This is a genomic window from Actinopolymorpha sp. B9G3 (genome assembly GCF_040120725.1).
Classification (GTDB): domain Bacteria; phylum Actinomycetota; class Actinomycetes; order Propionibacteriales; family Actinopolymorphaceae; genus Thermasporomyces.
Genome location: NZ_JBEEAB010000028.1, coordinates 1 through 55199, shown reverse-complemented (window position 1 = coordinate 55199; position 55199 = coordinate 1). Strand labels below are relative to the sequence as shown.

Genomic DNA, 55199 nt, shown 5'->3' with positions numbered 1-55199 from the left:
GACGCCGTGTCGTACGTCATCTCGCTCGTCTCCGTCCTCACGATCAAGCGCCCCCTCCAGGACGAACGAACCGGCCACCACGAGCGGCTGCTGCCCGCCATCTGGACCGGACTGCGGTTCGTGGTCAGGGAGCCGTTCCTGCGGGCGACGCTCTGCTCCGCCCCGCTCGTGAACGCGGCGTTCACCGGGGTGATGTTCGTTCTCGTGGTCGTCCTGCAACAGCGGGGAACCCCTGCCGCCGGGATCGGGGCGGTCCAGTCCGCGATCCTCGTCGGCGGCCTGCTCGGTGCCCTGATCGCACCGTGGCTCCAGCCGCGGGTGAAAACACCGGTACTGATCATCGCCTTCCTCTGGATCATCGTGGGCCTCGTCGCGGCCGCCGCCGCGATGCCGGGCACCTATGCGGTCGCTCTCCCGCTGGCCTGCGGGCTCCTGCTGGCGCCGTCGCTCAACGCCGCGCTGTTCGGCTACCAGATTGCGATTACCCCGGACGCGATGCAGGGCCGGGTTGACAGCGTGCTCGGCGTACTGGCGCAGGCCCTCAACCCACTCGCTCCATTAGCGGGAGGCGTCCTCGTCACGCAGGCGGGCGGGCGGTGGGCGTTCGTGGTGTTCGCCGGCGTCCTCGCCGTCGCGGCCATCATCGCCAGCGTCAGCAAGGGCATCCGCCACATGCGACCGCTCGACGAGATCCGCTCGCCAGCCGGCCAGGGCGCCAGGTGACCACGGCCGGGAAAGGACCGCGCGGTGGGCGCCTTATCGCGGCGCGGGCGAGTGGGCCCTTCGGCTACGCTCGTCGAACGATGGGTAGGCAAACCACTGACCTCTGGGCCGCACCCGTGGCCGCCGCCGCGGTGGACGCGGATCTTCGCGTACCCGGGTCCAAGTCGATCACCAACCGTGCCCTGGTCCTCGCCGCGCTGGCGGGCGGGCCGTCGGTCGTACGCCGTCCCCTGCGGGCCCGCGACAGCATCCTGATGGCCGGCGCACTGCGGGCCCTCGGAACCGGCGTGGACGACACCGGTGCCGACGACTGGTCGGTCACACCCCGCCCGCTGCATGGTCCCGCGAGCGTCGACTGTGGCCTGGCCGGCAACGTCATGCGGTTCGTACCTCCCGTGGCGGTTCTCGCCGATGGTGACGTCGACTTCGACGGCGACCCCTACGCCCGCGAACGCCCGATGGGCCCGATCCTGCAGGCCCTCCGCACGCTCGGCGGCACGATCGAGGACGGCGGCCGCAACGCCCTGCCGTTCACCGTGCGGGGACGCGGCCGGCTGCCGGGCGGCGCCGTGGAGATCGACGCGTCGTCCTCGAGCCAGTTCGTGTCGGCCCTGCTGCTCGCCGCGGCCCGCTACGACGACGGCGTGAGCCTGCACCACGTCGGCAAGCCGGTGCCGTCGATGCCCCACATCGAGATGACCGTCGCGATGCTCCGCGAACGCGGCGTCGAGGTCGACGACACTGAAGCCAACACCTGGCGCGTCTCGCCCGGGCCGATCAAGGCGATCGACGTCGAGATCGAACCCGACCTGTCCAACGCCGCGCCGTTCCTGGCGGCCGCACTGGTCACCGGCGGGCGCGTTCGCATCCTCGGTTGGCCGGACTCCACCACCCAGCCCGGCGACCAGCTGCGCGAGATCTTCACCCTGATGGGGGCGCACGTACGCCTCGACAGCGAAGGACTGACGCTGCGCGGACCCGAGACGATCGAGGGCATCGACGTTGACCTGCACGAGGCGGGCGAGCTGACGCCGGTCGTCGCCGCCGTCGCGGCACTCGCGTCCGGGCCGTCGTACCTCCGCGGCATCTCCCACATCCGCGGGCACGAGACCGACCGCCTCGCCGCACTCGCCACCGAGCTGCAGTCCCTCGGCTGTGACGCCCGCGAGACCGAAGACGGCGACGGGCTGACGATCACGCCGCGCCCGCTCATCGGTGCTCCGTTCCACACCTACGACGACCACCGGATGGCGCAGGCGGCCGCGGTGCTCGGCCTTGTCGTGCCGGGCGTCCAGGTCGAGAACGTCGCCACCACGCGCAAGACCCTGCCCGACTTCGTGGGGATGTGGACCGCCATGCTCAGCCGGGAGGCGGCTGCGTGAGTTCGGGGCGCCGGTTCGAGGTCGACGACCACGAGAGCTACGGCCGGCCGGCGCGCCGATCCCGCCCGCGCACCAAACAGCGCCCCCGTTACGACGACGCCACCACCGGCGTGGTCGTCACCATCGACCGTGGCCGCTACACCTGCCGGGTCACCCCGCCCGAGGATGCTGCCGACGCACGTGCCAAAGGCCGGCAGCCTGGCACGAGTCGGACCGTCACCGCCATGCGGGCGCGGCCGCTCGGACGCAAGAGCGTCGTCGTCGGCGACCGCGTACGCCTGGTCGGTGATGTCTCCGGCCAGCCCGGCACGCTCGCGCGGATCGTGGAGGTCGAGAAGCGGGCGACCGTGCTCCGGCGTACGGCCGACGACGACGATCCGGTCGAGCGGGTCATCGTCGCCGGCGCCGACCAGTTGGTGATCGTGACGGCGCTGGCCGATCCTCCGCCGCGGCCCCGGCTCATCGACAGGTGCCTGGTCGCGGCGTACGACGCGGGCCTCGATCCGCTGCTCTGCCTGACCAAGGCCGACCTCGCGTCCCCGGACGAGCTGCTCGAGACCTACCGCCCGCTGGGCGTCGCGTCGGTCGTCACCCGGCATGACGAGGAACTGGCCCCGCTGGTGCATGACCGGCTGGCCGACCGGGTGAGTGTGCTCGTCGGGCACTCGGGCGTCGGCAAGTCGACGCTGGTCAACGCCCTCGTGCCCGAGGCGCGTCGGGCCACCGCCGAGGTCAGCGATGTGACGGGCAGGGGTCGGCACACGTCGACCCAGGCGGTGATGCTGGCGCTGCCGTTCGGCGGGTGGATCGTGGACACGCCCGGCATCCGGTCGTTCGGGCTTGCCCACGTCGACCCGCGCAGGCTGATCAAGGCGTTCACCGATCTCGACGAGGTGACCGAGGGGTGCCCGCGCGGTTGCACCCACGCGCGGACCGAGCCCGAATGCGCGCTCGACGAGGCGGTCGGCGACGGCCGGCTCGATCCGGCCCGGGTGGAGTCGTACCGCCGGCTGCTCGACTCACGCGAGCTCCACGCGGGAGACTGATCGACTGGAGCCTGTCCTGTCATGCATTGGACTCAGGAGAGGAACCGTCCGGTGCGGCGGGAACGGCCCTCCAGCCGGGATTCATGATCTCCGAACAGCCACGGGCGGGGGCCGGTGTTGATGTCCGTCGGGTAGCCCAGGTCGAAGTCCACTACCGAATCCAGCCGGTCCAGTACGTCGGGCGGAAGGGTGACATCCAGGGCGCCCAGGTTGTCCTCGAGTTGGCTGGCATTACGCGCGCCGATGATCGGGTGCATCGCGGGAGAACGGGTGAGGAGCCAGCCGATCGCGACCTGGGACGCCGTCACTCCCAGTTCCCCGGCGACCTCCAGTACGGCATGGGCGGCATGGTGGTCGCGCGCAGTGAGGTCGGCGGGGTCAACCCTGGTGCCGGTCGGGGCCTCACCGGGACCGGTGAACTTGCCTGACAACACACCGCCGGCAAGGGCGCCGTACGTCGCGACACTCATTCCATAGGCGTCGGCCATGGGTAGCAGTTCCCGCTCGATGTCACGCTTCAGCAGGCTGTACGGCACCTGCACGCCTGCGAACGAGGTCCAGCCGCGCCACTCGGCCAGGGTGTTCGCCCGGGAGACAAGCCACGCCGGGAGGTTGGACGCGCCCACGTAGAGGACCTTCCCTGCGCGGATGGCGTCGTCCAGCGCTCGCATCGTCTCCTCGATCGGCGTGTGCTGGTCCCAGGTGTGCACCCAGAACAGATCGACGTAGTCGGTCCGCAGCCGACGCAGGCTTGCCTCCAGGGACAGCGTGAGGTTCTTGCGATTGCTCCCGCCCGCGTTCGGGTCCGCTGCGTCCCGCGACAGCGTGTACTTGGTGGCCAGCACGAACCGATCCCGGCGGTGCTGAAGGAGATCGCCAAGAACCTTCTCGCTGTCGCCATAGGCGGAGGCGGTGTCCAGCACGTTGCCGCCCGCGTCGGCGTACACGTCGATCATCGTGCGGGCTTCGTCCGGGTCCGCAAAGGTCATCGCGCCCAGGAACAGCTCCGAGACGCGCAGCCCGGTCGGGCCCAGCAACCGGTAGCGCATCACGCCACGTCCCTCGCGGAAAGGTCGAACGGGCCGGTGTCGATGCCGCGCGTGAGGATCCGCCGCGGATGGATGCGGATCCATGCCGGGTCGAACGGCATGCCGGCCCCGATGCAGCGGCCGATCTCCTCGCCCCCGAAGGTGTGCGTTTCCGCACGGCCCCGGATCTCGATGCCGCGCGGCGTCCAGGGTTCGACAGAGGCAAGATCGTCCACAGCGAACGCAACATCAGAGTGACGCTGGGCGTCGCGGAACTTCTTGCTCCCCGCCATGGTGGTGCCGGCGTGGCCACCGACCACGATGGTCTCGGTAGCCGGATCGAAGAAGACTCCCACCGGCACAATGTGCGGCCGGCCGCCGGGACCTACCGTGGCCAGGCGGCCGAGCGGTTGGCTGTTCAGATACTCGATCTCGTTCGCGGTAAAGGTCATGAACCCAGACTCTGCGCCAGAGGAGCTCCGCGGAAGGCCGGGCAAAGGCTAGCTCTCGCAGGGCTACGATCAGCCGGCCACGCCGGCCGTACACTCGGCCTGTGAGCGACGACAGGGAGCTGGGGACGTTCCTACGCAACTGCCGGGAGGCCATCACCCCCAGCCAGGCGGGACTACCGACCGGCCCGCGCCGCCGCACGCCCGGACTGCGGCGAGCTGAGCTGGCCGCCGTCTCCGGGGTCAGCGTCGACTACCTGGCGCGGCTGGAACAGGGCCGCGACCGGCACCCGTCACCACAGATCCTCGCCGCGCTCGCCGACGCTCTCCGACTGTCGTCCAACGAGCGGGTGCAGCTTCGGAACCTGGCCAAGGAGGCCTCCGGCGCCGACCGTTTGTGCCCGGGGCGGCTGCCTCCTGAACGAGACGTACGTCCCACGATGTGGGCATTGCTGGACCGGATGGAAGGCACACCGGCAGTGCTGCTCAACCGACTGGGCGAGACGCTCGCCCATACCTCTGCCTACGAGCGCCTTGCGGGGCCGATCGGCCTCCTGGACGGCCACCTACCGAGCCGGATCCGGTTCCTGTTCACCGACGACCGGGCCCGGACCGCATACCCCGACTGGGACCGCGTCGCCGACGAGCAGGTCGCCGCGCTCAAGGCCGGATCCTCCCGCGATGACCCGCACCTAGGACACCTCGTCGACGAACTCACCGTCGTGGCCGGTGGCCCGTTCATCGAACGGTGGCAGGCCCCGCCCACCGTCCCCCACCGCACCGGTGTCGACCGGCTCATCCACCCTGAGGTGGGTGAACTCCGGCTGGCCTACGAGACCCTCGACACCGACGGCCAGCACCTGATCACCTACCTCCCCGCCGATGACGCCACCTCCGCCGCACTGGATGCACTGGACCGCCTCAACCGGCACCTGCCCAAGGTTCTGCACGCGGTGCGCGGCTAGGCCCGCCGCCCGAATGGCGCCGGTCAAGCGAGCGGCGCATCCGCGTCCGGTACGCCGGTCACGCCGCCCGCAGGAGCGGAGCTCCAGGTCGCCCTGGCACCCGCGTCTCCGGTACGCACCACCTGCACACCGGTGCCGACCGCCACCACGACGAGCAGCGCCGCCACCACCAGCTGAACCGGCCTCGCCGCACCCGCGCGTTCCCGCCCGCCGAGCAGGGGGGTCGGACCGCCGAGCATGAACGCGGCCGCCGCGGACACGACGAAGAACGCCAGCAGAAACCACACGAGCAGACTGCCCCGAGCGGCGTGTTCCGCCACGAACTCGGGCTCGTTCAGTCGGTCGAAGAATGCCTCTCCGCTCTCCTTGGCCACGAACCCGGCCGCGAGGCAGCCGGCCGATCCGGCCAACAGCGGCCACCGCAGCAGCCACCGCCACCGAGGCACCACGGCGTAGGCGAGCGCCGTCAGCACGACCAGTGGTACGAGGACCACGACCGCGTGGATCACGAGCACATGCACCGGAAGTCCGCTCACCTGATCGAACACCTGGCACCTCCTGGGACATCCTCACCGGTCAGAACGGGTTCCGCCAGGGCCGTGACACCGGGCCCCATAGTCTTCACGTCCGTACAGACTGCTCGGTTCGACACTGCGGGTCGAGAAACCGTAAACCATGCCGGGTCCATTAGCGTTGGCCTATGGCCTCCACCTATACCGACGACCTGCGGCTTGCGCACCTGTTGGCCGATGACGCCGACTCGCTCACCATGAGCCGGTTCCGCGCCCAGGATCTGCAGGTGACGGCCAAGGCCGACAATTCCCCTGTCACCGACGCCGACACCGCGGTCGAGGAGTCGGTCCGCCGGACCCTCGGCCGGGCGCGCCCCCGGGACAGTATCGAGGGCGAGGAACTCGGCAAGACCGGATGGGGGCCGCGACGATGGATCATCGACCCGATCGACGGCACGAAGAACTACCTCCGCGGCGTGCCCGTCTGGGCCACCCTGATCGCCCTCGCCGTCGAGGACGAAGTGGTCATCGGCGTCGTGTCGGCCCCCGCCCTCGGTCGTCGCTGGTGGGCGACGAGGGGTGAGGGCGCGTACGCCGGGAAGAGCCTCCGGTCGGCGCAGGACTGCCAGGTGTCCAAGGTCGCGACCCTCGCCGACGCGTTTCTGTCCTACTCCAGCATCGAGGGGTGGGAGAAGACTGGGCGTGGTCCGGGGTTCGCCCGCCTGCTGCGCGCCTGCGGGCGCACCCGAGGGTTCGGGGACTTCTGGTCGTACATGCTGCTCGCCGAAGGCGTGGTCGACGTCGCCACCGAGCCGGAGCTGAACCTCCACGACATGGCGGCGGTGTCCATCCTCGTGGAGGAGGCCGGCGGTCGGTTCACCGATCTCGACGGCGCGCCGGGGCCCTACGGCGACAACGCCCTCGCGACCAACGGCATCCTGCACGACGAGGCGCTCGCCCTCGTCGACGACTCGGGCGACTGACGCGGCAGCCAGGTCTACCGATGGACCGCGGACCTACGGTTCAGGCGTTCGCGGGCGCTGTCCAGGTGGAAGAGGCGGGCGCGGCGTCGTCGGCCCGCTGGAGTGTCCAGACCGACCGGTCGACCAGGGTGAGAACGACGACTCCGGCGTAGATCATCGCACCGACGACGATGACGTCCCGTGCTCCGTATGCCTCCGCGAGGGGACCCGCCAGCAGTTGGCCGACCGGAAGCGCCACGAGCGAACCGAGCATGTCGTACGACGCCACCCGGGACAGCTTCTCGTGCGGGATGTGGTGCTGCAGGGCCGTCTCCCACCCGATGCCGAACAGCTCCATTCCGAAGCCGGCGACGAAGATGACGAGCATCAGCAGCCAGAGCGACGGGAAGAGCCCGAGGACGAGGTAGACAGGCACGAGGGTGAGCATCCCGGCCATACCGAGCCGCATCGGGTGCCGCGGCCGGTACCGCAGCAGGACAAGGCCGCCGATCACGAGGCCGACCGCCTGTGCCGAGTTGACGAGCCCCCAGCCGACGCGGCCGAACGTCTCGTCCGCGATCACCGGGCCGAGGGCCTGGAGCGCGCCAGCCTGAATCGCGTTCAGTACGCCGAACGCGACGACGATCACCCAGACCCAGCGGCGGGCCACGAACTCGCGCCAGCCGACCCGCAGGTCGTGCAGCACCGTGCTCCTCTCGAGGCGGTCGGTCGCCGGCAGCCGGAGCCGGGTCAGGAGCGCGGCGGCGACACCGAAGCTCAGCGCGTCGACGGCCAGCCCCCAACCGGGCCCCACGAACCCGACGATCGCGCCGCCGGCCGACGCCCCTCCGATCACCGTGGCGTTGCGGACCAGTCCGCCGAGTGCGTTCGCCTGCTGCAGCTCCTCCCGCGGTACGAGGTGCGGCATGAGGCCCTGCATGGCGGGCATCGTGAAGGCGACGGCCGCGCCGTTGACCGCCTCGATCGCGGCCAGGTGCCAGAGCTCAGCCGTACCGCTCAGCAGGAGCCCGGCGGCGAGGCCCTGCGTCGCGAAGCAGAGGGCATTGGCGAGGACCAGGACGACGTGCCGGCGGAACCGGTCGGCGATGACGCCTCCGTACAACATGAGGACGACCATCGGGATGGTCCGGGCCGCCAGCACCATGCCGAGCGCGGCCGCCGATCCGGTGAGGTCGAGCACGGCGAACGCGAGCGCGATCGGCGCGATCGCGTTGCCAAGCAGGGAGGCGAAGCGGGCGCCGAGGTAGTAGCGGTACGGCACGCGCCGCAGCGGTGCCAACGCGTTGTCGCCGAGCGCCCGGCCAAGTGTCCTGGCGAGCACCTGGCCACGGACGCGACCGGATGGGCGGCTGTCCTGCCGCCTACCCATTGCCGGGCTCCCCCGGCTCGCGCGACGACGCGTCCGATGACGTGCCCGATGGCGCCTCCGATGGCGCGTCCGATGGCGCGTCCGATCGCATCGGGAACATCGCGACCGTGGCACTGACGTGGACGGTGCCCTCGGTACGCGGCGGATGTGCCCGCCGATGCAGGAGCTGGGACGCTTCCATGGCCAGGTCCGTGGCTCGCCTCCAGTCCTCCGGGTCGACCCACAACTCGGCATCGATGAGGGACTGCGGCAACGGGGGCGTCGTCGCGCAGAGCCGGGCTCGCCGGATGAGCTCCTCCGCTATGGCCTGGTAGACGAGTGCCTGGCCCTCGGGGTCGCGGTCCCTCGACTCCGTTTTCGGGTAGCCGGGGACATAGGCGTACCGCTTGGCGACACCACCCCGGATGGTCTCCTCGCCTGCCTCCGCGAGATAGCCGGCGGCCGCGAGGGTGCGGACGTGGTAGGACGCGTTGGCCTGGCTGATGTCGAGCTCACGCGCGATCTCCGCTGCCGACAGAGCGACGCCGGTGAGCAGGGAGAGGATTCGCAGCCGGACCGGATGTGCGAGAGCTCTGAGCGAGCCGACCTCCAAAGACATGTTGGGGAGTATGGCCAAGGTGTCGCCGACCGTCAAGCACTTCTTTGGAGGTCGTCGCTGGGAGTGAAAATCTGTACGACATGCCCGAAGGCGTTCCGCTGCATGGCCCCGGAGAGTTAGCCTGCGCTCACGGGTACCCAGCCGGTGCTGGGCGGCACCGGCAGGCGAAGGGAGGCCGGTGATGCGGATCCGCGAGATTCTTCGGGGCAAGGGCGCACATGTGGTGACGATCGCGCCTGAGACCTCGGTCCGAGATCTTCTCCATGTCCTGGCCGAGCACAACATCGGCGCCGTCGTCGTCAGCCGGGACGGCGCCACGATCCAGGGCATCGCGTCCGAACGCGACATCGTGCGCCACCTCACCCCCGGCACCGAGGTACTCGACCGTCCGGTGTCCTCGATCATGACCCGCGAAGTGCACACCTGCGAGCCAGGCGACACGGTCGATGAACTGATGCGCCTGATGACGCAGGAGCGGATCCGGCACGTCCCGGTGCTGGCCGGTGGGAGCCTCGCCGGACTCGTGAGCATCGGCGACATCGTGAAGACCCGAATCGGCGAGTTGGAGTTCGAGCGCGAACAGCTCGCCGACTACATCCGGCGTTCCTGAGAACCCGCGAACCCTCCCGGCTTCGCTCACCCCGGCGCCCGCGCCGTCGGTAGACGATGCACGCTGTTTCCCCACGATGCACGGCGAATTCGCCGTGCCTCGGGGGAAATGAAGCGCCTCGTAGGTGCTGTCCCACTCGGTTGTGGACGGGGAGATGCGCATTGTCCCTGCCGGTGCTAGCGTGCTGGCGCGGCATGACGCGTACGCCGTTCGCCGTTTGCTTCCGCGCCCACGCTGCGGTGGCACTCGTCGGCCAAGGTCTCCTGGGGCCCGCGCAAGCTTCCGCCTGGTTGTCATCTGGTACCGGCGGTGCGTGGGGCTGCTGGGGAGAGATGTCGACATGCCGAAGAAGCAAACAACCAGGGCCCGGAACGCCCGCGCTGCGGCACGCGAGGGCGAGAAGTTCACCACTGCGTTGCGCCGGCTGTCATCGGCGCCGGAGATGCGTACAGGCGATGGCCGCCTGGAGGTTGAGTTCAGCGGCGAGATCTTTCAGTGGCGCGGTCCGGCGCCGTACTACTTCGTTGCGGTGCCTGAGGAGCAGAGCCTCCAGCTGAAAGTGGCGACGTCCGGCACCAGCTATCACCGGGGAATGCTCCGGGTACAGGCGCGGATCGGCGAGGTCGAGTGGGCGACATCGATGTGGCACAAGGACGGACGTTACGTCCTCCCGATAAGGGACTCGGTGCGCAAGCCTAAAGGGCTCGCCGACGGGGACACCGTCACGATCCACCTCACCGTGGCCGTCCCAGCGCTGGAGGCGAGGCAGGATCCCGCTCGGGCGCGTCCTGCTCGAGCCAATCGCAAGGCACCTCAGGCAGCCGGGCGACGCCAACCAGGTAGCGGAGACGATCAACAGGTGGGGCGCAGCGGAGCAGGCGCCAAGAGTCGCAAGAGGCCACAGGTCACCGACGATCAACTCCGGATCGTCCCCGCGAACGAGGCGACCTGGGAAGACTTGCAAGCCATCTTCGGCACCCGCGGTGCTCCGGCCAGAGACTGGTGCCAGCGGTACAAGATGCGGCCTAAGGAGGGTTGGGCCACGGTTGGTGCCGACGGACTCGCCTCCCGGCTCCGAGAACAGACCGCCTGCGGACAGCCGGAGTCGGCCACCACGACCGGTCTTGTCGCCTACCTCGACGGTGAGCCGGTCGGCTGGTGCGCGGTCGACCCGCGACCGTCCAACCCGCGCCTGCTAAGCCACTGCCCCGTCCCCTGGGCCGGTCGAACCGAAGACAAGACCGATGACAGCGTGTGGGCGGTGACGTGCTTTGTCACCCGGGCCGGCTTCCGACGCCGCGGCATCAGCCGGGCACTGGCCCGCGCCGCCGTCGACTTCGCCCGACAACGAGGAGCCCGCGCCCTGGAGGGCTATCCCCACAGCACCGAGGTCTTTCACGTCGGTACCCCCGCCGTCTTCACCGCAGCCGGCTTCGTCGAGGTCAGCAGACCCACCACCAGGCGCATCCTCATGCGCATCGATTTCTAGGGGGTGTCTGATGGATCACGATCGATCAGTGAGCGGCGTATCCGCGCCCGGCTGGCAAGGCCGAGGAGGAAGGCGCACTGGTCTTGTGCGCCGATCGACGAGAACGCAGCCAGGCGGGATGCGGGACGCCGTGAGCCGATCGTGATGCATCAGACACCCCCTAGCAGCGCTCACATCGGCCAGGGCTGCCCAGGCACGGCCTCGGGACAGCTGAACTGACGGTCGAACACCGAACCAGACCCGATTCGACGACCCATCATGACCCGGCCGTGTTCCATGACGTGGATGCGGCACAGGATTCCGACACACGTTAGGAGAGTGGAGTGATGAGCACCCTGGACGAGCAGGGCCGGCCGGAGCCTCCTCTGGCCTCTGACGAGATCGAGACCCTCGTAGGGTTCCTGGAGTACCAGCGCGCGACGTTCGCGTGGAAGTGCGCCGGCCTGGACGAGGCCGGTCTGAAGGCGACCGTGGGCGTCTCGACGATGACGTTGGGCGGGATGCTCAAGCACCTGGCCTACGTCGAGGACCACTGGTTCTCCCACCGCATCTGGGGGAACGAGCGTCAGGCCGTGTGGAACGCCGTCGACTGGGACGCCGACCCCGACTGGGAGTGGCACACAGCTGCCCAGGACTCCCCCGAGCAGGTGCACGCCCTCTGGCGGGACGCGGTGTCCCGCTCCCGCGATCTGCTCACCGAAGCCCTGGCCGACGGCGGACTAGACCGGCGGGCACAACGCCCCAATTGGGACGGTCGCACAGCCAGCGTGCGGTGGATCGTGATGCACATGATCGAGGAGTACGCCCGGCACAACGGACACGCCGACCTCATCCGAGAGTCGGTGGACGGCCTCATCGGAGAGTGACCGGACAGGCCGAAGACCCACGCGGCCGGCCGCCTACACCGAGCCCGGGTGCGGCGTCGCTTACCCCGGCAGGTCCACAGGCCGGACACCTCGCTTCTCCCGCGCCCTTATGTCCTGTCCGCGCCTGCGCGCACCGCACGGGGAGCCGATCCCAGCAACCGGCGGCACGCCTTGTTGAACGCCTGCAGGTCACCAATTCCCACCGACGCCGCCACGGTCGGGATCGGCAGGGTCGACTCCCGCAACAGGTGCCTGGCGCGTTCGATCCGACGCCGCCGGATGTAGCCCACCACAGTGTCGCCCGTCTCCGCCCGGAACAGTCGGGTCAGGTGGTTGTGCGACACTCCGGCGGCCCGTGCGACTGCCGGCACGGTGAGCTCGCCGGCGAGATGGGACTCGATGTAGGCGATGGCGGTGCCCACCGCTGCGTGCGTACGTCCCGTCTCCGCCAGCATTCCCAGCTGGGCCACGCGCCACAACGCGGCCCACACCTCGGCCGCCGCTCGCGCGGGAGTACGCGGCCAGGCGGCGATGGCCTGCAGCAGCAGAGTGGACAGCATCGGCATCTCGGCACCGCTGTCCTGCACCACCGGCACCTGCTGCACCACCGGCACCTGCTGCACCACCGGCACCACTGGCGCCACCGGCACCTCCTGCCCTACCGGCACCACTGGCGCCGCCGACGACGCTGGGCCCTCCCGCACCTCCCCAGGCTGCCGCGACACCGGGTCATGCACGGTCGGGAGGTCGTCCCGCGCCGCCGCCACCTCCGATCCCCTGCCGTTGGCGGGCGGCAGGCGAAGGTGGGCGTACAGGTGCTCGGACCGGCCGCGGTAGCGGTACTGCACCAGGGCACCCGGCGGCACGAGGCTCACATAGCCCGGACGGATGGTGTGCACAACCGTGTCGACGGTGAGCTCCGCCGTGTAGCGGTAGAGGTGCAACTGCCACATGTCCGGGAGCCGGAACACGTCGCGCGGCCGGGCCGTCCCGTGCAGCCCGACGCCGAGGCTGACCACTTCAGGTGGCTCGTCGAGTCGCACCGGGACCAGCTGGCGCTGACCGGAGCCGGACGATGCATGCAGGCTCATGGTGAATATCTACCACTACTGGTGAGCGAGACCCACGCATTTGTTGCCCTACCCGACCTACCGTTGATGGGTGGCGACCAGCAGGCCTGCGTACGCCACGAGCCCGATCCCCGGCACCCCTGGAGAGGACATGGCCATCCACCCCGCCCGCGAGGACCTTCTGACCTCGGTCCAGATGGCGCACTTCGTCTCACACGGCTCGCTGATCATGGAGAGAGTCGTCCCCGCGGAGATGAACGCCGAAGCGGTCGACGTCTTCACCGCCGGCGTCCCGCACAAGCCCTACGGCACGTCGATCCCGGAGACCTACCCGGAGGGTTCGTTCGTCCGGCGGCTGGTCGAACTGCCGAAGGTCGCCGGGGCCATCCACAGTCTCGTCGGCCCGGGTCCGACGATCGACCACCACGCCGTGCACGTGCGGTCACCTCGCCAGGGGCAGGCTCAGCCCCTGCACGGTGACGCCATCATCGACGTACGCGTCGACGCGTTCGACGTCCAGCTCATGTACTACCCACAGGACGTGACGCTCGACATGGGCGGCACGCTGAGCGTGCCCGGCAGTCACCTGCGCCGGACCAACGAGTCCGACACCGGGCGCTACCAGAACCTCCGCGGCCAGACGCGGCTCGTGTGCCCCGCCGGCACGGTGGTCTTCGTCCACCACGGCATCTGGCACGGCGGGCGCCGCAATGACAGCGACATCAAGCGCTACATGTTCAAGATCCGCTTCAACCCCACCGTGCGCCAGCACCGGCTGTGGAACACCGACGACCTGCACGACCCCGCGGTCGGTGAGAAGCTGCGGACCCGCTTCCCGTGGTATGAGCACGCCACCGGCCGGCTGGAGATCTACAACCGGGTGCTGATGTGGCGCGCGCTGACCGGCGACGAAACCTTCGACATCGACTACTGGGCGACCCGGGTCTCCAACTACCCGAAGCGCGTCGTGACCGTCGGCGTCTGACACCCGCGCCACGGCCGTCCGATCCCGAGCCTGTTCCCCCTCTGGTGCCGTACGACCTCTCGCAGGCGTACGTACGAACGAATGGAGCCTGCATGAACGCCGCCACCGCGCCGACCACGGTCGCGCAACCGACCCTGCGGCAACAGGTGCTCGTCCTCTACCTCGCCACGTCCGCCCTCGACAGCTCCGTCATCGGCTGGTCGGTCTACGACGGGACCGGCCGGACGGCGCCGACCACAGGGGACGCGGACGAACCGGCCTACGACACCGGCGTCGCCGCCCTGCAGGACGGCTGGCGGCTCATCCAGGCCGCCCAGCTGATCCCGCCGTATCCGGGTCACGAGTACGACGTGTCGTTCCTCAAGCACGAGTTCTGGTTCGAAAAGCTCGTCGACGTCAGCGCCTGAGCGCAGGACCGGTCCAGTGGCCCGGCGGCTCGGTGGCCCGGGCGGATCAGACCGGGTCGACCGCGCGAGGCTGGAGCGCAGCGGGCGACGGCCCGGCGATGCCGGTGAACCGCGTCGCCAGGGGGCAGATCACGGCAAGCACGATCACGTACGCCGTGGCGAGCGAGGTGAGGAGGCCGGCCATGCCGGTCAAGCCGATGATCACGAGGGAGAACTCGCCCCGGGCGATGAGCACCGTACCGGCGCGGAGCCGACCACGTGGACCGGCTCCGTCGCGCGCCGCGGCGTACCAGCCCGCCACCACCTTGGTCCCTGCGGTCACCAGGGCAAGGAGTAAGGCCGCGGGCAGGACTGGTAGCAGGTCACGCGGGTCGACGGTGAACCCGATCGCGAGGAAGAAGACGGCGGCGAACAGGTCCCGCAGCGGAGTGATGACCTGACGAGCCCGCTCGGCCACCTCGCCGGTCAGGACGAGCCCGACGAGGAACGCGCCGACGGCCGCGGAGGCGTTGGCGAACTCGAAGAGTCCGGCGACCAACAACGTCAGGCCGAAGACGCGGAGCAGCAACTGTTCGGTGTCGGCGCCCGCGAGCATCCGGTCGACCGACGTCCCCAGCCGGTGGGACGCGGTGAACGCCAGGAGAAGCGCCCCCGATGCGGCGGCGACGCCGAACACCGCCTGTCGCCAGGTGCCGCCCGCCGCGAGGATCGTCATCAACGGCAGGTAGAGCGCCATCGCGACGTCCTCCAGGACGAGGACGGCCAACACCGATGGCGTTTCCCGGTTGCCCATGCGGCGGAGGTCGTTGAGAAGCCGGGCGACGATGCCGGACGACGACACCCAGGTGACTCCCGCCAGCGCCAGGCTCCCGGTCCACCCGAGGCCAAGGAGCCATCCCGCGACCGCACCTGGCGTGGCGTTGAGCAGGAAGTCCACCCCAGCAGACGGTAGGTGCCGCCGCATGCTGTCGTTGAACTCCGAGTAGGAGAACTGCAGGCCAAGGGCCAGAAGAAGCAGGACCACGCCGATGGACGCGCCCACCTCCACGAACTCCCCCGCCGCCGGAGTCGGCACCACGCCGCCGTCCCCGATCGCGAGCCCGGCAAGCAGGTAGAGAGGCACGGGAGACAGCGCGAGCCGGCGGGCAAGCACCGCCAGAAGGCTGAGAACGAGCAGGACCATACCCAGCTCGACCAGCAGGCCGGTGGATGAGTGCACGGGTACCCCGCTCAGCTACGGACGAGTCGTTCGACAGCCGAGATCCCGTCGTGCGTACCGATCACCACGAGGACGTCGCCTGCTCGGAGCAGCTCGCCGGGTCCGGGAGAGGCGATCACCTGGGCATCACGGACGATGGCGACGATCGAGGCACCCGTCAGAGTCCGCGCCCGCGTGTCGCCGAGCGGCCGCTCGTCGAAGCGCGAGCCCCGGCCGATCTCGATCTGGCCGGCGCCGAGTCCGGGTACCTCCCTGGTGAGATCGGCGAATCGCTCGGCAACCCGGGGGGCACCGAGGATCTCGGCGACGGTTTCCGCCTCGTCGGCGGTCAGGCTGAGAACGGGACGAGCCACATCGGGATCAGCTGCGGCGTAGGTGACCAGGTCGACGTCGCCAGTCCGCCGGGCGATGATCCCGACGCGTTCACCTTCTTCGGTGTTGAACTCGTAGCGGATTCCCACACCTGGCAGCAGGACCTCGGTGACCTCCATGCCCTCATCATGGGACACGAACCGCCTGCGATGCGATCAGCGCGACGCGGCCCTCTCCCGTGTCTCGGCAGACGTCGAGCGAGTCAGGAGTGCGGCCCCGATCACCCCGCCGGCCAGCGAGCCGGCGAAGATGCCGATCTTGGCTTGCTCCACGCTGGCCGGATCGTGGTAGGCCAGGCCGGCGATGAACAGCGACACGGTGAATCCGATTCCCGCCAGCGCCGCGATCCCCCACACGTTGCCGAGGCTCAAGCCGCACGGAAGGGAGCCGACCCGCGCGCGGACGGCCACGGACGCCGCGATCCCGATTCCCAAGGTCTTGCCGAGAAGCAGGCCCGCTGCCACTCCCCACGCGATCCGAGAGCCGGCCGCCTCGGGCAAGGCGGTCCCCCGCAGGTCGACACCGGCGTTCGCGAGGGCGAAGGCCGGTACGACGACGAACGCCGTGACCGGGTGGAGTCGGCTCTCGAGCTCGCCGAGGACGTCGCGTCCCCTGAAGGGTCGAGCGGGGGTGAGCAGGGCGAGAGCGACACCTGCGATGGTCGCGTGGACTCCGGACTCGTGGGTTGCGTACCAGACCCCGAGCGCTGTCACGACGTAGGGCCAGATCGTACGGACTCCCCCGGCACGCAGGGCCAGCACGAGGACGAGCCCGGCTCCGGCCGCCGCGAGCCAGCCAGGTGCCAGGTGGGACGAGTAGAACACCGCGATCACGGCGATCGCGAGGATGTCGTCGACGATCGCGATACTGAGCAGGAGCAGCTTGGCACCGGAAGGAACGCGGTCGCCGAGCGCTGCCAGGACGCCGACCGCGAACGCGATGTCCGTGGCGATCGGAATCCCCCACCCGGCTCCTCGCTCACCACCTCCCGAGATCACCAGGAACGTGAGAGCCGGCAGGACGACGCCTCCGACCGCGGCGATCGCGGGAAGTGCCGCCGTCCGCCGGTCGCGCAGCTCCCCCCTCACCAGCTCCCGCTTGATCTCCAGCCCGACGACGAAGAAGAACAAGGTCATCAAGCCGTCGTTGATCCAGTGCCTGAGGTCTTCGGTGATCGCGAGTGGGCCCGGGCCGATGCTGAGTTTCGTCGTCCAGAGGCCCTCGTAGGCCGACGATGCCGGACTGTTCGCCACGGCGAGCGCCACCATGACGGCACCGAGGAGGAGGTAACCCCCGGTCGTCTCCTCCTTCAGGAAACGGACAACCGGTCCGAGAACCGTGCTCCGGGTGTCGTCTGCCTTACGAAGGCCCATCGCCGCCCTGCCCTTGTCGTGACTGGTCCCGAGCGCCGTGGACTGGCCGCATGAATCCGTCGCCGACCCCCGGAGCAGCTGTCCAGCCGGCGGCGGTCCGGGACGCACGAAGCGCCGGCAACCTCCGGTGACCGGATGCCGTGCCATCGTCGGCTGGCCTGAGGTTCGTGGACCAGATCGCGAGCCGCCAGGCTTCGCCGCGCGGGGTTGCCGTAGTCCGGCAACAAGGCGGGGCCTACTGCGGTGCGGAGTGCCATTGCCGCGCCAGGACAAACGAAGCGACCATGCAGCGGGAGGCACCGTTGAGGTCCGAGGGCCGCGGTGCACTTTGCCGGACCCATCGATGTGGGAGGGCCGAAACATGCGCGCTGTCGAGATCGTCGAGGAGAGTCTCCCGGTTGCCGCGCACGAAGATGACGCCGTACACGTACTGAGACTCGTGGCCAGCCAGCGGCTGCCAGGCCTGATCGTCACCCGCGGTACGGCCCGGCCGCCGCTCGTGGTGTCGACGGTGGACATCCTGCGATCGCTCGTCCCCGCGTACGTCCAGGAGAGTCCCTGCCTGGCCCACGTCTACGACGAGGAGCATGCCGATCGGATCGCCGATGACCTTGCCGGGCGGCGGATCGGCGACATCGTGCCGCCATCCCCGGCGCAGCTGGCTGTCGTGGATGGGCAGGCCACGCTCATCGAGCTGGCGTCGGTGATGATTCAGCTGCGCTGCCCGCTCGTCGGCGTTCGCGACGGGCAGCACCTGCGCGGTGTCATCACGGCGAGTCAGGTGCTCGAGTGCCTGCTGTCGCCGTCCCTACCGCGTCAAGCGCGTCCCCGGACGTCGCGCGGATAGTCGGATACGAGGGCGCCACAGGGAGGGGCGCCTACGCTCGCTCGCGGGGGGTCTCGACCTCGGGCCAGTCGAGCAGTTGCGCACCCAGGACCGCCACCTCCAACGCAAACCGCTGCATCGAATCATCCGGGGAGTATCCGGTCAGCGCCTTGATCCGGTCGAGGCGATAGGTGACCGTCCGGGTACCGATCTGCAGGCGGCGCGCCGCAACGGTCGCCACGCTTCCGGCCGAGAAGTAGGCCGACAGCGTGTCGAGCAGCGGTCTTGCGCCACCACGTGCCTCCGCCAGAGGACCCAGCACCGCGGTGACCAGCTCGGCGAGTGCCGCACGATCACGGAAGAGGACCTGGAACACGAGCAGATCGGCCGCCCGAAGAACACGTGCCTCGAGCTTGAGCTGCCGAGCGAACTCGAGAGCGCTACGCGCCTGTTCGAACGACCGCACGACGCCGCCCGGGCCGGAATGCGCCCGCCCGATCGCCACGCGCCACCCGGTGTCGTTCCCGATCGCCTTCTCCACCTCACTGGCGAACTGGTCGGGTACGTCGGTCAGGTCATCTGCGGTGAGGCAGAGCAGCAGCCCCTCCTTCGTGGTCACGAGAAGGTCCCGCGAGCCGAACCGCGACAGAAGAGCCCGCTCGACTCTGCGGGCCACCGGATCGCCCTCGGCAAAGGGCTGCTCAGCCTCCGCGGCCGCAACGACATGCGCACCCGCGAGCCGGAGTCCGAACTGCTGGGCGCGCTCGGCCAGCATGCCCAGGTCACGATGTCCGTTCAGCAGATCGTCGATGAACTCACGGCGCTGCGCCTCCTCCTGCCGGATGGCCCGACGCTGGGCACCTTCGTAACCCTCGGCTATCGCGCTGACGGACGCGTCGGCCGCGCGGAAGAGCTTCTCCCCGAGGCTCCGAAGCTCGGTGATGCCTCGGGCCCGACGTACCCCTGGCAGCAGTGGCCAGGCCAGCCACGTCGCACTGAGGTAGAGATCGATGACCACCCGCAGAGGCACGCCTCGCTCCGCGGCCCGGACACCGACAGCCCGCCTGGTTTCGAGCTCCTCCCGACGGAGCCGGCGACCTGTGGCGCTCATTTCTGACAGCACGAGCAGGTAGTCACCGAGCAGGTCGGCCGGTGCGCCCTTTGCGTCCTGGCTCGCCAGGGCCGGGACTCCGGCAAGATCGACCGTCCGGAGGCGACCGGGACCGCCACTGCCCCCCGGAAGCGCCCGCGCGCTGCCCGCTGCACGTCCTCGCACCCCTCGAGCATCACCTGGTTGCGTCGGTACGGCAAACATGCCGCGGCCGAGGGCCCCGGTGGGCAGCACTGGTTGCCGGTGACAGGCAAGCAGCGGCCGGGTTGATTGCCAGGACCGCGAACGCAGGCGCCACATCTTGCGAACAGCACGACGAACCAGACCTTCCGCCCAGTCCGCCGGCTGGCGCCATCCTCGACCGCAGACTCGGCGCGTCGGACGGACGATCTCCCGCGGCGACCTCACGAATCGCCCTGGGCCGTGCGTTGACAGGGTGAGAACCGCCTACAGGAGGGGATCACCCGATGATCACCACCGCGCCAGAACCCGACGCGGGCCAGGACGCCGACCTGCGCGCCGCCCTCGAGCGGGCGACCGACGCCGATCCGCTCGGCGAGGCGTACGACCGGCTCCGCGACCACCTGACCGACCAGGCCCAGCGGGCCGGAATCCTCGATGTCGCGTACCGCACGGTCGACACCCCCGTCGGCGAGCTGCTCGTCGCGGCGACCGAACGTGGGCTGGTCCGCGTGGCGTACCCGATCGAGGGTCACGAGAAGGTCCTCGACGCCCTCGCCGGCGAGGTCAGCCCGCGCATCCTCCGCACCCCTGCCCGACTCGATCCGGCGGCCAGGCAGATCGACGAGTACTTCACCGGCCGCCGACGAGCCTTCGACCTGCCCCTGGACATGCGGCTCGCTCGCGGCTTCCGCCGGCTCGTGCTCGATCATCTCCGCGAGATCGGCTACGGCACGACCGCGAGCTACGGCGCCGTCGCCGCGGCCGCAGGCAGCCCGGCAGCGGTGCGCGCGGTCGGTACCGCGTGCGCGCGCAACCCGCTCCCCGTCGTCGTGCCCTGCCACCGCGTGGTCCTCGCCAACGGTTCGATCGGGAGGTACGTCGGGGGCGTCACCGCCAAGAGGACCCTGCTGGAGATGGAGGCCGCATCGTGACCTCCGCCGCCACCGACATCGCACCGGCCGCCCGCCGGAAACTGGAACCCGACCGCGTCCGCGGCCATCGACCTGACCGTGATCAGGTCGATGGCCGCGCCCGCGAGCCGCTCAGCCTCCCTGGCGGGCGCCGACCGGCTCGGGGTCAGGAAGGGGCTCGCCAGTCTCCAGCAGCGACTTGAGACTGGACAACAGATGCGGCCAGCCTTGGCTGACAGTTTCCAGGACGACGCTGTCGGGCTCGAAGCCGTCGTGGACGACGGTCAGCTTGACCAACGGTCCGGCAGGTTCGATGTCGAAGGTCACCTTGGACCGGCGTTCCTTCACCGCCCTGTCGAGGAAGTCCGCGGCCACCCATTCCTTCGCACCGGCGTACCACTCGGGTGTGAAGGTGTGCCAGGTGTAGGAAAGTCGGCGGCAGGGCTCGGACTCGAGGATGACCTGGCCGGGGTCGGCGGTGGTGATGCCGTGCTCGTTCCAGGTCATCGACGATCCCACCTTCCAGTCCGTGTCGAACGTGGTCCCCCAGTACCGCGCGGTGAACGCGGGATCGGTCAACGCCTGCCAGAGTCGTTCGGGCGTGGTGTTGATGTAGGTGGTGTAGACGAACTCCGGCTTGCTCATGGGTTCTGACTCCAATGCTGTCTTCAGGTCGGCGAGTGCGTGGACCCGATCGCGGTCGTACTGGCTGATCCACCGCTGGGCGATGGCGTTGATCGGTTCGGCGTTGAGGTAGTGCAACTTCTCCCGGCCGCGCCACACGGTGGCGACCAGGTTGGCGGCCTCCAAGAGGCTGAGGTGCTTGCTGACGGACTGCCGGGCCATGTCCAGACCCGCACAGAGTTCGCGCAGGCTCTGGCCGTTTCGTGCGTTCAGGCTGTCGAGCAGCCGCCGCCGGCTCGGGTCCGCCAGTGCCTTGAACACCTCGTCCATCTGCCACCCCCAAACATGCAGCCAGTTGGCTGCCTACAACTTAGGCAGCCAACTGGCTGCATGTCAACCGCACCCGGACCTGCCGGGCGGTGGCCCGACATCATGGCGCCGCCGGCCCCGTGAACGGCCCAACGGCTTGCCTCGCGCGAAAGCCGATACGGTGCGGCCGTGGCCGATCATGCACGGCGCCCCCTGCTGTTCCTGGACGTCGACGGGACCCTCCTGCCGGTCGGCGGCGTTCCGCGTCCCTCGCCCATCGACTGGGGCGCATGGCAGGACGCGTCGAATCCACAGCTCGCGAAGCTCGATCCGGCACACGGCCCACTGCTGCGGGCCTTGTCCTGCGAACTCGTCTGGGCAACGGCGTGGATGCATGGCGCCAACGAGGTGATCGCTCCGCTGCTCGGACTGCCAGAGCTACCAGTGGCCGACCTTCCGGACGCACCCGAGGAAGACGATTTCAGCGTGTTGCACTGGAAGACCAAGGCCCTCGTCGAGGCTGCCGCAGGACGCCCGTTCATCTGGGTGGACGACGAGATCGGCGAACTGGACCGGTCATGGGTCACGACACACCATCACGGCCCGGCCCTGCTTCACCGCGTCGACTCTCAACACGGCCTCACGCTCGTGGACTTCGACACCCTCAACGACTGGCTCCGGCGTACACCCAGCGCGCAAGCCGAGCCCACGAACTGACGGCCCATGGTCCAGTCGGGTGGCCGAACAGCAACGCCAGGAAGGGGAATGTCGATGAGCCAGCAGCCGAACCTGCATGTCGAGCGCGCCCCGACCACCCGGGCAGACAGACAGTTGACCACTTTGCCTCCGCGTGATCGACCCGGACGGTCAGAAAGCGCCCGTCGCGCCGGATCACGCGCGGCCGGGGCGGCAGGTGACGTCGCGCCGGTGCACATCAGGGCTTGTACGACGTGAGCAACCGCGTGATCGTGTGCTGGTGGGTCACCTCAGCGATCTCGCCGAGGGTGAGTCCACAGCTGAACCTGCGTTCGAGGGCCCGCGGTTCGACCTGCAGTGCACCACGGACGGCGGACACGTCTCCGCGTCCAATCGCCTCCACGAGGACTACCTCCTCGCGCGGTGGTGGCGGGGCTTGGAGCGTCTCGTGGGGCATCCACCAGGTTTGACCGGCCTCACCCAACGCCCTGAAGCCCGCCCGCCGATAGACCGGCTCACCCATGGCCGTCGCGTTGAGCAGAACGTGCTGGCAGCCCAACTCTCGCGCAGATCGGCATGCGGCGACCGTCAGCGCCGTGCCGATGCCCTGCCGCCGGACGCCGGCCACGACGGCCGTGTCATAGATTCCGCCGATCGACTCCCCTTCGAACTCGGACAGGTGCAGCATGACGGCGCCCACACCGACATCCTCGAGGAACGCGGCGAAGCACCGCAGCGATGGGACGGTCCCATCGCTGGCCACCGGCCGATACGGCAGATCCTCCAGACCGCGATCGGTGTCCTTGTCGATCTCGGCCACGACCAGACCCTCGGGCTCGGGATTGTCCTCGACGAGGTTCGTGAGGTCCAGTCCCATCCAGTTCGGCCGCCAACCCCAGTGAAAGCCCCGAGCGAGAAGCCGGGGTCCGAGGTCGTCGACCGCCCGCTCATCCATCGACCACCAGCCCACCTGACCGAGAGGGCGATGCTGTCGGGCGAAGGCCACCACCTCGTCGGCGAACTCGGACGCCTCGGCCGACGGTACGTCTGGAAAGCCCACGAGGATCTCCGTGCCGGGCCGGTAGGCCACCACGCCGCCGTACGTGCGTCGCACCGATCCGCCGGCAGCCACCGCCTGCGTACTGAACATGCTCTGGTGGTTGGACGCTCCAGCCAACTGGAGTCGGCGATGGAGCGGCTCCGGATCAGATGTCGGCGAACGGACGGCCATGGCGTCTCCTTCTCGAGCGCCTGGGTCCACGTTCAGGCCAGAAAGTAGAGGCCGGCGACGTGCATACGTAGGTCGAACGAAGGTGGACTATGCCCTTCCCGCGGACCCGGAAGCGCCCTCCAGCGCCCTGCGAGAGTATGGCTGAGGAGTTGCCGTGTCCACCGAGATCGGCTCAGGGCTGTTCCGGCCGAGGTAGCGCCGCCTGCCACCGGAACCACGCGTTGCTTGCCGGGAGGAACTGCAGGACCACGGCGGGCACCACCACGGGTATGGGCCAGAGTGCGAGTATGAAGAGACCGCCGAGGACGGTCAGCACGATCCGGGCAACGGCACTTCCGCGTCGCAGCCGCGTCGACGCCACCACGAAGACCACGCCCAGCCCGACGACGAGGAACACCGCAACAGGCGACAGCGACGCGCCGGTCCCGCTCTGCTGCGCCCAGTACCAAAGGGCAGCCACCGCGAGGACGATGCCCAACGCCAGCCAGAGCCCGGCGGCGACGGTGACCGCGCGCGGACGTTGCTCAACTGGCGGCTGGTCCGCGTCGGGGGAGGGCAGGTGTTCCGGACCGACAGAGCTCATCGCCGTCCTCGCAGTCGCTGCGGATATGACCAGTTCGTCCTACTTCTCCGGAGCGTATCGCCGAGCGGGTGGGAGGGGTCCCGGTCGCCGGCGGGACGCAGAACCTGCGGGCGTCCCCGGCCGTGGGTACAGCTCGGGTGCCACTCGGGTTACTGGCGACCACTCGTGGTCAGCCGGACCGTGACGGTGTCGCCGTCGTCAAGCCCCTCGGCCCTGCGCACCATGTCCTTCAGCGGTACGACGTATCCCCCGTCCTTGGGCCACAGGGACGTCGCCCACTCGGTGTCGCCGATCCGCACCTGGACGGGGATCATCCCCCAGCCGTAGGTGACTGCCGCGGAAACCGACTGCAGGTCGAGGCTCTCCTCCTCCGGCACGGTGACGAAGTAGTACGGCGCCGGGCCCCGCCACTGCCAGATCTCGCCGCTGAACTCCACGACCATGCCGTCGTGGTCCCCCTCGGCCGCCTCTTCCATGGCCGCCATCATGGCTGTGATCGTTCGTCGTAGGGAAGACCCGCTCGGTCGCGGCTCAACGGGCGTTGCACTGGCCGGCCCCGTCGCCCTCGGCGTCGGTCTTCCTTGGTCATGGCGCCACACGCTACGCTCCGATCCGGACGTTCCACTTCCGGATTCTGGACTTGCTGATGGCGTACGACACGAGCCCCACCGCAAGGGCCCTCCTGGCCCTCGAACTTCTCCAGGCCAGCCCGGGCATCACCGCCGACCGGCTCGCCGACAAGCTCGGTGTCTCGGAGCGGGCCGCCCGGAGATATGTCGGCATCCTCCGCGAGGCCGGTATCCCGATCGAGTCTGTCCGTGGGCCCCACGGCGGCTACCGCATCGGCCGCGGCCTTCGGCTTCCGCCGCTGATGTTCACGGCTGCGGAAGCCCTCGGACTGGTCATGGCCGTACTCGACGGCCACCACGACGCAGGCGATCCGGCAACCCTGGTCGGCAGCGCACTCGGCAAGATCGTGCAGGCACTCCCGGAGCCGGTGGCCGCCCAGGCCGAGGCCGTCCGTCGAAGTACCGCGCCCGCCCCCGACCGCTCCGCCGCCCGGCCCGACCCCGAAACCACGACCGCGCTCGTCGAGGCCCGCTCGAACCACCGACGGGTGCGGCTCGCCTACCGCTCCGAGGCCGGGTCCGAGTGGGTGAGCGAGGTTGACCCGTGGGCGGTCGTCGTACGCCACGGCCGGTGGTACCTGCTCTGCTGGTCCCACCATGCGAACGATCGGCGCGCCTACCGCATCGACCGGGTCACCGCCGTCGAGATCCTCGACGGCATTTTCACTCCGCCCGCCGACCTCGACCCCGTCGCCGACCTCGAAACGCACCTCGCCGTCGGCTGGGACTACGCCACCGAGGTCGTCATCGACGCGCCCCTCGACACCGTGACGCCTTGCCTCCCCCGCGCCCTCGGGCGGCTCGAACCAGTCGACTCTCAGACCACCCGACTGGTCGGCAGCACCAGCAACCCGATCTGGTACGCCGAGCAACTCGCGGCGCTGCCGAGGTCGTACCGGATCGTGAAGTGCCCCGAACTCCAGGAAGCCGCGCGGACCATCGGGCAGCGACTGCTGGCCGCGGGCGAGAGTCCACGGCTTTGACCTGGGTCCGGCCATCGTCGCAGCCCTGGCAATTTCCGGACACGTTTCTTCGCCCGTATGCGCTCTCAGCCGGCCGTCAGCATGTCCAGGGGAATATTCAAGTAAAATCAGCCAATCCGAATTCCTCGAATCGATACGGCCGCCGATGCTGAGCACCGATCCCACGAACGCGATGACCAGCGATTGTCTACGAGCGATCGACGCGATCCCCAAGGCCGACCTGCATCTGCACCAAGAGGCTGAGCGATGCCTGGACCGCATCTTTTCCAGGCGTGACGGTCGACCACCATATGACTGGTCGGCCTGGCGCCGTCAGATAATCGAGACCGTTCCAGCCGGACAAGAACGCTTGCGTCTCATCGGCACGGTCAAACCAGTTCCGTTAGCCGACGATGATGACGACCTCTTCGTAGCCCGATTTGCCGAACTCCTGGAATTCGAGGCCGAGGCGGGCGCGCATTACGTGGAGGTGCGAGGCGACGGCCGCACAATACGCAAGGCTCGGTTCATGGAACTCTTCCGCCAGGCTGAACAGCGCGCCCAGGAAAAGTACCCTCAGCTCCGCGCCGAGGCGATCGCCATCGTCATGACGACACTGCCCGCGGACGAGGTTGCCGCCATCGCCGACGAATGCGTGCGGGCCCGGGACGACGGCCTCGCCGGCGTGGACTTTCTGTACCAGCCGTACCTCACCGACGCCGACTGGACCCCGATCTACCGCCTCGCTGAGCGTTTCGCGGAGGTCGGCCTCGGCGTCACCGCGCACGCTGGCGAAATGTCCACAGCCAACATCGCCGCCGCGGCCCAGACGCCCGGCCTCACCCGCATCGGGCACGGCATTCACGCCGCCTCCGAACCGGGCCTCATTGATCTGCTCATCGACCGCGGCATCACCTTGGAGTGCGCACTGACCTGCAATGCCTTCCTAGGCGCCACGCCGTCGCTCGAGGAGCATCCACTGCCTCAGCTCATCGAGGCTGGTGTCGCGGTGGCTCTCGCGACAGACAATCCGATCCAGGTCGGTACGACGATCGGGCGGGAATACCTCGTGGCAGCCTCACTCGGTCTCACCATTCGACAGCTGCACGACATCGCGCGGAACGCCATCCAGGCGAGCTTCACCACACCCGACAGGCGAGCGGAGCTTCTCGCCCGCCTCGGGCCCTGATCCCTCATTCCTTTCCTGCTGCCGCGTCTGTCTCTTCCTGATCGCGTTGGTCTTGGGTCGCTACCCAGCTAGCCAACACCTGGAGGGCGTCGGCTGTCGGCGTGCCGGCCAGTGCGGTGTACACCAGAAGTGTGAGGCCGAGGTCGGAGGGGAACTCCATGGGCCTCGAAGTTGAGGTCGAGGTCGCCGACGACCGGGTGGTGCAGTTTCTTGACGCCGGTGCGGTGGAAGCGCACGTTGTGTGCGGCCCATCGGGTGCGGAAAGTTTCGCTTCGGGTCGACAGTTCGCCGATGAGGTTGGTGAGGGCGTTGTCGTGCGGGTTTCTCCCCGCCTCTGACCGCAGGATCGCGGCGATGTCGGCGGCTGCACGTTCCCAGTCGACGAGGAAGTCCCTGGAGGCCGGGTCGAGGTAGACGAAGCGTGCGGTGTTCGCCGCGCCAGTGAGCGTGTGGACGCCCGAGGAACTGCGCAACTTCGGCGGACCCGCGCCGGAACACTTCGGCTCCTGCCCCGCCGTACACAAGAGCTGTCACGGAAGGAATGTGTCATGGAGTACACGCGCTTGGGGAACTCGGGACTGAAGGTCAGCCGGATCGCGCTGGGCTGCATGAGCTTCGGTGACCCATCCCGAGGCTTCAGCGAATGGGCCCTCGACGACGACGCCGCGGAGCCGATCTTTCGGCAGGCCGTCGAGCTCGGCATCACGTTCTGGGACACCGCGAACGTCTACGGCTACGGCAGCTCGGAGGAGATCGTCGGGCGAGCCATCGAGAAGTACACCCGCCGGGAGGACGTCGTGCTGGCGACGAAGGCGTTCTTCAAGATGCACGACGGTCCAGGCGGCTCAGGGCTGTCGCGCAAGGCCATCCTGGAGCAGATCGACACATCCCTTACGCGGCTGGGAACCGACTACGTTGACCTGTACCAGATCCACCGCTTCGATCCGCACACGCCCGTCGAGGAGACGATGGAAGCCCTCCACGATGTCGTACGTTCCGGCAAGGTCCGGTACATCGGCGGCTCGTCCATGTGGGCGTGGCAGTTCTCGAAGCTGCAATACACCGCTGACCTGCATGGCTGGACGCGGTTCGTTTCCATGCAGAACCAGTACAGCCTGATGCAGCGGGAGGAGGAGCGGGAGATGTTCGGGCTGTTGGCCGACGAGGGCGTGGGCAGCGTCCCGTGGAGTCCGCTCGCCAAGGGCCGTGTGGCCCGGCCGTGGGGCACACAGACACATCGCGCCTCCACCGACCCGGTGGGCCGTCGGTTCTTCGAGGCGCAGGACAAGCCCATCGCGGATGCGGTGCAGCAGGTCGCAGAAGCGCGTGGCGTGCCCATGGCACAGATCGCCCTCGCCTGGGTACTCCACAATCCCGTCGTCACCGCGCCCATCGTCGGACCCACCAAGCACCTGGTCGACGCCGCCGCGACACTGGGCATCCAGCTCACCGACAGCGAGATGCACGCCCTCGAGGAGCCCTACACCCCGCGTCTGCCCACAGGATTTTGACAACCATCCTCACGGACCCGGCCCGAATGCTCGGCTACTTCCAGGCGTCACATGCGGAATGCACCTGCCCAGCTGTGGCGTCGGATCACCGACCGGCCGCGGATCGCCTCGCCAGTACCATCCTGAAATGGACGCCAAGGAATGGACGTGGGACGAGACGCTGTTCTCCGGGAGCGCAGCCCACTACGGCATCGGCCGCATGCCCTACCCGCCCAGCCTCGCCGACGCTGTTTGCCATGAACTCGATCTCGACGGCACCGGGCGACTGCTGGACGTCGGCTGCGGACCCGGGTCGCTCACAGTCCTGCTGGCACCCCGGTTCGCCTCGGCAGTAGGCGTCGACGCCGACCCCGGCATGATCGCCGAAGCACAGCGCCGGGCCGGGGAGGCGGAGGCAGGCGCCATCGAATGGCGGCATCTGCGCGCCGAGGACCTGCCAGCCGGCCTGGGCACGTTCCAGGTCGCCTCGTTCGCCCAGTCGTTCCACTGGATGGATCAGCCCCTGGTCGCCCGTCGCGTCCGCGACATGCTCAGCCCAGGTGGGGCCTGGATCCACGTCGGTGCCACCACGCACCGTGGTGTGACCGGTGAGCACCCGCTGCCGCACCCGCCACCACCGTGGGAACAGATCGAGGACCTGGTCGCCCGGTATCTCGGACCAGTACGCCGGGCCGGACAAGGCCACTTGCCGCAAGGCACCCGCGGAGGCGAGGAGGCCGTCATGCGACAAGCCGGTTATACCGGCCCTACCCGGATCACCATCGACGAGGAACGGATCACCGACCGGAGCATCGACGAGATCATCTCGGCGGTGTTCTCCCTTTCCAGTTCGGCGCCGCACTTGTTCACCGACCAACTCCCCGCTTTCGAAGGCGATCTGCGCCACCTCCTGCAGAAATCAGCCCCGAACGGCCGCTTTGCCGAGCGGGCCAGTGCCGTCGAGGTCGTCATCTGGCGACCCTGACGCCGTCGAGGGAAACGGGGCGTCAGCCCTGACTCGAAGGGAATGCGTCAGCCCTGTATCCAGACCTGTATGGAGATGGTGAAGGAAGCCCTCGTCGGTGTATGCCTACCGTCCGCCGCTCAACTGCGCAGCTGCGCGTTGAGCCGTGCGGCCTGTCGCGTGAGGTGGTCGCGTTCGGGGAGATTGGGTGCTGATCGGGCGGCTTCGGCGTAGAGCCGTGCTGCGGTGACTGGGTCACCGTCACGCTCGTGGAGGTACGCGGCGGCCGCCGTGTGGCGGGGCAGGGAGGGGTCGAGCTCCGCCAGGGCAACCAGTCCGGCCCTTGGGCCGTCGGCCTCGCCGACCGCGACGGCGCGGTTGAGGCGGGCTACCGGGTTGTCGGTGAGCCGCAGCAGTTCGTCGTACCACTCGACGATCTGCACCCAGTCGGTCTCCTCGGCCGTCCGCGCGTCGGCGTGCAGCGCGGCGATGGCGGCCTGGGCCTGGAACTCGCCCAGGCGGTCGCGGGTGAGGGCCGCTTGGAGGACGTCGACGCCCTCGGCGATCAGGCGGGTGTTCCACAGGCTGCGGTCCTGCTCGGCGAGGGGCACGAGGCTGCCGTCGGTGCGGGTCCGTGACGGGCGCCGCGCGTGGTGGAGCAGCATGAGCGCAAGCAGGCCCGCCACCTCCTCATGGTTGATCTTGGCCGCAAGTTGGCGGGTGAGCCGGATCGCCTCGGCGGCGAGGTCGACGTCGCCGGAGTAGCCCTCGTTGAAGACCAGGTAGAGCACGCGCAGCACGGTGGCGACGTCCCCGGGCTGGTTGAACCGGACGCCCGAGACGGTCCGCTTGGCCCGGCTGATCCGTTGGGCCATGGTCGCCTCCGGCACGAGGTAGGCCTGCGCGATCTGACGCGTGGTCAGGCCGCCGACCGCGCGCAGCGTGAGCGCGACGGCCGAGGCCGGTGTCAAGGAAGGGTGAGCGCACAGGAAGTACAGCTGGAGCGTGTCGTCCACCGCCTCGCCCGGGGCGGGCATGGGCTCGCCCTCGACGCGTTCCTCGCGGTGCCGTCGGGACGTGTCGGCGCGGGCAGCGTCGAGGAACTTGCGCCAGGCCACGGTGACCAGCCAGCCCTTGGGGTCCCGCGGTGGGTCGTCCGGCCACACGCGCACGGCCTCGACCAGGGCGTCCTGCACGGCATCCTCGGCCGACGCGAAGTCGGCCTTACGCCGGACGAGGACCCCGATCACCGCGGGCACCAGGTCCCGCAGCAGCGACTCGTTCATTCGGTGACCGTCGACTGCTCGCCGTAGAACGGGCGAACCTCCAGCCATTCGTAGACTGGCTTGCCGCCAGGCCCGGGGGCCGCCGACAGCTCCCCCGCCAGCTGTACCGCGCGGTCCCACGACTCCACGTCGATGATGTACCACCCGGCGATCAGGTCCTTGGTCTCGGCGAACGGCCCGTCGGTCACCGGCGGCCGCCCCTCACCGTCGTACCGCACGAACGCGCCGTCGGGCGCCAGCGCCTGGGTGTCGACGAACTCGCCCGTCTCCTCCAGCCGGGCCGCGAAGTCGCGCATGAACCGCACATGCGCGTCGACCTCGTCCGGTGTCCACTGGTCAATCGGCCCGAACTCCGCGGCGGGGGCCGGGCCACCCCGGTAGTGCTTGAGCAGCAGGTACTTGGCCATCATGTTCTCCTTACGCGAACGGCCCATTGTGGCCGTGTTCACTGCGGGGACGGAGCGGGGAGCGGGTTCTCGACATCCCACCGGGACGTTTTCCTGGGACATTTCCTGGCGGACTTCACAGACCCCGTGTGCCGCGGTGGGGTCGAGGCATGGGCGATCCCCACTGCGAGCGACCGCGCGCCGCTCAGCCGTGCTGACGCTCCTCCCGCTGTCGGACCAGTTCCTCGACCGCGCTCGGCAGAGTCGTCTCGAAGTCGATCAGCTTCGCCCAGGTCGGGGTCACGACGATCCGGACCATGCCGTCGTGGTAGAGCGAACGCACCTCCGCCTCCCACTCGACCCGCTGCTCGGGCGTCATCTCGTAGGTGCTGGTCGCCCGGAGATACTCGTCCGGGATGCCATCGACGTAGTCCAGCTCGGCGCGGCCGCGGATGAGCAGGATCTTGGGTGGGTGCACCTCGGTGTCGATCGTCAGGGCGACCGTCGGGTTGTCGCGTAGGGCCGGGAGCTTCGGCGCGTTCTTCGTCGTGCACATGACGATCTCCGAGCCGTTCCAGGCGAACGCGATCGGCACATTGCGGGGTGTGCCGTCCTTGGCGACATAGGCCAAGCGCGTCAGGTCGCGGGCCAACAGTTCCTGGCTGATCGGTCGGTTCAGTACCTCGGTGATCTCGTTCGGTTGCATTGTTGTTCCTCCCGTTGCCGTTCTCGGTCTCTCCAGGCGGATCGTTCTGGTGGGTCGCAGGTCGGCCGCGACGGGCCGCTAGCCGAGATCCTCGGCCAACCCGATGAAGATCCCCTCAGGGCCGCGGACGTAGCAGAGCCGGTAGCTGTCCTCGTACTGCGTCCTCGATGTCGTCGACGACAATGCCGACGTTGTCCATCCGCTGAATCGTCATGGTGTTCTCCTTCCTCGCGCTGGCCGTTGTGGCCACTGGTGTACCTAGGACGGAGCCAGCGCCGCATTCTCGACACCCTGAACGTGCTGAGTTCCAGAACCTGCTGGCAGTCGCCGCCCTGGGGCGCCGAGGTCTTACGCTCTTGGATGGCTACCCGGTTTCGCGGTGGATGTGGGCGTGGTGGCCGTCTCGATCGAAGATCATGATGAGCTCGGCCGGGCCGTCGATGGCTGCGAAGGCGTGCGGTGTCATGGTGGCGAACTCGGCGGCCTCGCCGGTCTCGACGGTGATCTCGCGTTCGCCGAGGGACAAGCGCACCCGTCCTTCGGTGACGAAGAACCAGTCGTGACCGGGGTGGACCCGTTGCTCAGCCGCTTTGCGGGTTGGTTCGAGGCGCATCTTGACCGCGGTCGTGCTGTCGGTCGGTCGGCTCAACATCCAGGTTGTGCGCTCGCCCGTGCTGTCCGGCGTCGGGCGGATGACCACATCGTCGTCACTGCGCACGTCGAGCAGGGCGTCGAGGTCGACATGCAGGGCCGTGGCCAACGGCAGCAGGATGTCGAGGCTGATCGTCCGCTTGCCGGTTTCGACGCGGCTGATGGTGGAGGGGCTGAGGTTGGTGCGTGCGGCGACCTCGTCGAGCGACAAGCCGAGCGTGGTTCGAAGACTCCGTAGCCGCGTCCGAACCAGCTTTTCGATCTCCCTGGGTTCCGTCATCGCCTCTCCATGTGTTTGCGGATACTGCAAGTAGCCTCGCACATATCGCCAGGATGGCGTAGCGTCCGGGGGCATGAGTGATTCAGACTTCCGTCCCATAGAACGGCACTGTGACGTCGCGGTCGTCGGTGGATCAGCGGCCGGACTTGCTGCCGCGCTCCAAGTCGGGCGTCAGCGCCGGTCGGTGATCGTCATCGACGCCGGCGATGCACGCAACGCCCCCGCCGCGCACATGCACGGCTACCTCGGCCGTGAGGGGGTCACGCCTTCAGATCTGACCACCGTGGGTCGCGAGGAGGTACGCAGCTACGGCGGTGAGGTCCTCGCCGGTCGGGTGAGTCGTGTGACCCGGACCGATGACGACCACTTCCGCGTCGAACTCGTCGATGGTCACTTCGTCGTCGCCCGTCGGGTCATTGCCGCCACCGGTCTGGTGGACGTGCTTCCGGACATCGACGGAGTGGCCGAGCACTGGGGGCGCGAGGTCATCCACTGTCCCTTCTGCCACGGGTTCGAGGTCCGCGACCGCCGCATCGTCCAGATCGTCACCCACTCCATGGGACTGCACCCCGTCGGGTTGTTTCGCCAGCTCAGCGAGCGGCTCACCGTCGTGCTCCACAACCCTGTCGGCATCGACGAGTCCGAGATCGACGTCCTTCGGGCGGCCGGCGTGGACATCCGATCCGGGCCGGTGGGCCGCATCGTCACGGGCGCGGACGGCCACGTCGCGGCCGTCGAGCTGGCCGACCACGAACGCATCGACGCCGACGCGGTAGTGGTTGGTCCTCGGTTCAGGGCACGCGCCGAACCGTTTGCCTCGCTCGGTCTGCGACCGGTGGCGCACCCGTCCGGGCTCGGGGATGTCGTGGAGACCGACGCGACCGGGGCAACCGCGATACCGGGTCTCTACGCCGCCGGCAACGTCACCGATCCGAGCCAGCAGGTGTTGCAGGCCGCCGCCGACGGCAGCCGCGTCGGTGCCATGGTCAGCTTCAGTCTCGCAGACGACGACATCCGAGCCGACGCCCGACGATCAGGCAACGAGGCCGACTGGGATCATCGCTACGCCGGCGACCAGATGTGGAGCGGCAACCCGAACGGCACACTCGTCAACGAGGTCGGCGGCCTCGCGCCTGGCCGTGCACTCGACGTGGGCGCCGGCGAGGGCGGCGACGCACTCTGGCTGGCCGAACAAGGTTGGAAGGTGACTGCCAGTGACATCTCCCAACGCGCACTGGACCGTGTCAACGCCGAGGCCGAGCGCCGCGCTCTCCACGTCGTCTGCCACCGCGCTGACGCGAACGCAGTCGATGCATTTGAAACCGCAGCGTTCGACCTCGTGTCAGCGCATTACGCATCGATTCCCCGCACTCCCGATGGCCGCGGTGTTCGCAACCTGCTCAACGCCGTTGCCCCCGGCGGCACGCTCCTTGTTGTGAGCCACGACCTCGAGCCGATGCGTGCGCCGACCGGCAATCTGGCCCACAGTCGACCGTTCGACCCAGACGCCTACCTACGAGTCGACGACTTCGCAGCTATGCTCACCGACTCAACCGAATGGAACATCGAGGTTCATGAGAAGCGACCTCGCCCGGCGGGTGCCGCCTCTGCTGCCCACCACATCGAAGACGTCGTGCTCCGAGCCCGACGAAGCGCCAGTTGACAAGATTCCGCGTTCCCCCGACCTGCCCTTGAACCGCGCCGACGACACGCCACCATCGATGAACTGCTTGAACTCCACGAACCGCTCAAGGGCTACCTGATGTGGATGCAACAATCGGATCTACTGGCGCTGAGCGTTGCTTGCAGCGTTGTCGGGCGCGGGTTCGATCTTTCATCGCCGGTGGTTGTGGCGCGAGGAGAGGCGATCAATTGGCTGAATGTCACGGGGCCGATGAGTGGATCGTAGACCTGCCTTCGTCCGGCAGGCCTACCCGTTCGGCAACATCCGAGCTGACGGGGAAGATTCAGGGCTCTACAGACGACGGATGCATCTGGCTCGTCACCGACGAGGACAGCAGCAGGGTCCCGTTGCTCTGGCCGTCGGGATGGCGGGTAAGAGTGAGGCCTCACCACAGAACCAAATTCACGGTGCTTCATAGGGGGCTTCGCAATCGCGACTTGCAGGCTGGAATCTATTTCGGCACCCGTCTAAGACTCGTCGGTTACTATGAAACTGTCGGTCCGGACGATGAGTGCATGCTCGGCAAGTCTAAGGCGTTTCGGATCGTCGATACGGTCTTCCTCGATGCCGATAACCTCCTACCCAAGGGCGTTCCACCTCCAACGCGAAAGAAATGACACCAGGGGAACAGGTTGCGCGCCTGCGTTGGTCGAAGACTTGCTACAGCGGCACGTCGTACCGGGCAATTAGTGTGGGGCTCCAATAGGCATGATCGGAAGCCCTTCGCCCTCGATAGGTGGCCCATTTGTCCCGCCCCTACGGCTCACGGGCGCCGGAGGACTCACCAGAGGTAGTAGACCGGACGAACTCCGCGGGCCGGAGGTCATCCTCAGGCGCCACCAGCTCATCGGCAGACGGCGCCGCTAATCCCTGGGTGGGGGATAGGCACCGTGCGGATGGCTGCGGAAGCGGGCGGCCTTCGCCGCATCCTTATCGGAAATGACCGCAAGATCAGGCCGCAAGATCGGGCCACCCTCATCGGACTCGGGAGGCTCGACCAGCCGAACGTTCACCGTGCGGCGGCCGCTTGCCAAGCGTCGCCGCCCGATGATCACCCCCACTGTCGCGATCAGCGTGAGGACACCTGCGCTGACGAATGCACTTCCGAGTACATAGGCGGCGGCGTGAGGCAACTCGACGCGGACGGCCACGGCCAGTATGGCGCCCGCCGCCATCAACAACAGGCCGATGCTCGTACCCACCTCCGGCCGGTCGACCTTTGTGATCACCGCCATGACGATGACGACAAGGCCGGCCAGCTGCAGTATCAAGCCGAGTGCGTCGTCGTTGACATGGGGCAGATCAACATCGGCGGCATACAGGATCGCACCCAAAACCAGCAGGACAACCCCGATACCGATGCGCATGGGCACCTCCTCGATCCATGCCCGGACCCGGCGAGCCTACCTTCGCCCTATCGTCGGCCAGTAGAACCTGATCACACGCCAGACACTACTGCCCGCGTCCGGTAACGATCATTCGCGATACACCTCGGCGGATAGGGATCCTGTAGCGGACATACGCTGGTCGCTAGCCGGTCGCCCAGCAGCCACCTTCCGTCGCGCCCGCCCGACCTACTCGATCGGGTAGGCGACGTCACACACCTGGTCGTGGAGATGGGCAGTGTTGATGTCCACGCCGGGGAGGTAGACCTCTCGGCCGGGTCCTGTGCGGGTCAGTCCGTGGTCGTTGATCCATCGCTGGACGGCTTCATAGGCGGACAGGATCAGTGGCAGGTCGAACTGCGCTTTGGTGATGGTTGTGTACGCCTCGCGGTGGGCGGGTTCGCGACGGGTCGCCGCATCGTCGTGGGCTGCGGGGGTGGAGTGGATCGGCACGCACACTTCGACGGGTCCGTCGCTGTTTTTGGTGACGGGTCCGTGGTAGACGATGAACAGCTCCGCGCTCGGCCCTCCGTAGGCCCACGCCGTGCTGGTCAGACGCTGCTTCACTTCGCTCGCCCAACCCTCCAGTTCCTCTCGCGGCACCCGGGAGCGCTCGGTGAGTACGAGTTGGTCTGCCACGTGGCGCACGTGAACCTGGTACCGCGGGAAGCGGCTTTTGCCTCCGAGGAGGCTGGTCCGGAGGAGGTTCACGAGCTCGCGCTGGCCCGCGATGCGCCGTTCGACGCCGTCCCAGTAGGTCTGGAGAATCTCCGCAGCACGCTCGCCCGGCGTGGACAGGATCTCTGCGATATCGGTGAGCGGCATGTCGAGCCAGCGCAACATCTCGATCAGCCGCGCCATGAACAGCTGGCTGGAGTGGTAGCGGCGGTACCCGTTGTTCGGGTCGACGTCGGCGGGCTTGAGCAGCCCACACCGGTCATACAGCCGTAACGCCTTCATCGACAATCCTGACCGGCGGGCAAACGCTCCGATGGCGAGCAGCTCGTCGCCACACCTATCAGCAGACCTGTCAGAGCCCCCACGCGCCCGTATACCCACCCGCCCATCTTCGCCGCGACCGCACGATCCCGTCCAACGCGTTGATCATCCCGGCACGGCCGGTCGGCGGGATCTGGCCCCCCGGCTCGGACCGGGCACCGGTCGTTGTCACCGAGAGCATGGCGATCGACCAGCGCGTACGCATCGACTCTTGACCTTGTCCCTGGGGCAAGGACGAGCTTTGGAGTCACCGCTTGCCATCACGGAACGGAGGCCACCGTGCTCACCACGGACCCAGCAACACTTGACTTCTACCGGAAACCGGGTGTGATGACCTCCCCCGGCCGCTACCAGGAGCTGTTCGACGGGCTGCCTAGCGACATCGGCGCCCTGGCCAAGGTCGGGCACGGCTTGCTCGTCCACGAACACATCGCCCCTGCCTACGGGATCACGCTGACCGATGAACAGCGCAGCCCGGTGCACATTCGACCCGTGGAGCGGCTGGTTGAGCGGCTGCTGACCGACGACGACAGCCTGCTTACCGTCCCACGTCCGCCCGAGAAGCGGCTCGCGGGCAACTGCCGGCACTTTACGGTGCTGATGATTACCATGTTGCGCCACCAGGGTGTGCCGGCGCGGGCGCGATGCGGGTTCGGCGGGTACTTCCCGACTGAGGCGTACGAAGATCATTGGGTGTGCGAGTACTGGCACGTCGCAGACGAGCGGTGGGTGCTAATCGACGCCCAGATCGATGAGCTGCAGCGCGGGGTCTTCTCCATCGACTTCGACGTCACCGACGTGCCACGCGACCGTTTCCTGACCGCGGGTGACGCGTGGGCGAAGTGCCGCGCTGGTGAGGCCGACCCGGGCAAGTTCGGTCTGTCTGGGCTGAGTGAGTTCGGCTCCTGGTGGATCGCGGGCAACCTCGTACGAGACGTCGCGGCCCTGAACAACCTGGAAATGCTGCCCTGGGACGTCTGGGGCGCCATGCCCGAACCGGATGAACAGATCCCGAGCGACTGGATCGCTCTGTACGACCGACTGGCCACACTGACCGGCGCGCCCGAGGCCGGGTTCGACGACCTCCGGCCGCTCTATCGAAGCGACGATCGGCTACGGGTCCCGCCGACCGTCCACAACGCCGTCCTGAACCGAAACGAGACGCTGTGAACAGCCCCGCGTGACCAGGGTGGCACCAAAGCTCCAAGATCGGCTGAACCGATCTTGCGCGTGGCTCGTGTTAGTGGGCGATATGCGCCAGATCTGTCAAATGTGGGGACCTCGACCTTGTTCCGAGCAGCCCAGGTGCGGACCTTCGCGCCTTGTGAGCGGACAGGTTGTCCAAGACGATGTAGATCGGCGCACCGTCCGGCGACTGGAGACTCACCGTCAGTCCCCGTGCCGTCAATGAACCCACTGCAACGTCTCCAGCCGCACAAGCCTCACGTCATGTTGACCCGCGCCCGTATTCGGATCCGGACCTTCCGGCCGGAGACGGCCAGCGAGAGCGTCTCGGTGCGGTACCGAGCGGCGGTAGGTCCCCGTGTCTAGCAGCATGCGTATGGGAACGTCGTCTGCGACCGCATCCAGGAGTACCTGGCGGGCGCGGGGACTCGACGGATCGGGTACGACCGGCAGTGGGAGTGTGAGCGCGGATGTCATCCGCGTGATGGTGCCAGCGGAGGCAGCTAGCTGTACCGATCAGGTGCACTGATGGCGTCCCGGAGACCTGCCACAGGGAGTAGCTGTCAAGGCGGTGGGGCCGGGGGCACACGAATATGGAACCCATGCTCACTTGTCCAGATCAGTCCATGCAGTCCTGGTTCAGCCGTAACAGCGCACGCCAAGGCGCCTCGTTGTCCAGGCAGTCCATATCCGTCGGTCCCGCTCTTGCACGCGGGTTGCACGCCGGCCTTCCCATTCCGGCGCCCTCCCGATAATCGATCGCATTCGGTGATCGGCCCATCTAGGCTGCCACCCCATGACCGTCCGAGTTGGAGAGGTCACGGCGGGGACGGCAGAGTGGACCGCGCTCGCCCTGACCTGCACCGACGTGAGGCAGGTCGACCTGTGAGCCGGCACACGACCATGCCCATCCGTTCGTGCCTCGTATGCGGGACACCGCGTAGCGGCAGCTCGATGCTGTGCGGTCTGCTCAAGTCCAGCGGCGTCGCCGGCCGGGCCGAGGAGTACTTCTGGCGCGGGGACGAGGCCTTCTGGGCAAAGCGTTGGGACGCTTCGGCCCCGGCGGAGTCACCATGGCCCGACTACCTGCGCGCCGCGTTGTCTGAGGGTACGACCACGAACGGGGTCTTCGCCGCCAAGGTGATGTGGGGATACTTCGACGACCTGCTCACCAACCTCGCCACCCTTCCCGCCAGCTCCGGGCTGGATGCCGCCCAGCTGCTGCGGCGTACCTTCCCCGACCTACGGTTCGTTCTCATCCGACGCGCCGACACGATCGCGCAGGCCGTCTCGTTGGCGCGGGCTCACCTGACCGGGGTGTGGTACAGGCCGCCCGGGTCGGAGCCTGGTCCCGAACCCGACTACGACTACGACCTGATCGACGGGCTCCTCCGCATGGTCGACGAGCACAACACCGCCTGGCTGCGATGGTTCGACGAGCACGAGATCGAGCCGTTCACGGTCACGTACGAGGATCTCGACGCCGACCCGGCTGGCGTTGCGAGGCAGGTACTCACGTTCCTGGACGTCGACCCATCGTCCGCACAGCCGATCACCGCACAGACCGAGCGCCAGGGCACCGCACTCAACACGACCTGGATAGCCCGGTATCTGGCCGAGCGTCGAAGCAGGCAGGCGACGGACTGATCCCAGACCGCTGTGGAATGCCCGCCTCACCTATCCGTAGAGGCAGGCGCCGTAGCTCCGTGGTTCCCGGTGCCTTGTCCTCATGTCCCAGATTCCCTGGTTCAAACAGGACACCACGCTGGCCGGTTCCCTTCAGTAGCGTCGCCGACCAGTTCGGAGCTACGCCGCGGCCGAGGCAGTTCCGGGCTGACCATTTCCGGGACACGGGATGAGACGGAGCGTTGGAGATGACCACGATCTGGGTTTCTGCAGTCGCGGCACAGTACCGGTTGAGCCTTGACGAAATGGAGATCGTCTTGCGCGGTTGTCCTGATGAGCTGTGGGAGGCGAGTATGTGGGAGGTAAGTGCCGACGGCGGGCCTGTGACGGATCCTGATGGGCGGCCGTTCGATGACCCAGCGGTCAGTGAGCGCAAGCTCCGGGCCCAGGGTGCCGTGTGGCGAACTGCCTACCACGCGCTCTTCTTCACCGACGCCGACTTGTCTGCCATGGAGACGGATTGGGCACCTCCTGCCCCGTTCTCTCCGCACGACGAAGACTGGTACGTCGTGCCGCCTACGTATTCTCGCGAACAGCTGCTCGGCTACGTCGACCACTGTCGGCGTCAGGCCGACAAGCTCTTTGCTGACCTGACCGATGATCAGGGAGCCGCACAACTGCCCATGTGGCACCGAGGCGCCGGGACGGACTCGCTGGCGCGCCAACTCGTCCTGGGCGTGTACCACCTCCCCCTGCACTCGGCTCAGGTGCGCACGTTCCTCAGAAGCCAGGGCGTCCGCTGCGCCGATGACTGAGCGACGGCCACAGTGTCGCTTGGCAGGGCAACCGCCACGGCGGCATTCGCGCATCGACGCGAAGAACAGGCCATAGTGGTGGTCAGTTTCGCTTCGTACAGTGCCACGTATGCCTGAGCACGCAATGTTCAAGAACGACCTACGCCGTTCGCGACTGGTCGAGGTGGACTTCTCCGAGTCGCGTATGCACAACATCTGGATGGAGAACGCCCGGATCACTGGTGCCGACTTCATCAACACCGAGATCTGGGGCAGCTGCGAGGGCCTCACGTGGGACGGCATTCCGATCGCCCCGCTGGTGGAGGCCGAGAAGCTGCGCAGGTTCCCGGAGCACGCCAAGATGAAGCCGACAACGCCCGAGGGCTTCCGCGAAGCGTGGTCGATCCTCGAAGGCTTGTGGGCGGCCACGGTCGATCGGGCGCAGCGGCTACCGGAGCCGATGGTGCACGAGCGAGTGGACGGCGAGTGGTCCTTCGTGGAAACCCTGCGCCACCTCGTGGGCGTGACCGATGGTTCCGTCTTTCGCTGGGTCACCGGCGCCCAAGACTATTCGTGGGGGCCCCCGGTTCGGGGGTGGGGTGACGTCAGCCCGGACCCTGACGACCCGACCCTTGAGGAAGTGCTCGTAGTGCGGCGGGACCGGATGGCACGAGTGCGGGAGATCGTCGATGCGCTCACCGAAACCGAACTCGACCGGATCTGCGACGAAACGACCGATCCCGTGCGGCACTACCTGGAGATCGTCGTCGCCGAAGAGTGGGCGCACCACCAATATGCCTGCCGCGACCTCGACGTACTGCAGCAGCACAGGTCCACCGAGCCCAGCAGTGGAGCGTGACTCGCCGTACGACACCCCCAGCTGGCGGATGGCCTCTGCCACGAAGATGCAAATGGCGGCCGCCGCCCGGCTCCGCCGCGTGAGTATAAGGCTGCAGCGGCCTGGAGTACCCCTCGTTGCCCGCTGGGGCAGCCTGATCCGGGGGACGCCGGTGAGGCTCTCCGCGAGGTACTGCCCGTGGCAGCACTCGGTCGGTACCGGCTCTGAGGAGCTGGTGAACGCGTCAGAACGTAGCGATCGGGTTGACCGGGCTGCCGGACGTACCGGCGAAGCGGATCGGCGCAACTGCGAGGTGGAAGTCCCACTGGCCGAGCTCGGCGGCCGTCGTCGCGCACCCCTCCAGGTCGCAGTTGTCGAGCAGCCACAGACCCATCGCGACGAGGCCAACGGCGTGCACCGGCATCAACACGTCCTCGTACCCCGACGGCTGAACGTCCTGAGGGGTGTCGGCGCCGATCAGCGCAACCTCCCGCTCGTACAGCCACGGCAGGCAGGACGCGTGCCAGCCGGCCTGGGTGAAGCCTGGCGTCGCACCGGCCTCGTGTCGGGCGCGGCCGCCGCCGGTCCGCAGGAACACCGCATCGCCGGACCGCACCCGAACCCCTTGGCGACGCTCGGCCTCCTCGAGGTCGTCGGGAAACACACCCTCCCCCGGTTCCAACCACGGCACATCGCGGACCCTCGCGACGTCCAGCAGGACACCACGCGTGATGATCCCGTTCGCCGCCGCCGTGACGGCTGCCCAGGCCGATCCCGTTGCGGCGTCGACCAGCGAGTGCGACCGCCCGTTGTACATGGTGCCGTCCCAGAAGATGTGGCACGGCGAGTCGACGTGGGTGATGGTGTTGCCGTGGTACGCGATGCCGAGCTGCTCGTTGGAGAAGCCCCACCGTCGGTCGGCGTGGAACCGCTCCGGCATGCCCTCGGCTCCCGGCATGTCGACGGCGTACGGGCACGTCGTCGTCGACCGCTCCATCTCATCTGGCACGGCAACCTCCCATGCGCACGACACGCTCCTGCCGTGGCGCACGGCCCGCGCCGCCGCCAGCCGAACGTCGTCGGTGATGTGGTTCAGCGTGCCACGCTCGTCGTCGTCGCCCCACCGCCCCCAGTTCGACAGGGTGTTGAAGTACCCCAGCACGTCGTCCCCTGTGGGCATCGGCCGCCTTGTCGTCATCCCTGCATCGACTCCTCCGGTCATGCGGTTCGAGGGCACCGCAGGCAGGTTATCCGCCCTCTACTACTGTGGCTGCTTGATCACGCCGGACGGCTAGCGGAATCTCTCGCCGTCCTGCGGGGAAGTCCTCGTAGAAGCTGTCGTTTGACGACCGTGGAATCACGTGAAAGTGCATGTGGAACACGTCCTGCCCGCCAGCGGTTTCGTTGTGCTGGTGACCTGTGACTCCTTCGGCGTCGAAGGCTGAGCGGACCGCGCGTGCAACGACTGCAACGGCGCCGAGAATGCCGGCGTACATCTGACTCGGGAGCCGGTAGAGGTCGGCGATGTGCTCGCGTGGGATACCAACTGATGTCCGCGGTTGCGATCGCGTTGGTAGAGGTTAGAGAACGCCACCGCTACAGATGATTGGTAGGAGAGAAGCTCAGGATCGCCATCAGTCGCAGCAAGGGCACAGAATGGACAGTCGTCCGCCATGACCTCCCAGAATCGTCCCATGGGTCCGATTCTCCAGCCTCACCGCGCTTGGTCCAACCTGTGACGGCTGTCCGTAAGCACGTCAGCTTGGAAGATGTACGCTCACTCTCAGCGCGCTAGCCGTGGATTAGTGACGGCTATTGGCGGCCGTTCGAGGGCAGGTCCGGGCCACACCGCTTGGAACGTGCAGGAACATGGCCGGGAGCGAGATCACTCCGGGTGTGAGCAGGCGCCCCAGTGGTGGTCTCGTCTGCCCTGAGCCGGACCCGTGGATGGCGCGGCGTCCGACGTGACGTTGGTTAGATTGCCCTCCATGAGATTCCGACCTGGGCAGACCGTCGTTCGCCGTTGCCTACATCCCGACGGTCGATTGGCGACCGTTCAATGTGCAAGGGTGGTCGCCGATGACGAGCGGGGCCTGCTGATCTGGATCGCTAAGGATTCCACGGTGATGCGGCGCGTCACCGAGAACAGCGAGCCGACCAGGCACCTGCCCTACGCGCAGGAACTGCAGACGCCGACGACTCTGCAACCTACGCTGTATTCCCGGTTCGGAACGCTCATCTTGACCCCGCCCGACAGCGACCACTCCGTGTGGTGGGGGTTCGACGCACCTGGGGATCACATTGGCTGGTACATCAACCTTGAGTCTCCAGGGTCGCGCTGGGCCGGAGGCATCGATCTGTTCGACCTTGCGCTCGACGTCCTCGTCAAACCGAATGGTCAGTGGGAGTGGAAAGACGAAGACGAGCTCGCGGCACAGACCGGCGATCCGATGTTCTGGACCGAGCAGGAGGCGCGCACCATCAGGGCTCGCGCTGAAGCAGTTACCCGCGCGATCGAGCGCAAGGCCTTTCCCTTCGACGGCACGTGGTGCGACTTCGTGGCCCATCCTGACTGGGAGCCCACAGCGTTGCCCGCCTGGTGGGACCTACCAACCACGGTGACACCACGCTTCAGCTGGCCGAGAGACGCGTTCACCGCGACCTGACCATGAGCGACTGCCCTGCCCCACTGAGCGGTGAAGCTTCCAGGGAGACACTCATCATCGGACCAGGAGTTCACTCCAGGTCCGAGGTCCAGAAGGTAGCCGACCGCACCTACTGGCCGCAGCGCTCACCTGTCGCGGCTTCATGGCAGGGTCTGAGCCCATGCGAGCACATCGTGCGGATACGGAAGGCTGCGTACGCTCACATCGTTCAGCCGACGCATCTGGTCATCGGTGAGCGACCAACCGACCGCTCCGACGTTGTCCTCGTAGTGCTCCATTGTGCGTGCCCCGATGATGGGTGCGGTCACTCCGGGTCGCTGCGAAAGCCAGCGCAGCGATACCTGCGCGGCAGACCGTCCGGCTTCCTCGGCGATCTCTCTCACGACATCGAGCACCCGCCAGGTGTGCTCGGTTGCATACCTCGTCCAGGCAGGATCGCCGATGGCGTTCAGCCGCTCGACCCGCGTTCCGCTGATCGGTTCCGTCATGCCACGGTGGTACTTCCCGGTCAGGAGCCCCATCCGCAGTGGGCTCCACGCGATGAGTCCCAGCCCTTCGGTCAGGCAGACGGGGACGAGCTCCCATTCGGCGTCGCGGTCGAGCAGGTTGTAGAGCGGCTGCAGGCACACATACGGCTCCCACCCGTGCTGGCGGGCAAGGTCGATCGACTTCTGCAGCTGCCAGCCTGCGTAGGTGCTCGCTCCGACGAATCGAACCTTGCCGCTCGTGACGAGCCTGTCCAACGTGGAAAGGGTTTCCTCGAGCGGGGTGTTCTCGTCGAAGACGTGGGTCTGGTAGAGGTCGATGTAGTCGGTACCCAGCCGGCGAAGGCTCGACTCGACCGCGGTCATGATGTGCTTGCGCCCGCCACCGCGGTCGTTGTGCCCGGGCCCGACCCGGTGGAACACCTTCGTCGCGATGACGAGATCGTCGCGTTGCCTGTTCTTCAGCCAGCGACCGAGGATTTCCTCGGACGCACCGGCCGAGTATCCGTTGGCGGTGTCGACGAAAGTCCCGCCGGCGTCGACAAAGGCGTCGAGCATCTGGTGCGCGGTCTGCTCATCAGTCTCATTTCCGAACGTCATGGTGCCCATGCACAGCTCGGAAACCTTCAGTCCAGTTCGGCCGAGAGATCGTTGCTCCATGACCTCGAACTTAGGGCCGCCACGTCGATACGTCCAATGCAATGTGTTGGCCGTATCGATACGCGTGCGACATCATTTGCCGGCTTGGGACTTCGTCGACTTCGTTCGTTCGTCGCCGTCGCCCACGACCAGGCGCTCAGCGACCGGACGCCACGTGACGCCAACCTTCGGTAGAGCTAGAACGGTTGACCCGGAACAACTTGACGCAGGGGAGGTTCCTTCACCGATGGCGACCTCGATGACGATCCGCCTGCACCGGCCCGGTGCTGCTATGCGGGGGAATTCTCGGCGGTGGTGGCAAGGAATCGAGCGAGGGTGGCTGAGGTGTTGTTCGTCGACCAGGCGAGCGCGGTCTGCCAGCAGAACCAGACCCGAAATCTCACCTCAGCCAGGGCGGCGCCCTTGATCTACATAGAGCGATGATCGGCAGCAGGGACGCGAGCTGACTGTGCTCCTTCGGGTGATGTGCGACAGATGCCCGCCACCTGATGTGCGACGCCTGGACGTGGCGAACGGATCTGCCGATGAGTGAGCACGTCGTCCTGCCCGCCCGCCGAGAAAACCCGTTGCGAGTGGCCGGCATCGGATGTCTGGTTGATCGGCCACCGATCTCGGGAAGGGACCATGAGGCCATGTCGCTGCCAACCCCCACGCTGCACACCGCTCGCCTTCGACTGCGACCCTTCGACGACGCGGATGCGAACGACCTCTTCGCGCTGCACAGCAACGCCTACGTGCTGCGCTACTGGGATGCGCCGCCGTGGAGCGAACGCGTGCGCGCCGAGCGGTTCATCACGGCCTGCCGGCAGATGGCTGACGAAGGCACCGGGGCGCGGCTGGCCGTGAATCGTGTCTCCGACGGGGCGTTCATAGGCTGGTGCAGCCTGAACCGGTGGAATCCGGACTACCGCAGCGCATCGCTGGGCTACTGCTTCGACGATGCAGCGTGGGGCCACGGCTACGCGACGGAGGCAGCACGCGTCTTGCTGCGATGGGCATTCGACACGCTGGACCTCAATCGCGTCCAGGCTGAGACCGATACGCGCAACGTGGGATCCGCCCGCGTGCTGGAGAAGCTCGGCTTCGTGCGTGAAGGGACGTTGCGGGAAGACTGCATCGTGAACGGCGAGGTCTCTGACTCGTGGGTCTACGGGCTGATCAGGCGAGAGTGGCGGCCCTCGTCCGAGCCGGTTCCCACCCCCTGAGTCCTCACGCCCTCGCGAGACGTCGCCCGACACCAAGGTGCGTCACCTCGCCGAGCCGAGGGACCGGCGCGCCAGACACCCTCATGCCACAGTAAGTGCATCCAGGCGTCGCACATCAGATGGCGGACACCTGTCGCACATCACCCGACAGAGCACAAGACACGAGCCGACCGCACCAACGGGTTACCAATCTGGTTACCAACGACGTGAAAACGCCGTTGTCACACAACCATGAGGCGCCTTGGGTACGGATCTGGGTACCCGATGTGCCGATGTCGAAGGCCCTGATAGCTGTATCTCCCAGGACGCCGGACACAACGTGAAGGCGCACAGCGAGCGGATCGGACACACGGATGTGGTGGTGACAGCGGAGATCTACACCCACAAGTCAACGGGTACGGACCGGACATGGCACAGGCGATGGGCAGCTGATCGAGCGCACGTCCCGGGGCGAGTGGCCTCCAGGAACGGCCGTGGGTGGATCGGGATCCTGATCGCACTAATTCGAGTGAAGATTCGCTGACCAACCGGTGCTGGGCGACGCCCGACCGTCGCGCTAGCAGCACCAGCGGCCTGGGGCTTTTGCGCCCATACCTTGAACAGGGACTGCCACCTCTTACGTTGCTGGTCCTGGCTCCAAGCTCGTCGTTTAACCTCCAGCGTCCAGACTGGCGGGAGGTTAAGAGACAAGCTTAGGTGATCCCACACCCGTCCCCGCAATATGCTTTTCCCGGTCGCACCTTCAGGCCGCGTCGAAGTGCATGTGCTGCTTGGAGCATCGCGATCTTTGCTTCTGGGTCAATCATGAAGAAGGTGGCGAATCCGTGCATGAGGGTGGGGTGTCGCTGGTGCTCGACATCGACGCCAAACCGGCGTAGAAGGTCGACGTATGCCTCGCCCTCATCGCGCATCGGGTCGAACCCTGGGCTTGCCACGTAGGTCGGTGGCAGGCCGCGTAGAGCGGTCTCTTGCAGTATCGATACGCGCGGATCATCGTACAGCGAGGGATCGGGTAGATACTGATCCCGACACAAGCCCAGGATTTCGTTGTCTAGGACGAATGGGAAGAGGTCCTGTGAGCGGAAACCAAGTCCGACGATATCGGTGGGCGGGTACAGGAGGAGACCAAATACGGGCGGCGGGACGGCATTCTTGACAGCTGAATGCGATACGACAGCAGCGAGGCACGCGCCCGCACTGTCACCGCCCACCGCGACGGCATGCGCCGTTACGCCAAATTGGCTGGAATTCTCGACAATCTGATGGAACGCGGAAACCGCGTCTTCCACCGCGGCAGGGAACGGATGCTCTGGGGCCAGTCTATAGTTGACCGATAAGATCCGAACGTCCGCATGCGTCGCCAGGAATCGACAAACTGCGTCGTGAGTTTCGATGCTCCCCATCACGAACCCGCCGCCATGGAAATAGACAAGCGCAGGCCCGGGTCCGTTCACCCGCGCTGGCTGATATATGCGCACTCGAATTCGTCCACCGGGGCCAGGGATAGCTACATCATTTGTTCGTATGCCTGGGTGAATGCCTTTCGCCAAGGAGATAAGTCCGAGGTCGGAGTCGCGACGGATATCGGCAATGCTCGGGATCTCAGATTGACAACGCTTTGCCAGCGCGCCTATTTTGACCAGCAGCTGAGAATGTACACTGAGTATATGGTTGTCGACCATCACCGGTGGGCCCGCGAGTACGCGCAAGATGGAGCTCGGCAGTCGAGCTAATGTCCTAATTACCGAAGCGGCAACTGTTAGAAGCAATCTCCTCACAGCCACTGAGATCCCTCGCAAAACGAATGCAGATACTCCGCAGTCCCGTACAGGTGTATAAACATGATCAGGAGCGACCGAGGGTTTGCTTCCCCACTGACCAAGCGTTCCGGGACCAGTACCGCATCCGACCCACCCATGTCTAGCTCGGGTCCAAGAACGAGGGCCATTAGAAGCACGGCCAAACTATTTACGGCGCTGTCAACCACAAGTATGCAAGGACGACCTTGACGCCGAATGGCAATGGGTGGCGAGTCACCAAACTCAGACACAACCTGTTTTCCTTCCCGATACCTCCGTACGCGCGCCCGCGACAGGTCAACCATGGCTGCACCGCCTGTACTTCACCTTTATCCGAGCTTTGGTCCGATCGGCGCGCGGCGTAACTGTCCCAATATTCGGTCCAGGCTGCACTTGCCTCAGGATGCTCCGCTCAGTCCGTGCTCGTTGCCGGCGGCGCGCACGTGCTATCTGCGCGTGCCATGTGCCCCGCCACCAAGGGGGCATCCACGGATGCCTACGGAGCGTCCTCCTGAGCGGCAGCCGTCCAGTCCAGCGTTGTCAGCCTCAGGTTCCCCAGCGACGGCCTCTCTGCCACATACGTCCACACGTGGCGGCCATGCCTTCGGTGATCAGCGGTCAACCGCGGCGACTGGCCTCCAGGAGCGGCCGTGGGTACGGATCGGGGTACTGATCGCATCGATTCGAGTGAAGGTCTGCCTGACGAACCACTGCCGGACGCCGCCTGAGTATCGGGATAGCAGCACCGGCGCCACCACAAACCGCACGTCAAACCTCACATGGCAACGCGAAGGCCCGGACCGTCTGGTCCGGGCCTTCGGTGGTAGCGGGGGCGGGATTCGAACCCGCGACCTCTGGGTTATGAGCAGCCTCCCCTACGTCTCAGCAGTTGCCGAGGATGCCACTGGCTGACCAGCGCCAACGCTGCGATCGTGAGCCGATCCGTCTCACCCGATCGCAACCGTTGCAACCTGTCTTGGTCACAAGCTTGGTCACCACAGCCGGCCCGCTACGTGGAAGCTCGAATCGAGAGCCTGCCGGCTAGCCGCTAGTCGCAGCCAACCTGGGTGAGAGGATTTACAGTCCCTCCACGGAAGCGGCGCGACCTGGGACGATACGGCCTCAGCTGCTGGGATGGGAACGCAGTGGGAATGATCATGGTCGGAGGGACCCGCGAAACACCTTCGAGAGTTTGGCGGGCGAGGGCTGCTGGGAGGATGTCCGGACTCGAACCCACATGGTCGAGGGGGCTATCCCGCCTAGCGGCATTCAAGACCGGCAAGAATTGTGAGTCTGACCTGCGGCTTCATCCGGGAGCTGGCCGCTGACGGAGCGCATGCCACGCGACTAACAGGCAGAACAGTGGCAGCGGGTCACCGCGCCCGCACCCGCGCTTGACACCGGCGAGGCTTCAGTGAAGCCGTTGGCGCTCCGCGCCGCGTCTGGTCCTCAGCCAGTGGTCAGTGGTGAAGTGCTTCCTGACCAGTCAGCGTGCCGTACGTGCGCAACAGAACGCGCTGTCGAGCCGCCTCAGTTTCGAGAGCGCCGCGTCCGTAGAGCGCGCCCACGGCCCGGTCAACCTCAGCGTGCGCAGCGACCAGGCCCGGCGGCATTGAGAGAGGCTCATAGAGCTCCGCCAGCGACAAGTTCGGGTGCTCGGCGCGAGCATCGATGACCTGAGAGGCCGCTGCAACGATCGAGGCTCGCTGTCGCGGCTTAAGGTCCGGCAGCGGAAAGTTGTTGTATGTGTAGGTATTCGAAAAGCGAAGGTCGGACTTGATGCGGCCGCCGATCGCTCGCATCCAAGCGATGAACATCGAGGACGACAACACACCGAGGATGAAGCCATCAGGATCTGGTGCAAGAAAGTTGGCGTTGCCACAGATGACATCCGTGCCGAACCTAGCGGCGGTAAGGAATCGACGATTCTCTCCGACGTGCGCTGGGATAGCCAGGTAGCTGCTCGCAGGGTGGCGGCGTTCGTCGAATAGGTGCGGCGTGGCGGCCTTTGCTCGCGTGGCGGCCTTGCTGCTATCTTCACGCATTTCCTTGACAGACTGTACCCTCTGCCGTAGGACCGGGCTCCTGGCGATATCGGAGGCGGGCGCATGCACAAGCCAGAGGCACCATCTCGGAAGGTCATGCAGCAGTTCCCGAGCCCCGACAAACCGCCGCAGGTACCTCGCCGCTATCGGATCGGCAGATACGTCACCGTAGTCGGACTCGTCGACAAGGAGATTGCCACTGTCGGTCGGCTTGTTGCCGTAGATCACCGGGGGGAGGGCACGGCTGAGTGGAGCGCTCCGGCTACTAACAACGCCAGAGGTGTTCGACCGGTTCACCTTGGCAGATCGAGTTCGTGGAGACAAACGCCCACCGGCCGCGGCTCTCGCCGAAGTAGTCGATCGACTTGGCGTACCAGCAGGTTACGTAGCCGAGATACCCGTTGTATCGCTTACCCCAGATGGCCTTTGCGTCGCGGGTCTGCTCCGGTGTCTTGGTGTACTGCCCGATGAACGGCGGGTTTCCAAGGATGATCACGTCGTCGCTTGGTGGAAGAAGATCCGCCCAGTCGACGTGTAGAGCGTTTCCGTGTCGGATCGTCGGGGCAACCGTGATGGGCAGGCGGTCGGGCGCCATGCCGAACTCGTCCTCCATGCGCTGATCTGTCGGTCATCTCGCCCGCGTTGGCTCTCGCGGCCGGCGTCCTCGCCCTGGTCGTCATCGGCGTCGACGTCGCACAGATCGTGGCAGGGCGGGTCCCTTCGACCGGCCCGGCCCGCGGAACCTGGGCGGCTGCCCGGAGGAACTGCGTGGCCGGGTCGGTGGCGGCATCGTGCTCGGTCTCTTTGGCCAGCTGCAGGAGTTGGTCGTCGACGGTGATCTCGGACATGTACGAGGGAGGCTTGCCTGGGATCGGCTGACGGGGCCGGAATGCCGCCCGTCGAGCTCGTCGAGGTCCCGTCGGCGTTTTAGGAGGTCCAGCTCAAGGGCGCGCAGCTCGCGATATGCGATGATCAGAAAGGGGAAGCGATCGTTGCTCGCCACATCGAGGAATCGGCCAAGCTGCTCCTCATTCCACGTGGCTGGCCTCCGCCTGCGAAGCCTACTGTCGGGTGGACGTGGCCCTCATCCTCGGGCCCGCGGCCGCCGATCAACTGACCCACCACTACGCCGCCATCGCTGGTGCGGAACCGGCCGACCTCCCGGTCCTCGACCTCGTCTGGGGGCTCGATGCCCTCCGCAAACAGGTACGGATGCTCAGGGGCTACCGGCAGCAGGGACTCATCAACAACCCACAGCAGTTCACCGCCCGGGCGACCGACTTCCTGCACCACGCGCTCGCCGAGCTGGGAGTTCCTGACCGGTCGTTCGCTTCGACACTGCTCCCATAACACTGGTCGCATTCGCACCCCGCGACCTCAGCTCGCCTCGACCAAGAATCCGGCTTTGCCGCGGCTCTGACACCGCCGACCGGATCCACCGCGGCGGACCGATATCCGTGAGTGACGGCTAAAGCGTCAGCCAGCCGCTGCCGGCGCGCCAGTGGCGGCCGGCCTTGATGTGGCCGATGATGGCGCGTTCGAGCGTGGTGCGGCGAGGCAACTGGTCGAGGTCGGAGGCGTCCGGGCCGAACACGAATCGCAGGATGGAGTGGTCGTTTGCTGGGAAGGTCCGGATGGTGAAACGTCGCTGGAATTGCACGATGTTGGAGTCGGCTGGAAGGTACTCGCCGAGTTGGGAGTCGAGCAGCCACGACCCGCACACGCCGATGCGGTAGCGCTCGCCTGGATAGTGCCGTGCGAAGAAGTCGCGGGCTGCGGCGAATGAGTCGTCACACGCCTGCGGCGAGAGTGGTCCGCAGTATTCGGGGATGTGCACGGATAGGCATGGGTCACCGGGGTGGTCCGGCAGGCCGGCCCTGGCGATCGACGGTCCGAGCCGTTTGTTGAGTGTGGCCCGTTCGAACTGGAGTCGTCCCAACTGGTAGAGCGTTCCGGTGGACTGGTGGACCAGCCAGTTCGGGTCGCGTAGCCCACCGGTGCCGTGGAAACGGCGGTGCCGGGCAACCTGCCGGCCCAGGTCCGTCAGAGTCAGCCAGGACACGTGCTCGGGGATACCTCGTTGTCGGTGAAGCTTCCGTAGCTGCGGCAGGATCGCAAGAAACACGATCACGTAGAAGTAGCGGCGCACAGGCTTACTCTGGTTGGGGAAGGTCGGCAACCGAGGGCCGGTCGAGGGGTCGTCCATGCAATGAGCCAGCAAGTAGACACAGCGCTCAAGCAACCATCGCAGCGGTCCTGGCTGTCGCAGTACTGGAAGGCACGCGACGATGGCATCGATGTCCTCATGGGGAACGGCAAGCCGAAGCAGGTCGGACACCGCGTCGTCAGGCTCCGGCAGGACGACGCTGAAGTCCGGGGATCCGGTCGAGGCCAGCTGCGCCAGCCCGGCAATGGTCTCGTCGTCAGTTGTCAGCAGCTTCGAGACCGCCCCTTTCGACACGCCAGCAGCACGCGCGACATCATCGATCGTCAGTCGGCACCACCCGGTCGCTCCCACGTTCCACCTCCGGTTGGTAACTCAGCTCAGTTCAAGGTACGGCGGCGTGCATTGACGCAAGAGCCTCGCCGCGAGTTGAGTCTTGGGGGCACCCCGGGTCGCGACCTGCTCGTCTGCGCTCGGGCGCTCGTTGTCCAGGTGCTCATCGTCACTCGCAGGTGCAGGTCGTTGGGATCACGGTGGGGTCAGGAATTGTCGTCGAGCCATGGCGTACATCACCGACTCGTCGCCCTCGCCGAAGGACTCGACGCACTCGGCTCCGATCGCCTGGAGCAGCTGGCGAGATGGGGCGTTGTCGGCCCGGGTGTTTGCCACGATGACGTCCGCATCCGGAAGTCGCTCGAAGGCCCAAGCGAGGAGTGCGAGAATCGCCTCCTGCGCATATCCACGCCGCCAGTGCTCTGGGAGGAGGCCGTAGGACACCTCCAGGTGTCCGCTGCGGTGGTCCCGACCGATGCCGAGGAGGCCGATCGGCTCGAGGGTTGCCCGAAGGGTCACGCAGTACTTGCCAGGCTTACCTACGAAGTCGCCGTTGCGATGCCGAACGACCTCCGACGAGAGCGGTCCACCCATGTACCGGCGAACATCTGGGTCAGTCCAGATCCGAGTGAGCATCGGGTCGTCGTCTGGCTGGACAGCGCGAAGGACAAGCCGGGCCGTTGGCAGTGGCACTGTCAGAGCAGGACGGGAAGGCACGCTGTCAGCCATAGGACAGTCTCTCATCGCCTGCCCAGCAAAGGACCCTCGCAAGCTCCCGCTGCGCTGAGCGTGGATCATCGCGGCGTCGGAGTCAGCTCGACGTGACCGCCATTGACCGCTGCGGACCATGATCGGCCTGGCTTGGGGCACGCGGAGGGCACGGAGACTGTCAGCTTGGGAAACGTACTTCTGCGGCGCTCATAGCCCGATCTCCGGCGTGGGCAAGCGGCTGGAGCGGCCTGGAGTACCCCTTGTTGTCCTCGGTTAATGGCCCGCTAATGGCCCAGTTAACCTGTCGGCCTTCGGTCGAACGGCGCTGTCGGTCAGCGGTTGCACGCGTTCGGGGAGGAGGGCCGAGCGGTAGCTTGGTGCTTCATGAAGTCGTTGAGCAGAGAGATTGGGCCAAGGTGACCGCCGAGAGCATTCCGCGCAACACGGACGCGTGATTGTTGTCGACGACCGCGAGCAGGTTCTCCTGTTCGGCATGCTGGACCCAGAGAGAGCTGGATCGCATCGACAGTGGATTACTCCGGGTGGTCGTACCGAGAGGGACAAAACCCCACGTGGTTGCCGCGCGGTCCGTGAGCTGCGGAGGAGACAGGACCCTGATCTTGCCCATCGGCCTGGGCGAGCTGACGTCAGCCATTCTCGCAACGGACATCCGAAAGGAGCCGGCGCGGCTTCCCGGCTCGTCGAGCTGAGCACCACGAGCGTGTGCGCAGTCACGTGGCACGGCCGCCAGCCCTCGGCCGACCTGCCGGAAGGATCGTACATACGGGCCGGCAGCGGTGCGGCGACCAAGGCAACCTCTGGCGAGATGCGGACGACGCAAGGCGGACCCTTCGTGTTCGATCCGGTGCTATCGCTGGGTTTTCGCCCATTGCGCCGCGGCCGCGACCAACTCGGGCAGTTCGGTCGGGGTGGCAAGCGCGGCTACATCGCCGACGGGCACCCACCGGGCGCCGGCGACTTCCTCCGGCTGCGCGGCCAGCTCTCCGCCGGAGGCGCGGCACACGTACACGAAGTCGATGTGCCGGTGCGCGCCGACCTTGGAGTCGGTCACGTCCATCTCAATGACCGCCCACGGGGCAGCATGGCCATCCACGGCGGCGTGGGTAAATGCGGGCTCGCCGAGCACGACCGCCTGCACGGCGGTTTCCTCCAAGACCTCGCGCACCGCGGCCTCTGCCGGGGTCTCGTTCGGGTCGACGTGTCCTCCAGGGTAGAGCCATTTACCCAGCTTGTTGTGGTGCACGAGCAGCACCCGGTCGGTGTCGTCGAGGACGACGGCGGACGCGGTGAAGTGCCGGATCGTCATGGGAATGGCCCTTTCGGCGAAGGCGCGGCTAACTCGGTGCTAGCCATGCCGACATTGAGTACGGGTTGTCCAGAGACTGGCTGATTGGTGCGCGGGCGTCCAGTGCACGTTCGGCCATCCAGTGGCACCAGCGGTCGACAGGAAGTTGGTTCATCTCCTCGAGTGAGACGTACGCCGCTGCGTCTGTCTCGTCTCCGTCTGGCCGTGGTTCCCCGTCAGACGTTGGGTGAGCGGCGAACACGAACGCCAGACCGCCGTTGGCTCCCGGAAGGGCCTGGACGCCGAGCAGCCCGTCGACCGTCACACGAATGCCCGCCTCTTCCAGGCACTCGCGTTCGGCGGCGGCATCAGGTAGTTCGCCGCTGTCGACGAACCCCCATGGGATCCCCCATCGACCCGCATGACGTCCTCGTGCCTCGCGAACGAGAAGGTAGCGACCACTCTGCACCACCACTGCTCCAGCGCAGACGACGTGGCGAGGCGGAAAGTCATCCATCGCGTCACAATATTCCCCGGGCGTACGCCATGGCAGGGCAGACAGGGCGCAGGTGGGGAGTCCGCTTCGCTATCTGGCCTGGTCAGGCTGGGTGGTCTGGGACGGGATCGAACCGCACCTTCGCTTTTCAGTCCCTGGAAACCCGTGCCTGATCATGGTGAAGTGGCTGCCACATCCGAGCGGCGCATTACGAGTGGGTTCTCGGGATCTGTCTCAAATTTCGTGAGGTGGTGGGCTCGGTTTGGTGCGCGTGGAGCGACCTCGACGATTTCTTGTAATAACCAAATCTTGACTATGTCGGCGCGTGTCGTTCGGAATAAATGAAGCCCTTCTT

Annotated in this window: 58 protein-coding genes (1 of these 58 running past the window's edge); 25 read left to right on the top strand and 33 right to left on the bottom strand. The window is 67.2% G+C overall.

Features of this window, described 5'->3' with window-relative positions:
* The 3 genes from ABNF93_RS30715 to rsgA form a co-directional block, all read left to right on the top strand.
* Window positions 1-723 carry the 3' portion of an MFS transporter gene (locus ABNF93_RS30715; protein WP_349331738.1) on the top strand. 717 nt of this gene lie to the left of the window's left edge, so 723 of the gene's 1440 nt are visible here — the last part of the coding sequence; the start codon falls outside the window, past its left edge; the stop codon is at window positions 721-723.
* Between the two features lie 80 nt (window positions 724-803).
* Window positions 804-2105, top strand: coding sequence for a 3-phosphoshikimate 1-carboxyvinyltransferase (aroA, locus tag ABNF93_RS30710; protein ID WP_349331737.1), 1302 nt, complete (start codon window positions 804-806; stop codon window positions 2103-2105).
* Window positions 2102-3151 carry a ribosome small subunit-dependent GTPase A gene (rsgA, locus tag ABNF93_RS30705; RefSeq protein WP_349331736.1) on the top strand — a complete coding sequence of 350 codons (1050 nt, stop codon included), beginning with the start codon at window positions 2102-2104 and terminating at the stop codon, window positions 3149-3151. Before aroA ends, rsgA begins: the two co-directional genes overlap by 4 nt.
* A gap of 32 nt (window positions 3152-3183) precedes the next feature.
* On the opposite strand, the gene ABNF93_RS30700 is transcribed toward rsgA, so the two are convergent.
* Both ABNF93_RS30700 and ABNF93_RS30695 read right to left on the bottom strand, forming a co-directional pair.
* Entirely contained in the window at window positions 3184-4200 is a 1017-nt protein-coding gene (locus ABNF93_RS30700) for an aldo/keto reductase (protein ID WP_349331735.1), read from the bottom strand.
* Window positions 4200-4631 (bottom strand): PPOX class F420-dependent oxidoreductase, encoded by a 432-nt coding sequence (locus tag ABNF93_RS30695; RefSeq protein ID WP_349331734.1) that lies wholly within the window; start codon window positions 4629-4631, stop codon window positions 4200-4202. Before ABNF93_RS30695 ends, ABNF93_RS30700 begins: the two co-directional genes overlap by 1 nt.
* Window positions 4632-4732: 101 nt before the next feature.
* Here ABNF93_RS30695 and ABNF93_RS30690 point away from each other — a divergent pair, with 101 nt between their 5' ends.
* Complete coding sequence (locus tag ABNF93_RS30690) at window positions 4733-5593, top strand: helix-turn-helix transcriptional regulator (RefSeq protein WP_349331733.1); 861 nt, start codon at window positions 4733-4735, stop codon at window positions 5591-5593.
* Window positions 5594-5616: 23 nt separating this feature from the next.
* Here ABNF93_RS30690 and ABNF93_RS30685 read toward each other — a convergent pair whose 3' ends face one another.
* Window positions 5617-6141, bottom strand: coding sequence for a DUF2231 domain-containing protein (locus tag ABNF93_RS30685; protein WP_349331732.1), 525 nt, complete (start codon window positions 6139-6141; stop codon window positions 5617-5619).
* A gap of 152 nt (window positions 6142-6293) precedes the next feature.
* Here ABNF93_RS30685 and ABNF93_RS30680 point away from each other — a divergent pair, with 152 nt between their 5' ends.
* Window positions 6294-7088, top strand: coding sequence for an inositol monophosphatase family protein (locus tag ABNF93_RS30680; RefSeq protein WP_349331731.1), 795 nt, complete (start codon window positions 6294-6296; stop codon window positions 7086-7088).
* 40 nt (window positions 7089-7128) lie between these two features.
* On the opposite strand, the gene ABNF93_RS30675 is transcribed toward ABNF93_RS30680, so the two are convergent.
* Window positions 7129-8457, bottom strand: coding sequence for an MFS transporter (locus ABNF93_RS30675; RefSeq protein WP_349331730.1), 1329 nt, complete (start codon window positions 8455-8457; stop codon window positions 7129-7131).
* A complete protein-coding gene (locus ABNF93_RS30670) occupies window positions 8450-9055 on the bottom strand; it encodes an ArsR/SmtB family transcription factor (protein WP_349331729.1) in 606 nt (201 codons plus the stop codon). Before ABNF93_RS30670 ends, ABNF93_RS30675 begins: the two co-directional genes overlap by 8 nt.
* Before the next feature lie 181 nt (window positions 9056-9236).
* Here ABNF93_RS30670 and ABNF93_RS30665 point away from each other — a divergent pair, with 181 nt between their 5' ends.
* The 3 genes from ABNF93_RS30665 (at window position 9237) to ABNF93_RS30655 (ending at window position 12020) form a co-directional block, all read left to right on the top strand.
* A complete protein-coding gene (locus tag ABNF93_RS30665; RefSeq protein WP_349331728.1) occupies window positions 9237-9665 on the top strand; it encodes a CBS domain-containing protein in 429 nt (142 codons plus the stop codon).
* Window positions 9666-10005: 340 nt separating this feature from the next.
* On the top strand, window positions 10006-11154 hold the full coding sequence (locus ABNF93_RS30660) for a GNAT family N-acetyltransferase (RefSeq protein WP_349331727.1): 1149 nt from the start codon (window positions 10006-10008) through the stop codon (window positions 11152-11154).
* 326 nt (window positions 11155-11480) lie between these two features.
* On the top strand, window positions 11481-12020 hold the full coding sequence (locus tag ABNF93_RS30655) for a DinB family protein (RefSeq protein WP_349331726.1): 540 nt from the start codon (window positions 11481-11483) through the stop codon (window positions 12018-12020).
* Window positions 12021-12127: 107 nt separating this feature from the next.
* Here ABNF93_RS30655 and ABNF93_RS30650 read toward each other — a convergent pair whose 3' ends face one another.
* Window positions 12128-13111 (bottom strand): helix-turn-helix domain-containing protein, encoded by a 984-nt coding sequence (locus ABNF93_RS30650; RefSeq protein ID WP_349331725.1) that lies wholly within the window; start codon window positions 13109-13111, stop codon window positions 12128-12130.
* Window positions 13112-13181: 70 nt separating this feature from the next.
* Between ABNF93_RS30650 and ABNF93_RS30645 the strand changes: the two genes are divergently transcribed.
* Together ABNF93_RS30645 and ABNF93_RS30640 are read left to right on the top strand one after the other, a co-directional pair.
* Entirely contained in the window at window positions 13182-14075 is an 894-nt protein-coding gene (locus ABNF93_RS30645) for a phytanoyl-CoA dioxygenase family protein (RefSeq protein ID WP_349331724.1), read from the top strand.
* A 92-nt stretch (window positions 14076-14167) separates the two neighbouring features.
* Complete coding sequence (locus ABNF93_RS30640) at window positions 14168-14482, top strand: hypothetical protein (RefSeq protein ID WP_349331723.1); 315 nt, start codon at window positions 14168-14170, stop codon at window positions 14480-14482.
* Between the two features lie 46 nt (window positions 14483-14528).
* Here the strand turns inward: ABNF93_RS30640 and ABNF93_RS30635 are convergent, their stop codons facing one another.
* Genes ABNF93_RS30635 through nhaA form a run of 3 tightly spaced genes read right to left on the bottom strand, consistent with a single transcriptional unit; the run spans window position 14529 to window position 17446 of the window.
* On the bottom strand, window positions 14529-15701 hold the full coding sequence (locus tag ABNF93_RS30635; protein WP_349331722.1) for a cation:proton antiporter: 1173 nt from the start codon (window positions 15699-15701) through the stop codon (window positions 14529-14531).
* 11 nt (window positions 15702-15712) lie between these two features.
* Window positions 15713-16192, bottom strand: a complete 480-nt coding sequence (locus ABNF93_RS30630) for a cation:proton antiporter regulatory subunit (RefSeq protein WP_349331721.1) — start codon at window positions 16190-16192, stop codon at window positions 15713-15715.
* Window positions 16193-16228: 36 nt separating this feature from the next.
* Complete coding sequence (nhaA, locus tag ABNF93_RS30625) at window positions 16229-17446, bottom strand: Na+/H+ antiporter NhaA (RefSeq protein WP_349331720.1); 1218 nt, start codon at window positions 17444-17446, stop codon at window positions 16229-16231.
* 361 nt (window positions 17447-17807) lie between these two features.
* Here nhaA and ABNF93_RS30620 point away from each other — a divergent pair, with 361 nt between their 5' ends.
* Window positions 17808-18293: a CBS domain-containing protein gene (locus ABNF93_RS30620; protein ID WP_349331719.1), complete on the top strand. Its 486-nt coding sequence runs from the start codon at window positions 17808-17810 to the stop codon at window positions 18291-18293.
* Between the two features lie 31 nt (window positions 18294-18324).
* Here the strand turns inward: ABNF93_RS30620 and ABNF93_RS30615 are convergent, their stop codons facing one another.
* The gene (locus ABNF93_RS30615; protein WP_349331718.1) at window positions 18325-19548 is read right to left on the bottom strand and encodes a PucR family transcriptional regulator; all 1224 of its coding nucleotides are present in this window, start codon (window positions 19546-19548) and stop codon (window positions 18325-18327) included.
* Window positions 19549-19850: 302 nt separating this feature from the next.
* On the opposite strand from ABNF93_RS30615, the gene ABNF93_RS30610 reads away from it, so the two are divergent.
* On the top strand, window positions 19851-20498 hold the full coding sequence (locus ABNF93_RS30610) for a methylated-DNA--[protein]-cysteine S-methyltransferase (protein ID WP_349331717.1): 648 nt from the start codon (window positions 19851-19853) through the stop codon (window positions 20496-20498).
* A gap of 111 nt (window positions 20499-20609) precedes the next feature.
* Here the strand turns inward: ABNF93_RS30610 and ABNF93_RS30605 are convergent, their stop codons facing one another.
* A complete protein-coding gene (locus ABNF93_RS30605) occupies window positions 20610-21431 on the bottom strand; it encodes an ArsR/SmtB family transcription factor (RefSeq protein WP_349331716.1) in 822 nt (273 codons plus the stop codon).
* Window positions 21432-21599: 168 nt separating this feature from the next.
* On the opposite strand from ABNF93_RS30605, the gene ABNF93_RS30600 reads away from it, so the two are divergent.
* On the top strand, window positions 21600-22127 hold the full coding sequence (locus ABNF93_RS30600; protein WP_349331715.1) for an HAD domain-containing protein: 528 nt from the start codon (window positions 21600-21602) through the stop codon (window positions 22125-22127).
* Window positions 22128-22344: 217 nt separating this feature from the next.
* Here ABNF93_RS30600 and ABNF93_RS30595 read toward each other — a convergent pair whose 3' ends face one another.
* The 3 genes from ABNF93_RS30595 to ABNF93_RS30585 form a co-directional block, all read right to left on the bottom strand.
* On the bottom strand, window positions 22345-23337 hold the full coding sequence (locus ABNF93_RS30595) for a GNAT family N-acetyltransferase (RefSeq protein ID WP_349331714.1): 993 nt from the start codon (window positions 23335-23337) through the stop codon (window positions 22345-22347).
* A 172-nt stretch (window positions 23338-23509) separates the two neighbouring features.
* The gene (locus ABNF93_RS30590) at window positions 23510-23920 is read right to left on the bottom strand and encodes a hypothetical protein (protein ID WP_349331713.1); all 411 of its coding nucleotides are present in this window, start codon (window positions 23918-23920) and stop codon (window positions 23510-23512) included.
* A gap of 149 nt (window positions 23921-24069) precedes the next feature.
* A complete protein-coding gene (locus ABNF93_RS30585; RefSeq protein WP_349331712.1) occupies window positions 24070-24396 on the bottom strand; it encodes a DUF1905 domain-containing protein in 327 nt (108 codons plus the stop codon).
* Between the two features lie 170 nt (window positions 24397-24566).
* Here ABNF93_RS30585 and ABNF93_RS30580 point away from each other — a divergent pair, with 170 nt between their 5' ends.
* On the top strand, window positions 24567-25532 hold the full coding sequence (locus ABNF93_RS30580) for a helix-turn-helix transcriptional regulator (RefSeq protein ID WP_349331711.1): 966 nt from the start codon (window positions 24567-24569) through the stop codon (window positions 25530-25532).
* Window positions 25533-25677: 145 nt separating this feature from the next.
* Window positions 25678-26700: an amidohydrolase family protein gene (locus tag ABNF93_RS30575; RefSeq protein WP_349331710.1), complete on the top strand. Its 1023-nt coding sequence runs from the start codon at window positions 25678-25680 to the stop codon at window positions 26698-26700.
* Between the two features lie 68 nt (window positions 26701-26768).
* Here ABNF93_RS30575 and ABNF93_RS30570 read toward each other — a convergent pair whose 3' ends face one another.
* The gene (locus ABNF93_RS30570) at window positions 26769-27173 is read right to left on the bottom strand and encodes an MmyB family transcriptional regulator (RefSeq protein WP_349331709.1); all 405 of its coding nucleotides are present in this window, start codon (window positions 27171-27173) and stop codon (window positions 26769-26771) included.
* Between the two features lie 75 nt (window positions 27174-27248).
* On the opposite strand from ABNF93_RS30570, the gene ABNF93_RS30565 reads away from it, so the two are divergent.
* Together ABNF93_RS30565 and ABNF93_RS30560 are read left to right on the top strand one after the other, a co-directional pair.
* Entirely contained in the window at window positions 27249-28211 is a 963-nt protein-coding gene (locus ABNF93_RS30565) for an aldo/keto reductase (RefSeq protein WP_349331708.1), read from the top strand.
* Between the two features lie 127 nt (window positions 28212-28338).
* Complete coding sequence (locus ABNF93_RS30560; protein ID WP_349331707.1) at window positions 28339-29175, top strand: class I SAM-dependent methyltransferase; 837 nt, start codon at window positions 28339-28341, stop codon at window positions 29173-29175.
* A 119-nt stretch (window positions 29176-29294) separates the two neighbouring features.
* On the opposite strand, the gene ABNF93_RS30555 is transcribed toward ABNF93_RS30560, so the two are convergent.
* From ABNF93_RS30555 to ABNF93_RS30540, 4 genes are all read right to left on the bottom strand, one after another.
* Window positions 29295-30440, bottom strand: a complete 1146-nt coding sequence (locus ABNF93_RS30555; protein ID WP_349331706.1) for an RNA polymerase sigma factor — start codon at window positions 30438-30440, stop codon at window positions 29295-29297.
* Window positions 30437-30847, bottom strand: a complete 411-nt coding sequence (locus tag ABNF93_RS30550) for a YciI family protein (protein ID WP_349331705.1) — start codon at window positions 30845-30847, stop codon at window positions 30437-30439. The genes ABNF93_RS30555 and ABNF93_RS30550 overlap by 4 nt, the downstream gene beginning before the upstream one ends.
* A gap of 184 nt (window positions 30848-31031) precedes the next feature.
* Window positions 31032-31532, bottom strand: coding sequence for a pyridoxamine 5'-phosphate oxidase family protein (locus ABNF93_RS30545; RefSeq protein WP_349331704.1), 501 nt, complete (start codon window positions 31530-31532; stop codon window positions 31032-31034).
* Between the two features lie 364 nt (window positions 31533-31896).
* The gene (locus ABNF93_RS30540; RefSeq protein WP_349331703.1) at window positions 31897-32463 is read right to left on the bottom strand and encodes a helix-turn-helix domain-containing protein; all 567 of its coding nucleotides are present in this window, start codon (window positions 32461-32463) and stop codon (window positions 31897-31899) included.
* A 73-nt stretch (window positions 32464-32536) separates the two neighbouring features.
* Here ABNF93_RS30540 and ABNF93_RS30535 point away from each other — a divergent pair, with 73 nt between their 5' ends.
* Window positions 32537-34126, top strand: coding sequence for an FAD-dependent oxidoreductase (locus ABNF93_RS30535; protein ID WP_349331702.1), 1590 nt, complete (start codon window positions 32537-32539; stop codon window positions 34124-34126).
* Window positions 34127-35010: 884 nt separating this feature from the next.
* On the opposite strand, the gene ABNF93_RS30530 is transcribed toward ABNF93_RS30535, so the two are convergent.
* From ABNF93_RS30530 to ABNF93_RS30520, 3 genes are all read right to left on the bottom strand, one after another.
* Window positions 35011-35514 (bottom strand): hypothetical protein, encoded by a 504-nt coding sequence (locus ABNF93_RS30530; protein WP_349331701.1) that lies wholly within the window; start codon window positions 35512-35514, stop codon window positions 35011-35013.
* 207 nt (window positions 35515-35721) lie between these two features.
* Window positions 35722-36591 carry a MerR family transcriptional regulator gene (locus tag ABNF93_RS30525; RefSeq protein ID WP_349331700.1) on the bottom strand — a complete coding sequence of 290 codons (870 nt, stop codon included), beginning with the start codon at window positions 36589-36591 and terminating at the stop codon, window positions 35722-35724.
* Window positions 36563-36736, bottom strand: a complete 174-nt coding sequence (locus ABNF93_RS30520; protein WP_349331759.1) for a hypothetical protein — start codon at window positions 36734-36736, stop codon at window positions 36563-36565. The genes ABNF93_RS30525 and ABNF93_RS30520 overlap by 29 nt, the downstream gene beginning before the upstream one ends.
* A gap of 74 nt (window positions 36737-36810) precedes the next feature.
* Here ABNF93_RS30520 and ABNF93_RS30515 point away from each other — a divergent pair, with 74 nt between their 5' ends.
* The 4 genes from ABNF93_RS30515 (at window position 36811) to ABNF93_RS30500 (ending at window position 40995) form a co-directional block, all read left to right on the top strand.
* Window positions 36811-37701 carry a transglutaminase-like domain-containing protein gene (locus ABNF93_RS30515; protein ID WP_349331699.1) on the top strand — a complete coding sequence of 297 codons (891 nt, stop codon included), beginning with the start codon at window positions 36811-36813 and terminating at the stop codon, window positions 37699-37701.
* A 918-nt stretch (window positions 37702-38619) separates the two neighbouring features.
* Window positions 38620-39363 (top strand): Stf0 family sulfotransferase, encoded by a 744-nt coding sequence (locus tag ABNF93_RS30510; RefSeq protein ID WP_349331698.1) that lies wholly within the window; start codon window positions 38620-38622, stop codon window positions 39361-39363.
* 227 nt (window positions 39364-39590) lie between these two features.
* The gene (locus ABNF93_RS30505; RefSeq protein WP_349331697.1) at window positions 39591-40157 is read left to right on the top strand and encodes a DinB family protein; all 567 of its coding nucleotides are present in this window, start codon (window positions 39591-39593) and stop codon (window positions 40155-40157) included.
* 109 nt (window positions 40158-40266) lie between these two features.
* On the top strand, window positions 40267-40995 hold the full coding sequence (locus ABNF93_RS30500; protein ID WP_349331696.1) for a DinB family protein: 729 nt from the start codon (window positions 40267-40269) through the stop codon (window positions 40993-40995).
* 223 nt (window positions 40996-41218) lie between these two features.
* On the opposite strand, the gene ABNF93_RS30495 is transcribed toward ABNF93_RS30500, so the two are convergent.
* Both ABNF93_RS30495 and ABNF93_RS35100 read right to left on the bottom strand, forming a co-directional pair.
* The gene (locus tag ABNF93_RS30495) at window positions 41219-42172 is read right to left on the bottom strand and encodes a cyclase family protein (protein ID WP_349331695.1); all 954 of its coding nucleotides are present in this window, start codon (window positions 42170-42172) and stop codon (window positions 41219-41221) included.
* A gap of 49 nt (window positions 42173-42221) precedes the next feature.
* On the bottom strand, window positions 42222-42515 hold the full coding sequence (locus tag ABNF93_RS35100; RefSeq protein WP_502877656.1) for an HIT family protein: 294 nt from the start codon (window positions 42513-42515) through the stop codon (window positions 42222-42224).
* Window positions 42516-43100: 585 nt separating this feature from the next.
* Between ABNF93_RS35100 and ABNF93_RS30490 the strand changes: the two genes are divergently transcribed.
* Window positions 43101-43640, top strand: a complete 540-nt coding sequence (locus tag ABNF93_RS30490; RefSeq protein ID WP_349331694.1) for a ribonuclease FAU-1 family protein — start codon at window positions 43101-43103, stop codon at window positions 43638-43640.
* A gap of 140 nt (window positions 43641-43780) precedes the next feature.
* Here the strand turns inward: ABNF93_RS30490 and ABNF93_RS30485 are convergent, their stop codons facing one another.
* Window positions 43781-44785 (bottom strand): aldo/keto reductase, encoded by a 1005-nt coding sequence (locus ABNF93_RS30485; RefSeq protein WP_349331693.1) that lies wholly within the window; start codon window positions 44783-44785, stop codon window positions 43781-43783.
* A gap of 632 nt (window positions 44786-45417) precedes the next feature.
* Here ABNF93_RS30485 and ABNF93_RS30480 point away from each other — a divergent pair.
* Complete coding sequence (locus ABNF93_RS30480; RefSeq protein WP_349331692.1) at window positions 45418-45990, top strand: GNAT family N-acetyltransferase; 573 nt, start codon at window positions 45418-45420, stop codon at window positions 45988-45990.
* 692 nt (window positions 45991-46682) lie between these two features.
* Here the strand turns inward: ABNF93_RS30480 and ABNF93_RS30475 are convergent.
* The 3 genes from ABNF93_RS30475 to ABNF93_RS30465 all read right to left on the bottom strand — a co-directional run bounded on the left by ABNF93_RS30475 (window position 46683) and on the right by ABNF93_RS30465 (window position 50447).
* The gene (locus tag ABNF93_RS30475; RefSeq protein WP_349331757.1) at window positions 46683-47672 is read right to left on the bottom strand and encodes an alpha/beta hydrolase; all 990 of its coding nucleotides are present in this window, start codon (window positions 47670-47672) and stop codon (window positions 46683-46685) included.
* 1577 nt (window positions 47673-49249) lie between these two features.
* Window positions 49250-50062 carry a type IIL restriction-modification enzyme MmeI gene (locus tag ABNF93_RS30470; protein ID WP_349331691.1) on the bottom strand — a complete coding sequence of 271 codons (813 nt, stop codon included), beginning with the start codon at window positions 50060-50062 and terminating at the stop codon, window positions 49250-49252.
* A 37-nt stretch (window positions 50063-50099) separates the two neighbouring features.
* Window positions 50100-50447: a DNA methyltransferase gene (locus tag ABNF93_RS30465; RefSeq protein WP_349331690.1), complete on the bottom strand. Its 348-nt coding sequence runs from the start codon at window positions 50445-50447 to the stop codon at window positions 50100-50102.
* Window positions 50448-50905: 458 nt separating this feature from the next.
* Between ABNF93_RS30465 and ABNF93_RS30460 the strand changes: the two genes are divergently transcribed.
* Window positions 50906-51184, top strand: a complete 279-nt coding sequence (locus ABNF93_RS30460; RefSeq protein WP_349331689.1) for a hypothetical protein — start codon at window positions 50906-50908, stop codon at window positions 51182-51184.
* A 118-nt stretch (window positions 51185-51302) separates the two neighbouring features.
* Here the strand turns inward: ABNF93_RS30460 and ABNF93_RS30455 are convergent, their stop codons facing one another.
* From ABNF93_RS30455 to ABNF93_RS30435, 5 genes are all read right to left on the bottom strand, one after another.
* The gene (locus tag ABNF93_RS30455; protein ID WP_349331688.1) at window positions 51303-52352 is read right to left on the bottom strand and encodes an acyltransferase domain-containing protein; all 1050 of its coding nucleotides are present in this window, start codon (window positions 52350-52352) and stop codon (window positions 51303-51305) included.
* Window positions 52353-52526: 174 nt separating this feature from the next.
* Window positions 52527-53060: a GNAT family N-acetyltransferase gene (locus ABNF93_RS30450; RefSeq protein ID WP_349331687.1), complete on the bottom strand. Its 534-nt coding sequence runs from the start codon at window positions 53058-53060 to the stop codon at window positions 52527-52529.
* An 850-nt stretch (window positions 53061-53910) separates the two neighbouring features.
* Window positions 53911-54369 carry an NUDIX hydrolase gene (locus tag ABNF93_RS30445; protein WP_349331686.1) on the bottom strand — a complete coding sequence of 153 codons (459 nt, stop codon included), beginning with the start codon at window positions 54367-54369 and terminating at the stop codon, window positions 53911-53913.
* 28 nt (window positions 54370-54397) lie between these two features.
* On the bottom strand, window positions 54398-54865 hold the full coding sequence (locus ABNF93_RS30440) for an NUDIX domain-containing protein (protein ID WP_349331685.1): 468 nt from the start codon (window positions 54863-54865) through the stop codon (window positions 54398-54400).
* A gap of 152 nt (window positions 54866-55017) precedes the next feature.
* Window positions 55018-55199, bottom strand: a 182-nt coding sequence (locus ABNF93_RS30435; protein WP_349331684.1) for a hypothetical protein, incomplete at its 5' end; no start/stop codon positions are given.

Bases quoted from the DNA above. Each gene is read 5' to 3' on its own strand.
- aroA (WP_349331737.1), top strand. From the start codon at position 804: ATGGGTAGGCAAACCACTGACCTCTGGGCCGCACCCGTGGCCGCCGCC.
- ABNF93_RS30700 (WP_349331735.1), bottom strand. From the start codon at position 4,200: ATGCGCTACCGGTTGCTGGGCCCGACCGGGCTGCGCGTCTCGGAGCTG.
- ABNF93_RS30695 (WP_349331734.1), bottom strand. From the start codon at position 4,631: ATGACCTTTACCGCGAACGAGATCGAGTATCTGAACAGCCAACCGCTC.
- ABNF93_RS30680 (WP_349331731.1), top strand. From the start codon at position 6,294: ATGGCCTCCACCTATACCGACGACCTGCGGCTTGCGCACCTGTTGGCC.
- ABNF93_RS30675 (WP_349331730.1), bottom strand. From the start codon at position 8,457: ATGGGTAGGCGGCAGGACAGCCGCCCATCCGGTCGCGTCCGTGGCCAG.
- ABNF93_RS30670 (WP_349331729.1), bottom strand. From the start codon at position 9,055: ATGTCTTTGGAGGTCGGCTCGCTCAGAGCTCTCGCACATCCGGTCCGG.
- ABNF93_RS30665 (WP_349331728.1), top strand. From the start codon at position 9,237: ATGCGGATCCGCGAGATTCTTCGGGGCAAGGGCGCACATGTGGTGACG.
- ABNF93_RS30660 (WP_349331727.1), top strand. From the start codon at position 10,006: ATGCCGAAGAAGCAAACAACCAGGGCCCGGAACGCCCGCGCTGCGGCA.
- ABNF93_RS30655 (WP_349331726.1), top strand. From the start codon at position 11,481: ATGAGCACCCTGGACGAGCAGGGCCGGCCGGAGCCTCCTCTGGCCTCT.
- ABNF93_RS30650 (WP_349331725.1), bottom strand. From the start codon at position 13,111: ATGAGCCTGCATGCATCGTCCGGCTCCGGTCAGCGCCAGCTGGTCCCG.
- ABNF93_RS30640 (WP_349331723.1), top strand. From the start codon at position 14,168: ATGAACGCCGCCACCGCGCCGACCACGGTCGCGCAACCGACCCTGCGG.
- ABNF93_RS30630 (WP_349331721.1), bottom strand. From the start codon at position 16,192: ATGGAGGTCACCGAGGTCCTGCTGCCAGGTGTGGGAATCCGCTACGAG.
- nhaA (WP_349331720.1), bottom strand. From the start codon at position 17,446: ATGGGCCTTCGTAAGGCAGACGACACCCGGAGCACGGTTCTCGGACCG.
- ABNF93_RS30620 (WP_349331719.1), top strand. From the start codon at position 17,808: ATGCGCGCTGTCGAGATCGTCGAGGAGAGTCTCCCGGTTGCCGCGCAC.
- ABNF93_RS30610 (WP_349331717.1), top strand. From the start codon at position 19,851: ATGATCACCACCGCGCCAGAACCCGACGCGGGCCAGGACGCCGACCTG.
- ABNF93_RS30605 (WP_349331716.1), bottom strand. From the start codon at position 21,431: ATGGACGAGGTGTTCAAGGCACTGGCGGACCCGAGCCGGCGGCGGCTG.
- ABNF93_RS30595 (WP_349331714.1), bottom strand. From the start codon at position 23,337: ATGGCCGTCCGTTCGCCGACATCTGATCCGGAGCCGCTCCATCGCCGA.
- ABNF93_RS30590 (WP_349331713.1), bottom strand. From the start codon at position 23,920: ATGAGCTCTGTCGGTCCGGAACACCTGCCCTCCCCCGACGCGGACCAG.
- ABNF93_RS30585 (WP_349331712.1), bottom strand. From the start codon at position 24,396: ATGGAAGAGGCGGCCGAGGGGGACCACGACGGCATGGTCGTGGAGTTC.
- ABNF93_RS30580 (WP_349331711.1), top strand. From the start codon at position 24,567: ATGGCGTACGACACGAGCCCCACCGCAAGGGCCCTCCTGGCCCTCGAA.
- ABNF93_RS30575 (WP_349331710.1), top strand. From the start codon at position 25,678: ATGCTGAGCACCGATCCCACGAACGCGATGACCAGCGATTGTCTACGA.
- ABNF93_RS30565 (WP_349331708.1), top strand. From the start codon at position 27,249: ATGGAGTACACGCGCTTGGGGAACTCGGGACTGAAGGTCAGCCGGATC.
- ABNF93_RS30560 (WP_349331707.1), top strand. From the start codon at position 28,339: ATGGACGCCAAGGAATGGACGTGGGACGAGACGCTGTTCTCCGGGAGC.
- ABNF93_RS30555 (WP_349331706.1), bottom strand. From the start codon at position 30,440: ATGAACGAGTCGCTGCTGCGGGACCTGGTGCCCGCGGTGATCGGGGTC.
- ABNF93_RS30550 (WP_349331705.1), bottom strand. From the start codon at position 30,847: ATGGCCAAGTACCTGCTGCTCAAGCACTACCGGGGTGGCCCGGCCCCC.
- ABNF93_RS30545 (WP_349331704.1), bottom strand. From the start codon at position 31,532: ATGCAACCGAACGAGATCACCGAGGTACTGAACCGACCGATCAGCCAG.
- ABNF93_RS30540 (WP_349331703.1), bottom strand. From the start codon at position 32,463: ATGACGGAACCCAGGGAGATCGAAAAGCTGGTTCGGACGCGGCTACGG.
- ABNF93_RS30535 (WP_349331702.1), top strand. From the start codon at position 32,537: ATGAGTGATTCAGACTTCCGTCCCATAGAACGGCACTGTGACGTCGCG.
- ABNF93_RS30530 (WP_349331701.1), bottom strand. From the start codon at position 35,514: ATGCGCATCGGTATCGGGGTTGTCCTGCTGGTTTTGGGTGCGATCCTG.
- ABNF93_RS30520 (WP_349331759.1), bottom strand. From the start codon at position 36,736: ATGCGTACGCGCTGGTCGATCGCCATGCTCTCGGTGACAACGACCGGT.
- ABNF93_RS30510 (WP_349331698.1), top strand. From the start codon at position 38,620: ATGCCCATCCGTTCGTGCCTCGTATGCGGGACACCGCGTAGCGGCAGC.
- ABNF93_RS30505 (WP_349331697.1), top strand. From the start codon at position 39,591: ATGACCACGATCTGGGTTTCTGCAGTCGCGGCACAGTACCGGTTGAGC.
- ABNF93_RS30500 (WP_349331696.1), top strand. From the start codon at position 40,267: ATGCCTGAGCACGCAATGTTCAAGAACGACCTACGCCGTTCGCGACTG.
- ABNF93_RS30495 (WP_349331695.1), bottom strand. From the start codon at position 42,172: ATGACGACAAGGCGGCCGATGCCCACAGGGGACGACGTGCTGGGGTAC.
- ABNF93_RS30490 (WP_349331694.1), top strand. From the start codon at position 43,101: ATGCGGCGCGTCACCGAGAACAGCGAGCCGACCAGGCACCTGCCCTAC.
- ABNF93_RS30485 (WP_349331693.1), bottom strand. From the start codon at position 44,785: ATGGAGCAACGATCTCTCGGCCGAACTGGACTGAAGGTTTCCGAGCTG.
- ABNF93_RS30480 (WP_349331692.1), top strand. From the start codon at position 45,418: ATGTCGCTGCCAACCCCCACGCTGCACACCGCTCGCCTTCGACTGCGA.
- ABNF93_RS30475 (WP_349331757.1), bottom strand. From the start codon at position 47,672: ATGGTCGACAACCATATACTCAGTGTACATTCTCAGCTGCTGGTCAAA.
- ABNF93_RS30465 (WP_349331690.1), bottom strand. From the start codon at position 50,447: ATGGAGGACGAGTTCGGCATGGCGCCCGACCGCCTGCCCATCACGGTT.
- ABNF93_RS30450 (WP_349331687.1), bottom strand. From the start codon at position 53,060: ATGGCTGACAGCGTGCCTTCCCGTCCTGCTCTGACAGTGCCACTGCCA.
- ABNF93_RS30445 (WP_349331686.1), bottom strand. From the start codon at position 54,369: ATGACGATCCGGCACTTCACCGCGTCCGCCGTCGTCCTCGACGACACC.
- ABNF93_RS30440 (WP_349331685.1), bottom strand. From the start codon at position 54,865: ATGGATGACTTTCCGCCTCGCCACGTCGTCTGCGCTGGAGCAGTGGTG.